The sequence below is a fragment of the Yoonia sp. KMU-150 genome, assembly GCF_056858355.1.
In genome coordinates this window covers 2,145,894-2,200,567 of sequence record NZ_JBXEQF010000001.1, presented here as the reverse complement: position 1 = coordinate 2,200,567, position 54,674 = coordinate 2,145,894, and the positions used below count along the sequence as shown (strand labels likewise).

Genomic DNA, 54,674 nt, shown 5'->3' with positions numbered 1-54,674 from the left:
TTGTTGATCTTGAAGAAATGAAAAAGCGTGAAGCCAGCAAGGCGAAGGTCCAATCAGAACCATCCTGACAGACCTTGCCATGATGCACCCCGCTGACCGGGCGACGTTCTGCGCGCTATCGCAGGAGGCCAAACGCGAAGCGTTCTTGCAGGGTGCGTGGCATATGCTGGTTTGGCTGGTGGCGTTTCAGACAATGAGGGACCGATCATGACTCCGAAAGAAGCTGCAATTGAAGTTGAACGCATCCTGAACGAAGCCGGATACCTGCTTGGTGAGTTGTCCTTCTCCGAAGTGGTTGGTGTTCGCGTTGCGACCTATGACTTTGGCCGGGGCGCGCATGTCGAAACGCGATCGCTTGATACCGGCTTGGAAATTCACAACTTGGAACCGCTGAGCGACGCCTGACATGGCACGCCCCCGCACGATCCTCGACCTGCTGGATACGCTCGCCCCGCAGGTCCAAGCGGCGTTTCTGAAATCCATCCAGAACCTGCAAAGTGATGCGCAGATCGGCATGGTCATTCGCGCAATGGAGCGGCGGGACGTTGATGCAGCTTTGCGGTTGCTCAATATCGAACAAGCATACTTCGCCCCGCTGGACCGCGCATTGACAGACGCATACATCCAAGGCGGCGACTGGACGGTCGAAGGCATCCGCAACATCGCCCGATCGCAGGGTGCAACCATCGTGGCCCGGTTTGACGGGCGCAACCCGCGTGCGGAGCAATATCTGCGCGAGGAATCCAGCCGATTGATTGCCGGGATCGTCGCAGATCAGCGCGAAAGCATCCGGGCCGCACTAACGCAGAACATGGCGGACGGTGTATCGCCCCGCAAAGCCGCGCTGAACGTGGTGGGGCGCATCAACGGAACCACAGGGAGGCGCGAGGGCGGTCTGCTTGGTCTGACACATAATCAAGCGCAATACGCACAGAACGCGCTGTCACAGCTTACCAGCGGCGATCCGGCGCAGATGCGGGAATACCTGACCCGTCAGGCACGGGACCGGCGCTTTGACCGGACGGTGTTGAATGCAATCAGCGAGGGTAGGGCGGTATCCACAGCAGACGCCACGCGGATGACGAGCCGATACCGCGACATTCTGCTGAACAAGCGTGGTGAGGCTATCGCGCGCACGGAATTGCTTTCGTCGCTGCATGCGGCGCAGGCGGAAGGCACGCAGCAACTGATCGAGGCGGGCAAGATCACGGCGGATCAGGTGACCGAAACCTGGGACGCGAGCAACGACAACGACACCCGCGACAGCCATCGCGCCATGGATGATCAGGTAAAGGCCGCCGACGGCACATTCACGACCGGCGATGGATACCGGATGCGCTACCCCGGCGACACGTCACTTGGTGCGCCAGCAAAGGAAGTGGTTCAGTGCAGATGCCGGGTGCGGCAGAGTTTCGATTTCATCAGCGAACTTGAGCGGGTGGCCTAAGGAGCCAATTCATCAATGGTCGTGCCAAGCGCGTCGGCAAGTTTCTTGAGCGTGGCGACGGACCCCGTTTTCCGGCCCGCTTCGATATCCGTGATCTGGATGCGGTTCACGTCAGACCTGCGGGACAACTCGGAGACTGAATAGCCGCGCCAATCCCGAAAGACCGTCACGGGGCTTTCGCCAGACAGAAGGCGCTTCACGAAGGCAATCGGCATACCTTCCTCTGGTGAGGCGAGGTGATCCGCAACAGCCTGGTTGTCGGCGGCATCCTCCTCCAGCTTCAAGAGCCGGTCATATTCGGCCCGTTCAATCGTAATCATATCAGCCATATCGGCCTCCCTTAGTATGCGTTGCCCCTCGGGGCGACTTTCAAAACTTCGATCACTTCACCGTCCACCATGATGACCCGCCAGTCACCGACCCGCATCCGAATTGCATTCTGCCCTTGAAGGGTAATCACGTTGTTGGCCTGTGAGGCGGGGTTTTCGGCGTAGGCTTCGATCTTCGACACGATCCGCTTTGCGGTATTCGCGGGCATTTTGCGGAGCGACTTGCGGGCGGCGGATGTGAAGGTGATCTGTTTCATGGGTTATATGTAGCCCATAGCTACAGTGTAGTCAATAGCTACGTTGGGATTATTATGGTCATCGTCGAAATGGCGAATATGACTGACCTGACCGACCTGATCGGCAGGCGGTTCGATATTCTGGTCAAGCAGTCAACGAACGATGTGATCGAGCAGGCCAGCAGGACGGCCACAGGCGTTACCAGAGGCGGAACCAACCAGCGTGGTTATGTCCCCCGCGACACCGGGGCGCTTGCTGCCTCACTGGTCAGCACACTGGCCGGATCGACGGCGCTGACGCAGGGCGACGGGGCATACAACCTTGTCGTGGGCAGCATGGAAGCTGGCGACGTGGCAACATTTGTGTGGACCGCGCCCTACGCCCGACGGATGCACTACGGCGACGAAACCCGGCAGGGCTGGTTCTGGATCACAGAGGCGGCGAATAGCTGGCAGCGGATCGTGGCAGGAAACGCGGCGCGGATCAGGGCGATATCATGAAGAAGAACGCAATCACGACCGCCTTCAAGGCACGCATCGCCACGCTGTCGATCCCGGCGATCTACCCGAACGTGAAACCGACGGCGCTGCGCCCGTATCTCGACGTGACGTTCGCAGCGTCGGAACGCACCGACGATAGCCTAGCCGGGGGCGAAATGCTCCGCGAAACGGGCCGGGTCAGTGTGACGGTTTCGGTCGATGAACAGACCGGCGCAAAGACGGCAGAGGATTACGCGGACGATGTGGCCGACCTGTTCCCCATGTCGTTACGCATCCCGATCACGGACGGAAATATCACCATCACCGGGCCTGCCGACATAAGGCCCGGTTTCCACGGCGTCGCTGACTGGCGCGTGCCTGTCATCATTCCATACGTCGCGGATCGCTACACAGCCTAACCCCGCCATTTTCGGCACCACAACAGCCCCGCCAGCGGGGTCTCCAGCCATTCATAAGGAGTTTCCAAAATGGCAATTGCAGGACTTGAGAACATCACCGGCACGAAAATCTTTATCGCCGCCGGTGAACCCGCGACATACGACCTCGCGGGCTATGAGGCGCTGACCCCGTGGGAGCAGATCGTCGGTGTCGTCAGTTTTGGCGAGTGGGGTGACGAGGCCAATGACGTGAACGAGCCGCTGCTTGCCGAAGGTCGCGTGATCCATACGACCGGTGTGGTCGATGGCGGCACGGTGGCTATCGAAATCCAGTATCGCACGACCGATGCGGGTGAGGCGCTGCTGGAGACCAACGCGAACACGAACAACCCTGTCAGCTTCAAGAAACTCTACGCATCCGGTGACGCTGAATATGGCACTGGCGTGGTTTCGTCCGGGAAATTTCGGGCAGCGAACAATGACGGCATTCGGGGCAAGAGCGCCTCGGCCATGATCAACACCGCGATCATCGAGGCTACGGCGGCGGAGATCGCTGCTCTGCCATAACCTATCCGCCTCGGCGGACGGGGCTGGCGCGGAGTGGTTCGCCGTGCCGGTCCCACCTTGAACCAATGAACCGCAAGGACACGATCCATGGATTTTACGAGCCTCAACACCAAAGAGCCTGCCGAAAAAGGCGCGTTTCTGCACCTCCGTCACCCCGGCTTGGGCCACTTGCTCTATGACACCGGGGAGCCGACCGGCGCTTGGGATGGCGAAGGTGACGAGCCGGAAAAGTGCGGCGTGATCGTTCGCGGTTTCGAGGCCAAGTCGGTGCGCGCGGTTCACAAGAAGAACGAAAGCGCAGCGATGAAAGAGGCGACGGATCAGGAGAAGGGCGTTGCGCTGTGCGAGGCGCTGCTGATCAGTTTCGTCGGGTTCAAGCGCGACGGCAAACCAATCGAGGCGACGCCCGAGAACAAGGCGCAGTTTTTCGAGCAATCGGGCAGCTTCGTGGATCAGGTGAAGGCGTTCGCACAGAAGCGGAGCAACTACTTGGGAAACGACTCGACCGCCTGACACTGGCAGTCAGGCAGATCGGGTTTCTCCATGCGACGGAGCACGACGATAACGGCAAGCCGATGAACAAGGAGAGCCGGTGGAACCGCTACATCAAGCATGGGAAGGAGCCACCCATGCCCAAGATTGCGGAGGGTCAATACCTGATCGACGCCCTGCATGACCTCGGCTGGATCAAGCCGCAGCCCATGGGTGGGTTTCTCGCGATCTCGGAGGCGGACGTGCACTACTACGCACTGAATACCGGCGTGGAGTGGGAGCCTTGGGAGAAACGGGCTTTGGTCGATATGTCGAAGGCGTATCTCGCGGAACTCGGTCGGGGCAGGGATGCGTTTGCCATGTCACCGATGGAGATTGCCGCTCACTTGGAACATGGCAGCGAAGAAGCCGCGTAGCTTTAGGTGGGGCAGTCGTATGGCCGCCCCGCATTCGCACCATATGATCAGTAGTATCCTGTCCGAATGCAGGCGACTTCTTCTCGAATTCTAAATTCTTCTATCGCCGTGCTGATTTCATCTTCGGTTGTTCGGCGATCTTGGCGGTATGCCTGATCAACAAGCATTCGGGTGGTGATCGGGCTATCCGTCTCAGGCAGGGAATCCAGAACAGTCGTAAGCGGAACTCCATCTTGTCGATTGGTCATGATCATCTCGGCTAGATCACCGCGTATCGCACAGTAAGCCACCAAGTCATCGCTTTGCCCCATCGCGGGCGTCCCCAATAGCCCAATCAGGGCAGCAAATTTCCACATTCCAATACCTCAAACGGTTCAAGCCTCCATGGCTAGAGCCGTTTTTGCCGTTCCACAAGGGAGGCGTCTGCTATGACCGATTTTGCTGACTTAGGGATACGCGTGGATTCCTCTCCGGCTCGCCGTGCTACGGGCGATCTAGACAAGATGGGCAAGACCGGCGAGCGCGCCGGTGGCCAGATCGAAAAATTGGGGGCCGTCAGCAAGAAGGGCCTTGGTGCGCTGGCAGTCGCAGCATCCGCCGCCTTGGGCGCGATGGCTTCAATTGGCGCGACTATCCAAACCATCCGCCAGTTTGACAGCAGCGTTGCCCGATTGGGCGCAATTTCCGGTGCCACTACCGGCGAACTTGCGGACCTGCGGGATATGGCCCGCGATCTGGGCGCGACGACCGAATTCAGCGCCACACAGGCTGCGAACGGGCTGTCCTTCCTTGCGATGGCGGGCTTTGACGCCGTGGAGAGCATGGCGGCGATTCCTGACGTGCTGGACCTTGCCACCGCGTCCGGCATGGGGCTGGCGGAGTCTGCGGATATCGCGTCCAACGTGCTTTCCGGCTTCGGTATGGCCGCTGCGGAAGCAGGTGATGTTGCCGACATTCTCGCCGCAGCATCTTCGCAAGCGAACACGGATGTCAGCCAACTAGGGCAGGCCATGTCTACGGTCGCGCCAATCGCGGCGGCACTTGATATCCACCTGTCGGACACGGCGGCGGCAATCGGCGTTTTGTCCGACGCGGGTATTCAGGGCGCACGTGCGGGCACGGCCATGCGCGGTGTGCTGGCGTCCTTGGCGGGGCCGACCGATCAGGCCGAACAGGTGCTGCGTCGTCTTGGCCTGACCATTCAGGATGTTGATCCGGCGACAAACGATCTTGCCGACGTGATGGGCAAGCTGGACGCCGCAGGGCTATCCACAGCGGATGCAATGGAAATTTTCGGAAGGGAGGCCGCGTCCGGTGCGTTGGTTTTGGTCGAAGGGTCCGACCGGCTGCGTGAGTTTGGCGCGGAACTGAGCAGCGTCGATGGTGCAGCTTCGGATATGGCCGAGACCATGCGGGACAATTTGGGCGGCGATATCGACAGCTTGCAGTCGGCGGTGTCGGGATTGATGATCAGCCTCGGTGACGCGGGACTGACGGCGATCTTGCGCGGTGTCGCGCAGGTCCTGACGGGCGTGACACGGACCGTGACGTTTCTGGTCGATGTATTCGATACGTTCACTGATCTCGTCGGCGACGTATTCACTTTTGCCAGTGCCACGGATGAACTTGCTGGGTCGATCCAATCGGCGGCTGACGCCATGGGGAATGAACTTGAGCAGTCAGACCTACTTTCAGGTCGGCTCGTTGGGGTTCGCGAAATGTCGGTGGATGTGGCCGGTGTGAAGCTGGCGCAGGCGCGCGCGTCATTGGCAGCGGCAGATGCTTCGCGCCAAGAGCGCCTTGCGGCCATACAGTTGTCCGACGCATTTCAGGATCGCGTAGAGGCCCAAGCCTACTTCAATGAACAAATCCAAGAGTATTATCGTCAACGCGACGAGGCCGCAGCGCGCGGGGAGATGGAAGGCCCCGGCGACATCGCAACGTTTCAAGGGTATCTTGATCAGGTCCGACGTGCGGTTAAAGCGCAGAGGGACTTGATCGGTGACGCGGGCGAAATTCCGCAAAGCCTCGTCACCGCAGAAGCCCAGATCGCTGCTCTCGAAACCCTCATCGCTGATGCGGAAAACGGCTTTGTCGATGTATCGGTCGCGGCGGCGGGCGTTACAGGCAATGTTGCTGACACGAGAGAGCAGGTCATTGCTCTCAACTCGGTCCTTGTTTCGCAGTATGAACTCTACGGCAGCACCCGCGCAGAGAGCGACCTCGCGAATTCGTCGGCGCAGGACATGCTGGATACGATGATCCGGCAGAACATCCTGCAAAGCGCCATCAATGAACACGGTCGAGACAGCGCGGAAGCGGTAGCCTTGCGGGCAGCCCACGAGCGCGATGCTTTCGAGGAAATGCTGAGCACGCTGGGCGTATCGCAAAGCCTGCGTGACAGCCTGATGGGCGCGTTTCTGGTTGGTCAGGATTTGGCGAACTTAGATATGGAAGGCGAAATCGGCGCGGCTAATATCAGCGCCGCCGAACTTGGTCGTCAGCTTGGCGTGTCGGTCGAACAGGGCGACAGGATGCGTCAGGTGCTGGACCGGATCGCCGGGTTCAACTCTGGCTCTACCGTCGCACAGATTGCGCAGATCACGCGCGCACTTGGCGTCTCCACACAGCAGGCGATTGCCTTGGCGCGGGCCTTGCCGGGGTATTCCGATGGCGGGGTGTCCGGGCCTGACGGTGCGGTGGTGCAGGCGCGGGCGATAAACCCGGTTATCTCCGCGCCGGACATTTTCGAGCCGGTTGCTCCTCTGGCTGGCGGCGGCGTCGGCGGATCGCGCTCCCGTTCACCCGGCAGCGGCACGTCCGAGGCGCAGCGGGAATACAACGACAACCTGCGCGAGGCGCAGCGCATCATCGAGGGCACCCGCACCGAAGTCGAAAGCCTGCAATTCGAGTTGCAGGAGCTGGCGGAACTCAACGAACTCGGGTTCTTCAAGGACGCGCCGGAGGCATACAGCCGCGCATTGGCCGACTTGAACGAGCAGCTTTCCGATGCGCAGTGGTCTGAAAACCCGTTCGGCGATTTCCTTGACGATTTGGGAGAGGCGGCGGGCGAGGCGGAGTCGCTGAAAGAGGCGTTCGCCAACATGGGTGACGTGGTGGTGAGCCAGTTGCAGCGCATGGCGGCAGAGTGGCTATCGTCGGGGCTGTCGCAGATCGGACGCAGCTTTCTTGGCGGGCTTGGCTTCGGCGGCGGAAAGGCGGCGGCGAAGGGCGGGGGCTTCGATATCTTCGGCGGTTTCCGTGCTGATGGCGGACCGGTCCAGAGCGGCAAGAGCTATATAGTCGGTGAACGCGGGCCGGAGTTGTTCGAGCCAGATTCCAACGGCACGATTTATCCGAACGGCACTGCACCATCGGCAGGCGGTGGGACAATGGACGTTCACGTCTCGGTCTCGGTCGATGACGACGGCAAGGTGCAGGCCTACGTTGCGCGTCAAGGCCAGCAGACGATGCGTCAGACCCTGAACGCCGTTCCAGCCAAGATGCAGGACCACATGATGCGGGTGCAGACATGAGCGAAATTGCGTTCCCGTCGCGTGCAAAGCTGACCAGCGCGGACTTTCAATTCGCCAACCAGATGCGCGGGCGACAAACGTCGCTCAGCGGCGCGGAGACGCTTATCCCCACGTTGTCAGGTCACTGGACCGTTGCCATGACGTTTTTCCTTCACGGGGAGGCTGCGCGGCTTGAATGGCAGGGCTTTCTTGCAGGCATGGCCGGTGGCCTCAACACCACGCTGGTGCCGGTGTTCGTCCCGTATCGTCCGCTGACCGGGGCGGGCCGGCCGGTATCGGGACGGCGCGGAACGCCGTTTTCCACGTTCGAACACTGGTCATTCAAGAGCGCGGATCGCAGGGCGTTGTCGCTGGCGAAAAGCGCACCGGCACGGTCCACGGAACTGACCTTCATTCTGGACGACAGCGAAGGCTTGCGCCCCGGTCATATGTTTTCGATCCGCGACCGCATGTATCGCGTCGTCTCATCGTCGCAGGGCGGCACGAAGATCGGCATCCAGCCACCACTACGTGCGGCGGTTCTGGCGGGTGAGGCCGTCGAAGTGGACAAGCCGCTCTGTCGGATGCGGTTCGCCACGGAGACCGAAGGCGTCGTGATGTTCGCGCCTGACGCCGTCGATCGGGCGTCGGTGATGTTCCGCGAGGCATTCTAATGGGCGCGCGGGACGACCTGCTGGCAATACCGGACGACCTGTTGCGAACGGGCCGGTTCACTGAGGCCACGCTGGTTCACATGGACTTCAAGGACAACCCGATCCGCTGGTGGACGGGCCTTGGTGAACTGGAATTGAACGGGGAAAAGTGGGTCGGCACCAGTGACCTTATCAGCCTATCGGAGATATCCACGGATTACTCTGCGACGGCGCAATCGGTGACGTTCACGCTCTCGGCCAAGGCTGAACACTTGCAGCTGATCCAAGCCGCAGAGGAGCAGATCGAGGGGCGGGCGGTCACGATCTACGGGCAGATATTCCGCACCATCGCGGAGGGCGACGACCCGGCATGGCAGCCTATCGGGGCAATGTTCGCGCACTTCACCGGCACGATGCACCAGCCGTCCTATGAGCAGACGGGGATCGAGGGCGGCACGGTGCAGGTCGTTGGCGAAGGGGTGTTTCATCGCCGGTCAGCACCGCCACGGGGGAAGTTGACGCACATCGACCAGCAGGTTCGCTCACCCGGCGACTTGGGCCTGATCTACGTCTCGAAATACGAGAATTACGACACCAAATGGCCATTCAGGTAGCCACGGCGGCGGACGTTGATCGCATCGCCGATATGACGTTCCAGCTTGTCGAAAGCGTGAATGGCCCGGTCGCACCGGTCAGGGCAAACGTGCGCGAGGAGGCCATGATGCTGATTGCCAGCCCGAACGGCACGGTATTCGTTTCGGATCGTGGCTTCATCGCCGGGTCACTTGCGCCGACGATCATCAGCCCGGAGCGGATTGCGCAAGAATGTGGCTGGTTCGCGACCGACCGGAGCGGCTTGCGGTTGCTGGCGGCTTTCGAGCGATGGGCAGGGGCACACAGCGCCCGCGTGAAGTTGTCAACGGCGTCGTGGGACGCCACACCGACCAGCCTCAAGGCACTTCTTTACCGGCGCGGATACAAGCCGTGCGAAACTGCGTGGGTCCGATAGATGGCAATTTTCACCTATGCAGTGGGCTGGTTGGGATCGGCCCTGACGCCATACTTGGGCGCGGGCCTTGCCGGGGGTGTCGCCAACGTCGCCGGGTCGATCGTGGTCAACAGCATCCTTGCCGCGGCGCAGGGTTCACCGACCATTTCGCAGCAGGAAATTCTTGCGACGATCAATCAGGCAACCGGCCCACGGCGACGGGGATACGGGCTTAATCGTCTCGGCGGCACACGGGCGTTCTGGGAGGCGAAGGACGGCACCCTGCATCAGGTGATCGTTCACTGCGAAGGGGAGATCGAGGGCGTCGTCGATTACGTGATCGACGGCAAGCCGGTGCAATTGGACGCAAACGGCACGACCATCCCGACACCGGACGATGCAGAGTTTTTCGGCTTCGACGGGCTTGTCACGCTTGAGGGGCGCAATGCGAATGGCGCGGATTTCGCAGACCTGCGAACCGCGTTTCCGACGATGTGGACGGACGATCACCTGATTGACGGCTCTGTCCTGACCTACTGCCGGTTCAAGTCGCCACGCCCGGAACGGACAGCGGCCGTATTTCGGAATGGCGCGAACACGTCCGTCCAGATCGACGCCGAACTGGCAAAGGTCTATGACCCGCGCACGGACACGACCGCATACAGTGACAACCCAAGCCTCTGCATCCGCGATTTCCTCGTTCACCCGGACGGGATGCGGATCGACGCGGCGACCATCGACAACGACAGCTTTGCGGCGTTCGCTGACATCTGCGACGAAATCATCGGGGGGATCAAGCGATACCGGTTGGCCGGTGTCTATGCCCTAACGGACAAACCCGCGTCCGTTTTGGAGCAGATGCGCAAGACCTGTGACGCATCTCTTTACCTCACGCCCGAAGGCAAAATCGGGATCATGGGCGGGAAGTATTCCGAGCCTGATGTCACCTTTACGTGGGACGATATCATCGCGATCCGGCACAGGTCTGGCACAAGCCCGCTCACGGCTTTCAACGTCCTGAAAGGTGAATACACCAGCCCCGACCACAACTTCCTGCCGCAGGAAGCGCCGGAGTTGCGCGACGAAGCGCTTCTAGCGAAACAACCCGAGCGCACTGAGATGCTGGAGGTGCCGTGGTGCCCCGATGGCGTTCAGATGCAACGCTTGATGCAGTCCTACCGGGCGCGGGCGCAACCACTGCAAACCGCGACCCTCACGACCAATCTTGTCGGACTGAAAGCACGTTTCCCAAAAGGTGACGGGATCCACACGATCCGGGTCGAGACGGAAACTTTGTCGGGCGTGTTCGAGGTCATCAGCCACAGCTATTCGGCAGCAGACGGCACATGCACCATAGAGGTGCAGTCGATCTATGACGCATGGGGCGAACTGACCGACGAAAGGCCACTAGCCCCTAAACTGGCGGACCTTGTGCAGAACAGGCCTCCACCGCTTGTTCCTGCGGGCTTGGCGCTCTCGCAAGAAGTCATCTCCTTATCTGCTGAAACCAAAGGCGTGCAGATCGTGGCCACGGTCACGGACCCTGCTCGGGCGGATTTGCAGGTCGGGCTTGAATATCAACTGGACGGCCAAGCGACGTGGACGCGCATGACGACGGGTGTTGGATCGTATCGCGGCACCAGCGGCATCATTTCCGAAGGCGAATACACCGTGCGGGCGTTCTGGTTCGGTCAAGGCGTCGATCCCGCAAACTATCCCGAGGAGGATATCGTCGTGGTCAGCAATCCGATGGCACCAGCAGCGCCGACGAATTTCACCGGAACACCGGGGGCGGGTGAGGCAAGCCTTTCGTGGACCAACGCGACCGCGAACTTCCACCGCACACGGATTTTCCGCAACACGTCCGACGACTTTTCGGGTGCCGGCTTCATCAGTGACGTGGCCGGGGTTGCGGGGCAGGGGTCCAGCTACACCGACACGCCACCCACGACTGACCCGTATTTCTATTGGCTGGTGACGCTGAACCCGTCGCTGGTTTCGTCGGCACCTACCGCCTCTGTGAGCGTCACACCGACGCCGTAAGCCACTTTTCCAAATTTCAAGATACTGGAGCCTGCAATGCCTACGCTTGAGGAACAACTCAACGTGACCCTACGGGATCGCGAAGTTTACAACGACGCCTTCCCCGCGCCTGCCGGTGATCCCAATTCGCCGGAACACGATCCCAATAAGGAAGAGCTGCGTGACGGCTTTATCCCGCTGGCGCAGGCTGCTGATGTAGTGCTTGGCGCGGAACTGACGGCGGGCGCGAATGCGGATCGTGCAGAAACGGCGGCGGCGGCATCGGAGAACAACCGTGACACGGCCCTTGCGGCTGCAAATGCTATCGGCCCGGTTGCGTTCTACCTGACCAAGGCGGCGGCTGTCGCGGCTTCTGGCAGCCTCTCCGTGAACGATATTGTCGAGGTCATGGCGGACGAAGGTCGGAGCGGTCGGCGCACGCGCTATCAGTGGGATGGGACTGAATTCGACTTCCTGCTGTATCTCAGCACGGTCGAACTGCCTATTGCTTCCGTCAAAGACACCGACGTGGCAATCGGTGACTATGTGCGCGACGTGGCGACGGGCGCGATCTACCAGCGCGTGGCCAGTGACGGCGATCTGGATTTCACGGGCAGCGGAGGCATCCACGCCAATGTCGTCAGCCCCTGGCGCTCTGCGTCGTTCGGCGGTGATGCGACAGCCTTTGCCAATGCGGTGCGGGCGCGGGCTGCTGATCTGGTGGCGAACCGGTATATCCTCGAGGTGGCGACTGGCGAAGATATCCGCGTTCCTTGCAACCCCAGCGCATCGGCCAACGAATTGCGCGACTACTGGCGCTACATGACGCTTGGCCATGTGGTGCAGGCGGATGGTCACCTGTGTCTCGAAATTGCCGATGGTATGCACGACGTCACCACGGTGATCGACCAGCAGAACGGCTCCACTGTTCATGTCGAAGGTTCCGGCGATGCTGTCGAACTGGATATTGCGTCCATGGCCTTCACCGACATGGGCAGCAACGTTTGGCGCGTGCAGATCAACGTCACGGGCGGCACGATCCCGGTCTATGTCACCAGCAACGCCGGTGCCGTGGTCGGGGTGCAGAACCCCGTTGGCAACGGAACGCCACACGCAGCGGCGGGCGCATTGCGTGTCGTCACGCGGCACAGCAGCACCTCGATCACCTGCGAGTTTCAGAACCATGGCGATCAGGCTCTGGTCGATATGACCACGCCAACCGCAGGCACCTCTCTTGGCATACCCCAAAACAAGTTGGTCGTGCCGCTGGCCTGTGTCCGTGCGAACTCGGCTGGCTGGACTCCGGGCGGAGTGGGGCTGGAGGAAGGCTTCGTAAATGCGCGTGAAGGATCGTCCGCTATTTTCGGTCACGTTGGCCTTTCCTACAACGGCACCGCGGACGGCCATGAAATGCTGTTTTCGAAAGACCCCAACTCCTACATCAAGTTGACGAGTGGTGCGGTGGTCGCTGGCGACACAAGCAAGCTAATGCGGTCCTCTTACGCCGGGAAAATTCTGCTCGAAGCCGGTTCTTTCGTTGGCCTTGGCATAGGCGGTCAGACCCTCTGGCAGGGTGTATCGGACGGTTGTAGCCTTTCTGCCGTGCGCGCAAACATCGCATGTGGGGTGTTGGAAACAGTGTCTGTGACCGCCGATTGCAGCGCCTTCCTTTCGCAGTGCGTCGCCTCCGGCTCAAAGCGAATTGCACAAACAAGTTGGGACTCCGGCTCGATCGACATCACGACCTGTCGTTTGAATTTCTGCGAGAACGTCGCGCAACCCAACGACGGCACCATTTCGATTTCAACAGATACGATTATAGATCACTGCACAGGTGTCGGTTTCGTGGTTACGGGCAGTGTGAGGGGCGCGGTCAAGGGTAACCCGACTTTCACAAATCACACCGGCACGCTCCCGACGCCAAATGCCCGCCAGCCGAAGAACGGTATTTGGCTGGACGGCGAGGGTAAGGAATACGACCCGGACGACTACCAGCTTGGTAAGTTTTCCTTCACGGTCGATTTCCCGGCAATCTTGCCTCGCGATCAGGATACCGTCGTGATCACGGCAGCAGATTTTCCGGGAAGCACGCCAAACGAACTTGCCGCGAAGGCCACGCTTGCCCTCGTCAAGACAAGCGATCCGATCACAGTCACACCCAACGGGGGGCCAATTCCCGGCCCGTATATCCCTATCCCCGGATACGCCACGGCTGATGGTGAAATCACGCTGCAAATCGGCAGCTATTCGTCAGGCACGACGAACCCGGCAGCAGAGACATTTTTCATCCGGGCGCGGAGGTAATCTGATGCCGTATAGCGCCCTGACCATTCACACCATGGCGGGGGTGTCTCTGGCGATGGCCTCCACCACCCTGTTCGGTGACGTGTTTCCTCCAAACGTCCTGCAATCTGCGGTCTATGGCGGGCTTGGTGGCATGGCCCGATGGGCCGGTGTCAGCCGGGTCCGGTGGCACGAAAATCTGTCTTGGGTACCGCTTGGCGTTCTGCTGGCGGTTGGTCTGGATACCGTTGCCGCCCCCATTCTCGCCACATACCTGAGCGGCGATGCACCGGGCAGTTTCATTCGGGAGGTTTTCGAAAACGACCAGTCGTCACGAGGGATCGCGTTTTTGGTGGGCCTGTTCGGCACAGCCGTCCTCGCCCGGTTCATCGACAAAAGGAAAGACGACGATGGTTGAGGTCCTGAAATTGCGAAAGGACGTGACAGGGCATCGTGAGCGGTTCTGGCAGACCATCAAGACAGGATGCGCGATGGGTCTTGTCATTTTCGTGGTCATGCCGTGGGTGCAGCGGTCATACGAGTCCGTGACCGACCAGTCACATATCATGCAACCAGAATTCAGCATGGTCCGGTCATATGAGCATGGATGGGTGGTGAACTACACCGCGGGCGCACAAAAAGCCGTTCGCGCGCACTTCACGATCCAGACGCGGGATAAAAGCGGTTCTGCGATCTGCACCTACCGGTCGGACAACGCTTATCCCTACAGCCCGAACTCGAACGGCAGGCGTCCTTGGCCGTGGGCTGCATGGGCAGAGGAAAGTAGGGCAACGTCCTGCGACGTGCCGGAGCCGCCGTTTCAGGTGTGCCTCCGGTATGACGGCGTGACCCGATTGGGAACCCCATTCGACACCGCATACACCTGTGTGCGCTTCCCCGAAACTGACGAGGTGATCCGATGAATTTCACAGGCAAAGCAAAGCGGTTGGACGATATCGACCTTCCACGCATCGGCGCGGAAATCGGTGTTGGTGAGGATGAAATCCACGCCGTGCTGGACGTAGAAACGCGGGGCAGTGGCTTTGACGATCAAGGCCGTCCTGCCATGCTTTTTGAGCCGCACGTGTTCTGGCGCGAACTTGAGCCAGGTCCGAAGCGTGACCGAGCGGTGGCACAGGGTCTTGCCTATCGCAAGTGGGGTGAGCGTCGGTATCCCCGTGATAGCTACCCTCGCTTGAAAGCGGCAATGGTAATCGACCGGGAAGCGGCGCTGCGCAGCGCGTCATGGGGCTTGGGGCAGATCATGGGCTTCAATGCGCAAATGGCGGGATACGATACCGCAGAGGCCATGGTTGCGGACTTTCTGGACGACGAAGAACGGCACCTGTCTGCAATGGTCGCGTTTATCAAAGGCGCGGGACTGGACGACGAGTTGCGGCGGCACGATTGGCGGGGCTTTGCGCGCGGCTACAACGGGAAGGGCTATGCCAAGCATGGTTACCATACCCGCCTGGCTCAGCGTTTCGCGTGGTGGCAGGGCAAGCCTGACACGCCGTGGTCACCGATGCTGTATGAATGTCATCCCGTCGATCCTATGGTAGCCGCATGAACTGGCTTTCCCTCGTCACCGCTGCCGCCGTGGGTGGCTCCGCAGTGGGCGGGCTGGCCGTCTGGTGGGTCATGGACCTGCAAGCGGACAGGGCGGACCTCACGCGGGCGCTGGCAGCGTCTGAGCGTGAGCGGGCCTTTCTGGTGGTCGAAATCGAACAGGCCGAAACATCCCGCGCTGTCGCCAAGGCTCACGCGGCCCGGATGCAGGCCCGGAACGCGGAACTATCCGACATTGAGGAGTGGATACATGCAAACGACGACGATGCGCCTATGCCTGACCTGCTGCGCCGCGCTTTTGACCGCGTGCTCGGGCCCGCCAGTGGTGGAGACACGCCTGATTGTGCCGGTGGTGGATGCTGACCTGCGGACGCCCTGCCTGTCGCCTGAGCGGCCCCGTGTGAGCGTGGCTGACGCGGCCCTGATCGTCACTGATCTGGTGCGCGACCGGGACTGTGCGAACGGCAAGATCGAGGCGATTGACACGATCCTGACGGATGCAGAGGCGCGGGCGGGCAATCTGCAAGAGTGATGGTGCGGCCCCTCGGATTCGAACCGAGACTGTGACAGGCTTTAAGGCTGTTGGCTCTGCCGGTTGGCCTAGAGCCGCATCGTGGTAGGGGCGGGCGGACTCGAACCGCCAAACTCCCGGGCCTAAACCGGGCGACTTTACCAATTTGCCCACGCCCCCGTGGTGCGCATAGCAGGACTCGAACCTGCAAAACTTCTAGGTTTGAACCAGACGACTTTACCAATTTGCCCATATGCGCGGATTTGGTGGGGAGGGTCAGATTCGAACTGACACAGCTTTTACACGAGAGATTTACAGTCTCCGACCTTCACCAATAGGAGAGCCGCCCCGAAATTTAGGAGCGACGATAGAGGTGTAAGAGGTCAGTGAGTTTCTGCATGGCTATCCATTAGACTAGATGCCACATAGCGTCAACGACAGAACCTAGCCCGCCCCGTTCATTCGGTGGCGGGCTTTTTCGTTTCAGGGTATGGGATACCGCCATGGATCGGAATGATCCGTATGTCATACTGCCCCTTGCGCCCGCACTGCGTGCACTTCACCCGGTCGAGAAGGTCGATCAGCCAGGTATCCGCGCCGTAGTTGTCGATCAGGCTTTGCCCCCGGCGATCAAGGAACCTGCCGCACGGACATTGGATGCTGATCGTATAGTCGCGAAGTTCGCGTAGCTGCAACGGGACGAGGCGGTCGCGGGTCGTTGTAGAGGGTTCATGTTGGGAGTTTAGGTGTTGGTGCCGACACCAAGTGCTGCCATGATCTCGGCGCGATGGTGTGCGTTGGCTGGTTTTACCGATTGCTTTTTATCCAGCGCAGAAGCCGTGACGGCAGATCAAACACGTCCTGCACTGCGATCCATATAGGGGCCAGCCCGCTATCCAGCGCCCACATCGGGACGCTGTTGTGGACTTCCAGAACCTCAATTCCATCGGCCTTCATCGCCTCTGCTTGTCTTTCGCTGGGAATGATGCATGACCATCGCCCTGACTTGCCGCGAATTTCGGCTTCGTATCGCATCGTGGTCTCTCCTATATTGCGTTGGTAAACGGGGCGGGATTCGAACCCACGATCACGGCGTTATGAGCGCCTTGCTTTGACCTGGCTAAGCTACCCGTTCAGTCTTTTGCCGAAGTTAATCGGCGGCCGGGGCGTTCGAACCTTGCCACTTATGTCCCGCTGCCAGTCGCGATCAATCCACTATCCTTGGCTGCGTTCAGTTCGACCGTTGCTCCGCCCGCTTCGCGACACCGGGCTTTGTATGCTGCGCGAATGTCCTTTTCATTTGCGGCAGAATCTACCCCCAAGACGACCCACCACACCCGCTGGCTGGGGTTTTCGGTTTGCCCCGGCGCAGGCAGCGCGGTAAAGCCCTGAAAGGCTTGATCCAGCAACTGATGCGCTCCGCGTCGCTCTATGTCGCGGAACGCCTTGACTGCAAGACCAATGGCACGGCAGTTTTCCCATGGCCTCTGGTAGGTGTCGCAAGGCAGGCAGATCGGACGTTTGCCCTTTGTGAAATAGACTGCGACGCCGGGGTCAGCCATTTTTTCGCTTAGCCCGTCGCGGTATGGGGTGCCATCAAGGCGGGTCGGGATGTTTGATGATACGACCACGCCCTTTGCGCCGAAGCGTGAAAGTTCGAGCATCATTTCCTCGAACGCCTTTGATGGCGTGACCTTGAACGCGCTCTGCTTCCGATTCTTAGTGCGGGACGGGCCTTTTGGCCATTGCAGCGGGTGTGCCTGTGTCATCCATACGTCTCCTTCTGTCGCGCCTCTGTCAGCGCTGTTATCCATGTGTCCCGCAGGTGTCCGTAATCGCGGGGCTGTGTGACCGCGACGGCGGATGTCAGGCATACGTCGCACGTGCCATAATGATACGTCGCTTCATTTGGTGGCCGTCGTCCGTGCTGTTCGCCACAGGGGGCGCATACCCATGCCGGGTAGTCTTTTTGGAGGTGAACAGTCATTCCATGAATCCTTCACTGCAAGAACGACAGCGCCCATGAACGTGACCGTTGTAACCCACTGCGCAGGTCAGCCGGAAAGTGTCTTTCTCGCCGCACCACGGGCAAGTCGCCTTAGCTGACGACAGATTGTTCGCAAGCATCTTCCGCTTCATTGCTGCGACTTTCGGAAGCCGTTCAACAAAGCGATCCATTGCGGCGTCCATACACGCCCGATCAGCCTCTCGCTCTGCGTCAGTTTTGGGATCATAAGACGGGCAGTCTGCCTTGCGCTCCGGGCCGGGGTGGCACGGAAGCATGAAGGCCAGTCCGGTTGCGTCACCGCCATTCGCCGCCGTCACGATCTTGCGGATGGGGTGGCCAATATTGCAGTCTTTGCCGTCTCGAATGCCGTTCACCGCATCGTAGTGGCGACAACGGCGGCCAAGAGCCGCCATGCGGTCGGACAGTGTTTCAGCCATCTATCCGCCCCCTTTTGGGCGAACAGGCATCGCGCACCATTCCATAACGCAAAACGGGTAGTAGTCGTCAGTCGCATCGGTCCCGATGCGGAGCCAAGTGTGTCCCGTTTCTATGTCAATAAGTTCCAGAATATCACTACTTGTGCCCAAAGACATTCTTGCGACAACCTCCCTGCCGATGGGTGTCGCACAGTCGATTTCAGGTGCCCTTCCTTCAATCATGTCCAAGTTATGAAGGTATGACCTATAGCCGTCGCTCGGGTCCTCTATTGCGATGAATGTATTACCGTCCATCCCCCATGCGGAAACATCGCGCGAGAAACCGTCAACGACGGTTTGAGATTTGATTGCGGCAAAATCCAGAATGTGTTGGCCGACAAGATCGCTAAGTTCGACCTGTGTTACTTTTCGCGGCAGAATCTGTCCGCATTTTTCGCAAGTTCTATTCATTTATCGGCCCTCCTGTGTGGTGGTTGCCCCATTGCGTCGCCATGGCAGCGGCGATGCCAGGGAAGAACATGCTGCGCTGTCTGGCCCGATTTTGGCCGGGGCTTGCCTTGTGCACGCTGTCACGGGCCGTGGTTCCGTCGAGTGTTCCGGTCTGCTCCAGCTTGGGTAGGCCGCGCAACCAGAGACAGGTGCGCTTGCGTTCGTTATCCGGGCCGTGTTCATCGTAGCCAAAGTGCCATGGCTGCACCGATTGCGCGTGCGGCTCGAAGTTAACGATCCGCTCTTTCGCGTGGCTGTGCATAACCGGATTCTCCACAGCGACACGCGGGATATGAGGCACATTCCAGACGGCGGAGAAGAGCGCCGCACCCTGATCCAGATGCCGCCAGATCGTCGCCAGTTTTTCATCGCGACTCATGGCCGGCCAAGCGCGTCGTTCGTCGTCGGTGCAGTCGGCAGGCGGATTGCAAGGCGGGTCGGTCAGCCAGCGTACACCACTGTTGCAAAGCCGGGTGCAGGGCGGGTGAAATACCGCCAGCAAGTCCCAATCGTCCTGCATCACGTCACGCACGTCACCGATGATGTGTCGGTTGGAAGGGGTGTCGCTCTGCTCAAGGTCGCAGGACCACGCATCATGACCCGCCGCAAGAAAGGCGTCACGGACGATCCCGGACCGTTCGCATCCGATCAGGACCTTCATGGCTGTATCCCCACCGTCAGCACCGCCCAAACCAGCTTGCATCCGATATGAATGCACTGGTCAGTGTGGTAACTGATGCGGCCCGCACATTTGTTGTGATCGGTCAGGCCATGAATGACAGCCTCGGCAACGCCCATCCAAAGCGATCCGGTGATGATACCGACAAAGCCGCCGTGGATGATGCTGTGTGCCGCCAGCGGGTGCCCCCATGGGATGCCCGGTATCGGATCGGTGTGGTTCTTGCCCCGCGCGAGGAAGTCACCTTGCAGCGGATAGTCGGCAAGCATGTGAGCGAAGATGAGGAGGGCGAGGATGGTCACGCGGCACCGCCGTTTCGGACAGCCTGAAAATTCAGCCTTGCTCGTTTACGAAGTGCTTTGCGGTTCAGTGAACCAGCGTGAACCAGAACAAAACGTGCAAGTTGCGAAAACGATGATTTACAAAGCGTCCTGTTTTCTGAAAAACAACAGGTTGTGAGGGGAGCGCAATGTTCACATCGAAGATGTCAGGAGTTCAAATCTCTTATCGCCCACCAGAATTTTTCAAAGGCGTGCCGCAGGGCACGCCTTTTTCGTGTCGGTGGCGGTGATGGACCGGGCGGCGATGGAACAGGACTGGCTGGCACTGACCCGCGACGCCCTGCCACGGCAGGCACGCGGGCAGGACTGGCCGGTGCAGCGCGACCACTGTTTTCAGCGGATCTGCCTCGATCAGGCCTGCGGCGGGTGCTGGTATGACAGCATCGCCGGGCGACCGGCCTATCGTGCGGCACCCGATGCCGTGTTGGCCCGCGCGGTGGCCTGCGCACGCGCCATTGCCGCCGGACGCGCCGATCTGCATGCGCTGAACCGGCAATCACTGATCTGGCGGGGCAAACGGCGATGAGCTACCCCGCGCTTTATATCCTGCGCCACGGCGAGACCGTCTGGAATGCCGAGAACCGGATGCAGGGGGAGTTGAATTCGCCGCTGACGCCAAGGGGCGAGGTGCAGGCGGCCCGTCAGTACGAAATCCTGCGCGGGCGCGATCTGGCCGGGTTCGCGTTTCTGTGCAGCCCGCAGGGCCGCGCGATCCAGACGGCGGGGATCGCCTGTGCGCCGCTGGCCACCACGATCCGCACCGACGACCGGCTGCGCGAGATCGGGGTGGGGGAGTGGTCCGGGCGTCTTCGGTCCGAACTTCCGATGCCGGAAGGCCGCGATCCCTTCATGGCACAATACGAGATCGCCCCGGGCGGCGAGGGGTTCGCCGCGCTGGAGGTGCGATGCCGCGCGCTGCTGGACGATCTGACAGGCCCGAGTGTCCTCATCACCCACGGCATCACCAGCCGCATGATCCGGTCCATCGCGGGCGCGTCGGAGGCTGTCAGCGTGGCCACGGTGCACGGCGGTCAGGGCTGTGTCTATCACCTGAAGGACGGCGTACAGACCCTGCTGACCTGACCCTTGCACCCGCCCGCGCAATCGCCTAAACGCACGCCAGCGGGTTGTTAGCTCAGTTGGTAGAGCGCTTCCTTTACACGGAAGATGTCGGGAGTTCGAGCCTCTCACAACCCACCATCACCGCCAGAGATATGCGCCCAGGGGTCGTGCCGGTTTCGCGCGGCGGGCCGGGTCATGCGCCCGACCTTGCATCGGAATGCGCCGGGCGGGTAGGGTCACCGCATCGCGTGGAGACCCCCATGGCAAAACATGCAATCTTCGACATGGCCTTTTCCAAAGTCTATCCCATGTATGTCGCGAAAACGGAACGCAAGGGCCGGAGCGGTGCGGAGGTCGACACGATCATCCGCTGTCTGACCGGCTACGATCAGGCGGGGCTGGACCGGCAGGTCGCAGAGGGTGTGGATTTCACCACGTTTTTTGCCGACGCGCCAGCGATGAACGCGCATTGCGACCGGATCACCGGCGTCGTCTGCGGCGTGCGCGTGGAGGACATCGACGACCCGCTGATGCAGAAAATCCGCTGGCTGGACAAGCTGGTCGACGAACTGGCGCGCGGCAAGAAACTCGACACCATTCTGCGCAGTTGAGCGGGGGACGTCTCCGGCCCCGGCCCGGGAACGTGCGATTGTGTGCATTTTCCCGCATCGACCGCTTGACGCAGGTTATGGTGCCGCATAGAAGCCGATCACGTTCCGCCGAATGGCTGGAAACTGGTAGATGCGCGGTTGTAGCTCAGTTGGTTAGAGTACCGGCCTGTCACGCCGGGGGTCGCGGGTTCGAGCCCCGTCAACCGCGCCACACCAGTCTTTCCGATCCGGCGGCATGTCAGAGTGCGCGGTTGTAGCTCAGTTGGTTAGAGTACCGGCCTGTCACGCCGGGGGTCGCGGGTTCGAGCCCCGTCAACCGCGCCACTTTCCCTTTTTATTCCAAACGGTTTCGCGGTCTTGCGGTCCCTTGGACGCCGCGATTGCGTATCCCGCCGTGTCGGTCAGGGGCCGCAGGCGGATCGCCCAAGTCTCTTGCGTCGGCGAGAGCTTTCGTGGAAAGACCGTCCGACCAGATATGAGAGCCGCCATGACCCGTGCCGAGACTATTGTTTTGCGCCCGCCAGCGATGCCATCGCGGTCACGACGATGAACGGTGCGCAGGAATTACGCCTTGCGGCCTTCGCCGAAGCGGTCACGCTGGCGACACTGGTTTGCGTCGCGGTGCCGCTCAAACACCTTGCGGACATGCCCGCCGCGGTGTCCGTTCTTGGCCCGATCCACGGCATCGTCTTTCTGTTCTTCATCTGGATCGTGATCCGGTCGTGGGCCGAAGGTCTGGTCGGTTGGCGGGGCGCTGCCCGGCTGACCTTGGGCGCTTTCATCCCGTTCGCGGGTTTCGTCAACGAACGGTGGCTTGCGCGCCATCTGAAAACAGGGAGTCTCTGATGCTCTACGATATCGCCAAGGCGATCCATATCGTGTCGGTGATCGTGTGGATCGCTGGTATGACGGTCGCCGCCGTGAGCCTGCGCCATCCGCGGCCCGAAACGCTGCCCGCGATCCACAGATTCGACCGGGCGGTGACGACGCCCGCGATGCTGCTGGTCTGGGTCTTCGGCATCCTTATCGCGGTTCAGGGCGGCTGGTTCGTGCAGGGCTGGCTTGCGGCCAAGATCGGCCTTGTCCTTGTCCTGTCGGGACTACACGGCATGATCACCGGGCGTTTGCGCCGGATGACACAGGACGGCGGCGCGACCCCCGATCCGGCGATGCGGATGGTCATGCCGATCGGTCTGGGTCTGGTGGTGTGCATCGTCCTGCTGGTCACGACAAAGCTGTTCTGACCGATCGGGCGCGGTCACGGGACACATCGACGGTCCGCCCGCACCCCGCGACCGTGCCTGGCAGAATTCCTAGCCCTGCGACAGCGCGTGCAAGATCCGTGCCCAGGACCGGATGCCCTTGTGGAAACTGTCGAGGTCGTATTTCTCGTTCGGGCTGTGGATCGCGTCGTCGTCCTTGCCGAAACCGATCAGCAGCGCGTCCATGCCGAGCACGGTCTTGAAATGCCCCGCGATCGGGATCGAGCCGCCGCAGCCCACGTAGGCCGCCGCATTCGGCCATTCGTCCGAAAGCGCGTCGGCGGCCTTGGCGAAGGCGGGGTTGTCGGTCGACATCTGGCTGGCCGGGCCTGCGCCGTGGCCGTGAAATTCCACCTTGCAGTCGTCCGGCACCATCGCCCGCACAATGGCGCGGAAACTCTCGCGGATCGCCAGCGGGTCCTGCGTGCCGACGAGGCGAAAGCTGATCTTGGCGCTGGCCTTGGATGGCAGCACGGTCTTGAAACCCGCACCGGTATAACCCGAAATCATGCCGTTCACCTCGCATGTCGGGCGCGACCAGATCATCTCAAGCGGGCGGCGGCCTGCCTCACCTGCGGGGATTTTCAAGCCGACCTCGCCAAGGAAGGCTTCATGGTCGAATTTCAGGTCGTCCCAGCTGGCAGCCAACTCGTTCGACAGCTCCGGCACGCCATCATAGAAATCGGGGATCGTGATGCGCCCGTCTTCGTCGTGCAACGACGCGATAATCTTCGCCAGCACCCGCGCGGGGTTCATCGCCAGCCCGCCATACATACCCGAATGCAGGTCCAGATCGGGACCGGTGATGGTGATTTCCTCGCCCAGCAACCCGCGTAACTGCGTGATGATCGCCGGTGTGCTGTCGCCGTAAAGGCCGGTGTCGCAGATCAGGGCGATGTCGGCGCGCAATTCCTCCGCGTTATCTTCCATGAACGGGACGAGCGACGGTGAACCTGATTCCTCTTCCCCCTCGAAGAAAATCGAAATCCGGCCGGGCAGAGTGCCATGCACCGCTTTCCACGCGCGGCAGGCCTCCACGAAGGTCATCAGCTGGCCCTTGTCGTCGGATGTGCCGCGGCCCCGGATCACGCGGCCTTTCGGTGTCTCCTCGACCTGCGGGTCGAACGGGTCGTTGTCCCAGAGGTCCAGCGGGTCGACCGGCTGCACATCGTAGTGGCCGTAGAACAGCACATGCGGGCCGTCGCCGCCCGTGTGACCCACCACCATCGGGTGGCCGGGGGTCGTGCGTTTGCTGGCGTCGAACCCGATATCGGCCAGGTCCTGCACCAGCCAGTCGGCGGCGGCGTCGCAATCGGCCTTGTAGGCCGGATCGGTAGAGATCGACGGAATGCGGAGCAGTTCCTTGAGCCGCGCGGTCGCGTCGTCGAGGGTGTCGTCGATATGCTGCAGGACGGGATCGAGTGTCATGGACAGGCCTTTCACGGTTGTGGGCCGCTTGCGCGGCACTGTTGCCGGCATATTGGGCGGCTGCGCGGGCAGACGCAATCAGTTGGCTGCGGCGCGGGTCCGCTCGCAGGTTTGTGAGCGGCGGTGTGTATCTTTGACAGATTGTCGCAGCTAGGGTCACGGCAAGCGATAAATATCCGGGGAAGGAGACCACACATGAAACTGAAATTGATCGTCGCGGCCGGGGCCGCAGCCGCGCTGATGGCCGGCGCGCAATCCGCACAGGCGCAGGCCGACTGCACCTTCGACAAGGACCCCTATGATTTCGAACAGGCAGAGGTCGACCGCCTCTATGAATGCGTGGCCGACGATCTGGCGGAACGCTATGGTCGCGAGGGCCACGAGATCGGCAGCGTCTATCGTGACTGGAACGCCGCGGCGACCGGCCCCTATCTGCCCGGGCCGCACGGTGACCGGTTCCTCAACACCTTCGCCAACGACATCGCCTATGACACCTATGTCACCTACGGCTACGGCGAGGATTTCGTGATGCCCGTGGGGTCGATCCTGGCCAAGGAAAGCTACAAGCTGCGCGGTGACGGCACGCCGCGCCCCGGTCCGCTGTTCATCATGACCAAGGTGGCCGAGGGCGAGGCCGACGAGTATGGCAACTGGGTCTATTCCGGGGTGCAGCCCAACGGTAAAGTGATGGGCGTCAATCAGGGTTTCTGCCACGATTGCCATCAGGCGTTCGCCGATCAGGATTCGCTGGGGTATCCGGCCCCCGAGGTGCGTCTGAACCAGTAACCACCTCCCGCGCGGCCCGTCCCGTTCGGGGATGCGGCCGCCGGCCCACCGGTTTCGTGAAGGATTTGACCCCGGGCGGGGTCATCCGGCATGGTGAGGCATATTGTCCATTCCGGCCGCAAGGGGAGTTGCCCGGACCGGTCGCGGACGATATGACCGGTTGAAACCTGAAGATGCGGCTGCGGGCAAAGGCGGTGGCGTGACCTTGAAGACGAAGGGACAGTCTGTGAACTACGACACACAGCTCGATCACGCGATTGCGCGTTTGCACGACGAGGGCCGCTATCGCACCTTCATCAATATCGAGCGCGCGCGCGGGCAGTATCCCCATGCGGTCTGGAACAAGGAAGACGGCAGCACCGCCCCCGTGACCGTGTGGTGCGGCAACGATTATCTGGGCATGGGTCAGCACCCCGTCGTGACCGGCGCCATGCACGAGGCGATCGAGGCGACAGGGGCGGGGTCGGGCGGTACACGCAACATTTCCGGCACGACCGTCTATCACAAGCGGCTGGAGGCGGAACTTGCCGACCTGCACCGCAAGGACGCAGCGCTGCTTTTCACTTCTGCCTACATCGCCAACGATGCGACGCTGTCGACACTGCCCAAATTGTTCCCCGGCCTCATCATCTATTCCGACGCGCTCAACCACGCCTCGATGATCGAAGGGGTACGCCGCAACGGCGGGGCGAAGCGGATTTTCCGCCACAACGACGTGGCGCACCTGCGTGAACTCATGGCCGCCGACGATCCGGCGGCACCCAAGCTGATCGCCTTCGAATCGGTCTATTCGATGGACGGCGATTTCGGCCCACTGGCAGAGATATGCGATCTGGCGCAGGAATTCGGCGCGCTGACTTATCTGGACGAGGTGCACGCGGTCGGCATGTACGGGCCGCGCGGCGGCGGTATTGCCGAACGCGAGGGCCTGATGGGCCGCATCGACATCATCAACGGCACGCTGGCCAAGGCTTACGGCGTAATGGGTGGCTATATCGCGGCATCGGCCAAGATGTGCGACGCGATCCGGTCTTACGCGCCGGGCTTCATCTTCACGACCTCGCTGCCGCCAGCGGTGGCCGCCGGTGCCGCGGCCTCTGTCGCGCATCTGAAAACCGACCAGGAACTGCGCGAGGCGCATCAGACGCAGGCGAAAATCCTGAAACTGCGGCTCAAGGGCATGGGCCTGCCGATCATCGACCACGGCAGCCATATCGTGCCGCTGATCGTGGGCGACCCGGTGCACACCAAGAAACTCTCCGACATGCTGCTGGCCGATTTCGGCATCTACGTGCAGCCGATCAACTTCCCCACCGTGCCGCGCGGGACCGAGCGTTTGCGCTTTACCCCGTCGCCCGTGCACGGCCCGCGCGAAATGGACGCGCTTGTTTCCGCATTGGACACGCTCTGGTCTCATTGTGCGCTGAATCGTGCCGAACTGGCGGGCTAGTATCATTTCTGCGGGTGCAAACGCATTTGTGATATGTTAGCGGTAGAAAAGAAGATTTAGCGCGTTCGAATCAAAAGACGCTAGATTTTGGGGCACTAGGCAACGGGACGGCCAATGATCGTAAAAGGCTTCAGACGTGCAAAAGCACCTGAGGAGGCGGAAACTGCTGGTTTCGACGCCTTCGAACTGCGTTTGGGCGATCTGATGCGCGGTGAGCGTGCGACCATGGGCAAAAGCCTGCTGGACGTGCAGCGCGAGCTGAAGATCAAGGCGGCCTATATCGCGGCCATCGAAAACTCCGACCCCACCGCCTTCGACACTCCCGGTTTCATCGCGGGCTACGTGCGCTCCTACGCCCGCTACCTGAACATGGACCCGGACTGGGCGTTCGACACATTCTGCCGTGAAAGCGGTTTCGCCACCGCGCATGGCATGTCCGCCGCCGCCTCTGCGGCGAAACCCGCCCGGGTGGATACCAGCCCGATCGGCGGCAAGGACATCTTTGCAGGCTCCGCCACACCTTTCATCCCCGCAGGCGACAGCATGTTCGGGCGCGTCGAACCCGGCGCGGTCGGCTCTCTTCTGGTGCTGGTCGCGTTGATCGGCGGGTTGGGATACGGCGGCTGGTCGGTGCTGCAGGAAGTGCAGCGCGTGCAGTTCGCGCCGGTGGAACAGACCCCCACGGTCGTCTCCGACATCGACCCGCTGGCCGGTGCCAGTGCGGTGCAGACCGAGGAAAGCGATCTGGCCAGCTTTACCGCACCTTCGGCAGAGGCGCTGGACCGGCTTTACCGTCCGCAGGCGCTCGACGTGCCGGTGCTGGTATCGCGCGACGGCCCCATCGCCAGCCTGAACCCCGGCACCTTCGGCGCGGTCGTGCCAGAAACGACGTTGACAGAGGCGCTGGCCGCCGTCGATCCGGCGATTGCCGTCGATCCGAACGCCCCCGCCATTCAGGTTCTCGAAGGCCCGGTGCCAGAGGTGCAGCTTGTCGCCGCCAGTGCGGCCTGGGTGCGCGTGCGCGCCGCCGACGGAACGGTGATCTACGAAGGTATCATGGACGAGGGCGACACATTCGCACTGCCCGCGACCGAGGAACCGCCGACCCTGCGCGTGGGCGAAAGCGGCGGCATCTTCTTTTCGGTGAACGGCCAGATGCACGGGCCCGCCGGACCACGCGGATCCGTCACGTCGAACCTGGAACTCTCCGCCGCGAACCTGAGCACGAATTTCCCCGCCGCCAACCCGTTCGGCGATGCGGAACCTGCCGTGCCGACCAACGTCGCGGAAATCACCGCCAACCCCTGATTCTGCAGCGCTTGCGGCAATACCGCCCGTTGCCCCCGCCCGCGCGGGTGCATAGGTAGGGTGCGAGACAGCGATAGGTGAACTCCATGTCCCTCAATCACATCCGTCCGTGGCGCAATATCTACCGCCGCGAAAGCCGCAAGATCATGGTCGGCAACGTGCCGGTCGGTGGAGACGCGCCGATTTCCGTGCAGACGATGACCAACACGCTGACCACGGACGTGGCGGCCACCATCGCGCAGATCAACGCGGCGGCGGAGGCGGGGGCCGACATCGTACGCGTCTCCGTGCCGGACGAGGCATCGTCAAAGGCGCTCAAGCAGATCGTGCCGGAAGTCGCCGTGCCTTTGGTCGCCGACATTCACTTCCACTACAAACGCGGGATCGAGGCGGCAGAGGCGGGGGCGGCTTGCCTGCGCATCAACCCAGGCAACATCGGTGACGAAAAGCGCGTGCGCGAAGTCATCAAGGCCGCGCGCGACAACAATTGCTCGATCCGTATCGGCGTGAATGCCGGCTCGCTCGAACGGCACCTGCTGGAAAAATACGGCGAGCCCACGCCCGACGCGATGGTCGAAAGCGGGCTGGACCACATCAAGATTCTGCAGGACAACGATTTCCACGAATTCAAGATTTCCTGCAAGGCGTCCGACGTCTTCATGGCCGCCGCCGCCTATCAGAAACTGGCAGAGGCGATGGATGCGCCGATCCACCTTGGCATCACCGAAGCCGGGGGCCTGATCTCCGGCACCGTGAAATCGGCCATCGGCATGGGCAACCTGTTGTGGATGGGCATCGGCGACACGATCCGCGTGTCGCTCTCCGCCGATCCGGTGGAAGAGGTGAAGATGGGCTTCGAGATACTCAAATCCCTCGGCCTGCGCCACCGGGGCGTCAACATCATCTCCTGCCCCTCCTGCGCGCGGCAGGGCTTTGACGTGATCAAGACGGTGGAAATCCTCGAAAAACGGCTGGAGCACATCAAGACGCCGATGTCGCTCTCGATCATCGGCTGCGTCGTCAACGGCCCCGGCGAGGCGTTGATGACCGACGTGGGCTTCACCGGCGGCGGTGCCGGGTCCGGCATGGTCTATCTGGCCGGCAAGCAAAGCCACAAGCTCGGCAACGACGCGATGGTGGAGCATATCGTGGAACAGGTCGAGAAGCGCGCCGCAGAGATCGAGGCGGGGGCCGTAAAGGCGGCGGAGCAGGGGTGAATGACCGCTGTGCGGACTTTGCTGCCATACGCTCAACGGCGGCTTTCAATCTCGGCAGGTTGACATGCAACAATAATGTTGCATATTGGTTCTCATGGAGAAGGTGTTCAAAGCGCTTGCCGACTTGAACCGACGCGATCTTCTGGACCGGCTATACCGAGAGGATGGTCAAACGCTCGGCCAACTCTGCGCGCAACAGGGTATGTCCCGCCAAGCAGTCAGTCGGCATCTGGCTCTGCTGGAGGAAGCCGGTCTGGTCGTCGCGCAATGGAGAGGTCGCGAGAAGCTGCATTTCCTGAACACCATTCCACTTGGAGAAATCAGCGAACGCTGGATCGAGAAGTTCGAGCGGCCGCGCATCGACGCCCTCAGGGCGCTGAAGAGAGGATTGGAAGACCCCATGACTGACAAGACGTTCATCTACTCGCTGTTTATCGAATCCTCGCCAGAAAAGGTCTTTGAGGCGCTGACCTCGCCCAAATTCTCGGAGAGTTATTGGGCCGGGCGGCGCATCACTAGCGACTGGAGGGTCGGCAGCGAGCTAAAGGTTTTGGTCGGCGAGGGCGACGAGTTCGAGTTGAGCGGTGAAGTTCTCCGCCACGACCCGCCTGAGGCGTTGTCCTACACTTGGAAACACGCGGCAGACCCGACCGGATCGGTTTCGACCGTGACATTCGAGCTTTCGGAAATGGGCGGCTCAACAAAACTGACCGTAACCCACGAGCCGCTTCCCGAAGAGGATATGGCACGTCAGGGCTGGGTCGCGATCCTTTCGAGTCTCAAGAGCTATCTTGAAACTGGCGAGCCTGCCAAGGTCACGAACCTCTGGCGGCGCTGACTTAGGGAAACCGGACCTTCGCTGCGCGCCGACCAATGAGCACGTTGGGCTCAGACCAGACAGTCACTGCAAGGCAGCATCTGGCAACAGAATAAAGCCGGGCAGCTTTGCCCGGCTTTTGCATGTTTGCATGCGGTATGCGGCTAGCCATACCACCCGCCCATCTTCACCGCGATGCCGTCCGCCAGCAACTCGGCAAACTCCTCTGGGTCCTGCGTGCCGTTGTCGCGGCCGCGGTAGTGGTAGGGATAGACCGCCTTGGGCGCGAATGCGTTGACCGCATCGGCGGCAGCACTTGCATCCATCGTGAACGGCAGGTTCATGCAGACGAACGCCAGATCAATGTCCTCCAGCGCGCGCATTTCCGGCACGTCCTCAGTATCGCCCGAGATGTAGATGCGCATCCCGTCGACCGTCACGACATAGCCGTTGTCGCGGCCCACGGGGTGGAAATTCATCCGACCCTCGGTCAGGTTATGTGCCGGGATCGCGCGGATTTCGGCGTTGTTGTAAAGCGCGGATTCGCCGTTGGCGAGTTGCGAGGCATTGGCCTGCATCGCCTCTGGCAGCATCCCGAAAACGGCGGGGTTGGTGATCAGCTGCGTGTCTTCCGCGACGATCGCATCGAGCAGCGCCTGATCGTAATGGTCGCCGTGCTCATGCGTGATCAGCACCAGATCGGGGGCGGGCAGATCAGCGTAATCAGACTGCGCGCCCACCGGATCGACCCAGACCGTGCCTTCCGGCGTGGTCATCACGAACGAGGCATGGCTGACGGGATAGATCGCCACCTCGCCGCTGGCTGTCTGAAAGGTGTCGGCGGCGTGCCCATCGGCGCGCGCGGCGAAAGGCAGGACGGTCATGGCACCCGCCATGGCGGATGTCCGGACGATGAATTGACGACGGTTGTGCATGGAAAAAGCCTCCGGCTGAAAAAATGTCTTCAGTCAGAAGTTAGCCCGCGGCGGCGGTTTGTCGACCTATCCGGCCTCGGCGCGCAGTTGTGCGACGATGGCTTCCATCTGCGGCAGCGGCACGTAACCGCGCACCATCTGGTCCTCGAACACGAAGGACGGCGTGCCGGAAATCTGCAACTGCTGCCCCAGCGCGCGGTTTTCCGCGATCACGGCGCTGACCTCCGGCCCTGCCATCATGTCAGTGAGGGCGGCGTGGTCGAGGCCGAAAGCCTCCGACATCCGCGCCAGCGCAACCTCTGAAATATCGCCCTGAAACTCGATCAGCGTATCATGCACGGTCTTGTAGGTCTCGTCGCCTGCCATCTGCTGCACCGCGATGGCGTAGCGCGACGCAAGGTCGGACTGCGCGCCAAGGATCGGGAATTCCTTGATGATATAGCGGATGTTAGGGTCGGCGGCGATCAGCGCGGTCACTTCGGGATGCGCGCGTTTGCAATAGCCGCAGCGGTAATCCATGAACTCGACGATCGTGATATCGCCGTCCGGGTTGCCGCCGACGAAGGAATGATCGTCGTTGAACAAGGCGTCGGCATTGTTCGACACCATGGCGATATCGGCCTGTGCGGCCTCTGTCGCCTGGCGCTGTTCCAGCACGCCGATGGCCTCCATCAGCACCTCGGGGTTTTCCAGCAGGTAGGCGCGGACCTCGGCCCGGAACGCGGCACGCTCGGCGTCGGTCATTTCCTGTGCTGCGGCAGGGGCAGCCAGTGCGGCGCAAAGGGCGAGGGACAGGCGGAATGTCATGGGCATGGCTTCTTTTGCTTGGGCGTCGGGCGGGGGCCGCCGACCGGGGCTATCGTGGATTGCACCCCGCGCCGGGGCAGGGCAAAACGTTGCCGACTGTATAGGGGAGACGGGATGCAAAGCTCAACCCGTGGGGATGTCGATCCCTTCATCGTGATGGACGTGATGGAGGCCGCCCGCAAGGCAGAGGCCGCGGGACGCCACGTGATCCATATGGAGGTCGGCCAGCCCGGCACCGGCGCGCCGCGCGCCGCCGTGGCCCGGTTGCAGGACGATCTGGCGATGCCGCTCGGCTACACCGTGGGACTGGGCCTGCCGGAGCTGCGCGCGCGGATCGCACAGCACTATGCCGACTGGTATGGCGTGACGCTGGACCCTTCGCGCGTCGTGATCACCTCGGGCGCGTCGGGCGCGTTCCTGCTGGCGTTCAGCGCGCTGTTCGACAACGGCCAGCGCGTCGGGCTGGGCACGCCCTGCTACCCGTCCTACCGGCAAATCCTCAAGGCGGTGGGGCTGACGCCGGTGGATATGCCCACGACCCTCGCCGCCCGCTTCCAGCTGGTGCCGGACGACGTGGCGGCACACGATCTCGACGGCCTGATCGTCGCATCACCGGCCAACCCGACCGGCACGATGCTGACCCAGCACGAGATCGCCGCATTGGCACAGGCCTGTGCGGCGCGAGGCACGGCGCTGATCTCGGACGAAATCTACCACGGCATCGGCTATGACAGGCGGGCGGTGTCGGCGCTGGAAGTGACCGACGACGTCTATGTCGTGAACAGTTTCTCCAAGTATTTCTCCATGACCGGCTGGCGTGTCGGCTGGATGGTGGTGCCACAAGACCACGTCCGCCGGGTGGAGCGGTTGGCGCAAAATATGTTCATCTGCCCGCCGCACGCCTCGCAACGGCTGGCGCTCTACGCGATGGACGCAGGCTCGGAGCTTGACGACAACCTCGCCATTTATACTGCCAACCGCGATATGATGACGGCGGGGCTGCAGGCTGCGGGCTTCACCCGCTTCGCGCCGCCGGATGGCGCGTTTTATGTCTATGTCGACGTGTCCGAATACACCGACGACAGCCTGAGCTTTGCCACGGAACTGCTTGATAACGCTGATATCGCCGTGACCCCCGGGCTGGACTTCGACCCAGTGCAGGGCCACCGCTGGCTGCGTTTCTCCTATGCGCGCGGCACCGCCGACATTGCCGAAGGAATGCGCCGCCTGCGGGCCTACATGGCGGGGCGCGGGGCGTGATGCGCTGGCTGGCGCTCTGGCTCTGCCTGCTGGCCCCGGCGGCATGGGCGCAGGATTTCAGCGGGCTGGCGCGGGTCGATATGGCGCAAAGCCAGATCCGCGATGCAGGCGGTGGGCTGGCGATTGACCTGCATCTATCGCAGACGATCCCCTACCGCGTCTTCACGCTGGACGAACCGCGCCGTCTGGTCGTCGATTTCCGTGAGGTGGACTGGACCGGCGTGGACCGCGCGGCGCTCGATAATGCCGATGCCGCGACGGAGGTGCGATTTGGCACGCTCCGCCCCGGCTGGTCGCGGCTGGTGGTCGCGCTCGCCGATCCGCTGGCGCTGGACACGGCGGGCATGACGGTAGATGCACAGTCCGGGCAGGCGCATCTGGCGATCATGATGATACCGGCCGACGCCGAAAGTTTCGCCGCCCGTGCGGGTGCACCCGACGACGCGGGCTGGGGCAGGCTCACCGACGCGCGTCCGGACTTACCCGCCCCGGCGGACGACGACGGACCGTTGACCGTGGTGATCGACCCCGGCCATGGTGGCATCGACCCCGGTGCCACCCGCGGCGACGTGCTGGAGGCGGACCTGATGCTGGCCCTGGCGCGCGAAGTGGCAGAGGCCCTGACCCGCGCGGGATACCGCACCGTGCTGACCCGTGAGCAGGATATCTTCGTCCCGCTGGAAGCACGCATGACGCTGGCCCGCAGCGTGGGTGCCGACCTGCTGATCTCGCTCCATGCCGACGCGTTGGAGGAGGACGCGGCGCGCGGTGCGTCGGTCTATACGCTCAGCGACGATGCCAGCGACCGCGCGTCGCAGCGTATGGCCGAAAGGCACGAACGCGGCGACCTGCTCGCCGGGCTGGACTTGACCGGGCAGGACGACAGGATCGCGACCGTGCTGATGGACCTCGCCCGGACGGAAACCGGCCCCCGCGGGTTGCGGTTCGCCGATGCGCTGGTGCGCGGGCTGGACGAGGCGGGCGTGCCGCTCAACTCCCGCCCCCGGCGCGAGGCCCCGCTGGCGGTGCTGAACGCCGCCGATTTCCCGTCGGTGCTGGTCGAGGTCGGATTTCTGTCGGACGCCGGTGACCGCGCCCGCCTGCAGACGGCGGATGGTCGCCGCCGCATCGCACAGGGCATCGTGGCAGCCGTCGGTCGCTGGGCCGTGGACGAGGCCGCGCGCGCGCCGCTGATCCGGCAGTGAAACGCGTGATGTCCTTCACCATTCCGTGACGATTTTATTGGCATTTTCCGGCTGACGCGGCGCTTTGCGCTTTTGACCATTCGGGCGGGTGGGCGTATAAGCCCCCCAATCCGTGAAAAAGGAATATCAGGCCCGTGCTGCGTTTCATCATGTCTTTCTTCGGCGGCATCTTTTCGATGCTGACGCTAGGCGTCGCCATGGGCGCGCTGGCGCTGGGTGCGGTGTTCTATATGTATGGCCGTGACTTGCCGTCCTACGAGGTGCTGTCGCAATACACCCCCAAGACGATCAGCCGGATCTACTCCGGCGAAGGGCAGATCATCGACGAATTCGCCACCGAACGCCGCCTGTTCACACCGGCCGAGGAAATTCCCGATCTGGTGAAACACGCCTTCATCTCTGCCGAAGACAAGAATTTCTATACCCACAACGGGTTCGATGCGCGCGGTATGGCGGCGGCCTTCATCGACGCCGTGCAGTCGCGCGGCGAGGATATTCGCGGTGCCTCCACCATCACCCAGCAGGTGATGAAGAACTTCCTGCTCGACGGGTCACGCTCTGCCGAACGCAAGATCAAGGAGATCATCCTGGCCGTGCGCATCGAGGGGTCTATGCCGAAGGAGCGTATCCTCGAACTTTACCTGAACGAGATTTTTCTGGGTCAGAACAGTTTCGGCGTCACCGCCGCCGCACTGACCTATTTCAACAAGCCGCTGTCGGAACTGACAGCGGGAGAGGCGGCCTATCTCGCCTCGCTGCCCAAGTCGCCGTCGAACCGCCACCCGGTCCGCAACCGCGACACCGCGATCTTCTGGCGCAACAACACCCTGCGCGAGATGTTCGAGAACGGATATATCGACCAGGCCACCTATGACGCCGAACGCGAAGCGCCGCTGTTGTCGGTGCAGGGCGGCGACTACGACAGCTTCCGCTCCGAATTGCCGCCGCGCGATTACTTCACCGATGAAATCCGCCGCCAGCTGAGCCAGAACTTCGGCGAGGAGGAATTCTTTTCCGGTGGTCTGGCGATCCGCGCCACGGTGGACGAGGACCTGCAGGTCACCGCCGCCCATGCGCTGCAACGCGCGTTGGAAAACTTCGATCGCGGGCAGGGGCGCTGGCGCGGCACCGGCAATGCGATCCCGGTCGAGGAACTGGCGAGCGAAGAACAGTGGCGCGCCGCGTTGCGGTCGGTCGACGTGCCGCGCGACATCACGTTGGAAAACCCGTGGTTCCCTGCGGTCGTGCTGTCGGTGGGCGAGAACGAGATGGACGTCGGCATCGAGGGCGTGGCCGAAACCGACGCCGAACCCACGATCATCCCGCGCCGCGACATCGAATGGATGCGCGGCAACTTCGCCGATAATTTCGCCGCCGGCGATGTGGTCCTCGTGCGTCGCATGACGCAGGACAGCGACGGGGCTTTCATCCGCTGGACTCTGCGGCAGGTGCCGGAAGTGCAGGGTGCCTTCATGGCGATGGACGTGAACACCGGCCGCGTGCTGGCGATGCAGGGCGGTTTTTCCTATCAACATTCGGTCTTCAACCGCGCCACCCAGGCGCAACGGCAGCCCGGTTCGGCCTTCAAGCCTTTCGTCTATGCGGCCGCATTGGATTCAGGCTATTCGCCCGCCACCATCGTCGTCGACGCCCCGATCGAGATCAACACGCCGCAGGGCGTCTGGCGGCCCGAGAACGCCTCGCGCCAGTTCTATGGCCCCACGCCGCTGCGCACCGGTATCGAACAGTCGCGGAACCTGATGACCATTCGCCTGGCGCAGGAAATCGGCATCGACACCGTGGCCCGCTATGCCGAACGCTTCGGCGTGTACGAGAACATGAACCGGGTGCTTGCCGCCTCGCTCGGGTCGGACGAGACCACGCTGTTCAAGATCGTCGCCGCCTACGCGATGTTCGCCAACGGGGGCGAGCGGGTGGAGCCTACGCTGGTCGACCGGGTGCAGGACCGCTATGGCGCGACCGTTTATCGCCATGACCAGCGCAACTGCGTAAATTGCGAGGATATGACGCTGGCGTCGGGCGAGGCCCCGCGCATCGTCACCAACCGCGAACGAGTGATGAACGAGATCACCGCCTACCAGCTGACCTCGATGATGCAGGGGGTCGTACAACGCGGCACCGCGCGCCGTGCGGTCAACCAGTCTGTGCCCATCGCGGGCAAGACCGGCACCACCAACGACAGCAAGGACGTGTGGTTCGTGGGCTTTTCCAGCAATATCGTTGCAGGCTGCTACATCGGCTATGATACGCCGCGCACCATGGCGGGCGCCTCCGGCGGCGGCACCTGCGCGCCCGTGTTCGATACCTTCATGTCGGAGGCCGTGCGCCGGTTCGGCGGCGGGGCCTTCAACACCCCCGAAGACTGCCAGTTCATCAAGATCGACCGGTTCAGCGGTGCGCGTCTGCCTGACGGGGCCAGCGGCGACAACGTGATCGCGGAATGCTTCCGCCCCGGAGAGGAGCCCGTGTTCGGCATCACCTTCGACGGCGGTTTTGCGATGGCGGGCGATCTGCCGCTGTTCGAAGAGGTCGCGCGCCAGACCCGGCAGGTCCAGACCTCGACCGGCGGCACGGCCACCGTCGGGCCAAACGCGTCCTTCGGGTCGCTGTCGTCCGGCGGGCTTTACTGACCTCTGCCTTGCCCGCGCCGGGTGCGCGGGCTACACCACCCCAAAACCAAGCCAAGAGCCGTCAGAGGGCCAATCGCCATGCGCGCAGAAACACAGAACGACGTCGATGCGATCCGCAAATCGCTGACCCTGCTGGCGCAGCGGATGGACTATGACACCGCGGCGCACCGGTTGGAGGAATTCAACGCCCGGGTGGAGGACCCGACGCTGTGGGACGATCCCGCAAATGCCCAGAAACTGATGCGCGAGCGGCAGATGCTGGTCGACGCGATGGCCAGCTACGAGACGATCAAACAGGACCTGCAGGACAACATCGACCTGATCGAACTGGGCGAGATGGAGGACGACGCAGAGGTCGTGGCCGAGGCGGAGGCGGCGCTCAAAAAGCTGGAGGACCTCGCCGCCAAGAAGGAGCTTGAGGCGCTGCTGAACGGAGAGGCCGACGGCAACGACACCTTCCTGGAAATCAACGCGGGCGCCGGCGGCACCGAAAGCTGCGACTGGGCCAACATGCTGGCGCGGATGTATGTCCGCTGGGCGGAAAAGAAGGGCTACAAGGTCGAACTGCAGGCCGAACAGCCGGGCGACGAGGCCGGCATCAAATCCGCGACCTACAAGATCATGGGGCAGAACGCCTATGGCTGGCTGAAATCGGAAAGCGGCGTGCACCGGCTGGTACGTATCTCGCCATTCGACAGCGCCGCGAAACGGCACACGTCCTTCACCTCGGTCAAAGTCTATCCCGTCGTCGACGACAATATCGAGATCGAGGTGAACCCTTCCGACATCCGCATCGACACCTACCGGTCGTCAGGGGCGGGCGGGCAGCACGTGAACACCACGGACTCCGCGGTGCGGATCACCCACCACCCCACTGGCATCGTGGTGACAAGCTCTGAAAAATCACAGCACCAGAATCGCGACATAGCCATGAAGGCGCTGAAATCGCGGCTCTACCAGATCGAGCTCGATAAGCGGTCGGCGCTAGTGAACGAGGCGCACGAGAACGCGGGCGATGCAGGCTGGGGCAACCAGATACGGTCCTACGTGCTGCAACCCTACCAGATGGTGAAGGACCTGCGCACGCGCTACGAGACCTCCGACACGCAGGGCGTGCTGGACGGTGACCTCGACGGGCTGATGGCTGCGACGCTTGCGATGGACGTGTCGGGCATGAGCCGCGCCGACGCCACGGCAGAGGACTAGCCGCGATGCGGTGGGCGTTGATCGCCGCGGCCGCGTTGTTGCCACAAGCGTCGCTGGCCGACGATGCCGATCTGCTGGATTTCTTCGGCGGCCACGGCTGCGCCATCGGTCCGGACAGCATCGCTGCGGCTCAGGAGGCGGGGTTCGAGTCCGACCGACTGACCGCTTTTGCCACCACGATGCGTGCGGCACCCGACGCCGATGTGCAGCGCGACTGGATCGTCATCGGCGCTGACCTCTGCACGATCCGTCTGCCTGATCTGTCATCCCGTCTGGCGCCGGACGATCCGCTTGTCGACGCGGCGATCCTGCCGCCGTTTGAAGATGTCGACGGCATCATCCCCGGCTGTTTTCTGGATCGTCACCGGCTTCAGTCTGACCTGATGCTGGCCCGCGGCTGGTCCATGGACGACGCCTATGACGAGATCAACGCCATGCTGGCGATCGGGCTGATCGACGGCACGGTCACCTTCTACAGTGACGACCCGCTGATGACGCCACCCGGATATCAATTGATGACCGGTGACTGTGGCAAGCTGGACGATTTCGACGCGATCCGCCGTAGCAATCAGCTCCTGCAAGACACATTCGGTGATTTCATCCGTGCGACGACCCCTGCCGTGCCCTGTGCGGAGGGAGAGACCAGTTTCGTATTCGACTGGCGTGACCGACTGGAAGCCATCGCGCCGGGACGCAACACGAACGCGTGGTATCCCGTCGAGGTGCTGACGATCACGCTGGCGGCGGGGTGGTATGACGGGGCAAGTGCGACAGAGCGCGGCACGCCGCGCCCGCCACTGTGTCGCTACGACTGACCGATTTCCGCCCCAAAAGACCGGCCAAAGAAAAAGGGGTGCCGCGATCATGATCGCGGCACCCCTCGTCGTTCAGTCTGTCGACCGTCCTAGCCCTGCTTGGGCGCGGTCTCAGGCATCTTCTTGGGGGCGGCACCGCTCGACAGCGGATCGTCCTGCCGCTGCACGGAGCCTTCGAAATGCGCGCCGCTCTCGATGGCGATGGTCTTGTGGATGATGTCACCCTCGACACGCGCGGTCGACGTCAGGCGCACCTTGAGGCCGCGCACGCGGCCCACGACACGGCCGTTCACGACCACATCGTCGGCCATGACTTCGCCTTTGACGGTGGCGCCTTCGCCGACGGTCAGCAGGTGGGCGCGGATGTCGCCGTCGACCTGACCCTCGATCTGGATGTCGCCGGTGGTCTTGAGGTTGCCGGTGATATGCAGGTCAGCCGACAGCGCCGATGCGGGCGGTTTCGCCTTGGGCGGTGCCGCTTTGTAGTCGGCCGATGCGGGCGCAGGTGACGGCTTGGCCGCAGCATTCGCGTCGGGTTTCGCCGCAGTATCGCCGGGCTTCTGGCCAGGCTCGTTGATTTTGCTCTTAGAAAACATCTTGTCCAGCTCTTATATAGATCATGGGATTGACAGGGGTGCCACCGACACGGACTTCATAGTGAAGATGCGACCCGGTCGACCGTCCGGAATTCCCCATATCACCGATCCGCTCTCCGCGCGAGACCCTTTGTCCCACGGAAACGCGCATCGCGGAAAGGTGCGCATAGCGTGTCTCGATTCCGAACTCGTGCTGGATCTTGATCAGACGGCCATAGCCCGAAGACCAGCCGGCGTGGGTGACGACCCCGTCGGCGGTGGAATAGATCGGTGTGCCGATGGGGGCCGCGAAATCGGTGCCCGCATGCAGGCGGCCCCAGCGCTGGCCAAACCCGGAGGTAAAGCGGAACGCAGCCTTCACGGGTGTGTCGAAGGGCGCGCGTTCGGCAGCGATGCGATAGAGGTTGATCCGGTCCATCGCGGACAGGATGTTGTTGGCGCGGGCGGCGTCCGGGTCCGGCGCGCCGCCACGGGTAGAGAACTGCAGCGGCGTCAGCGGGCCGCCCTGGCCGGAATAGCCGCGGCGCACCTGTGCCAGCAGGTTGTCGGGGTTCATGCCGGCGGCGCGGAACATATCGTCCAGCGGCTCGACCGACACCAGCATCGCCTCTTCCAGCTGGCGGAAAATCTCGTCGTTCTTTTCCTGCAACAGGCGCAGTTCCAGCTCGGTTTCGGCGGCATGGTCGAGTGCAAAGCGCGCGTCGGAGGCGATGGAATCGCGCTCGGCCGCGGTTTCGGCCAGTGCTGTCGCCAGCAGGTCGACCGTGCTTTCGGCATCGGCGGACAGGCTCGATGCGGCGGTGCCGTTGGGGTCCTCGGCGAGCGCTGCCAGTTCCCCGCGCGCGGTTTCGCGCTCTTTCATCGTGTTGCGCAGGGTGGCCTGCACGACTTCCAGACCGGTCTCAAGCTCGCGGCGCTGGTCTTCGGACCGCAGCAGTTCGGACTGCATGATCGAAATCTGTTGAAGCGCGGACGAAAACCGCTCCTGCGCGGCCATCGCCTCGTCGGCGCGGGCGTCGCGCTCCTCGGACAGGGCGTTCAGCCGTGTTTCATAAACCTGCTGGTCACGCTCGGCCTGGGCGCGAAAATTGCCCGACCCGATGCTGTCCATCAGCAGAACCGCCGTCGCGATGATCGTCCAGGCGACGACAGCCGTGGCCCCGGCCCAAGCGACCAGTTGCGTTTCGGATTTCAGACGGATGAAACGGGTTTCCGTATCGGAGCGGAGAAACAAACGTTTCTCGGGGAAAAACCGTTCCAGAAATGCATGAAGCCGCGTGATGAGTGGTGAGCGCACGTGTTGTCCCCTGTCCCGTTTCCCTGCGGCAGGTTCCCACACCTTTTCGATGCCGCTGGCGGTGGTGTTAGAGGACGTGCGGCATTGCGGCAACAACTTTGATGAATTTTTCTTGGACCGTGGCGGGTTAACGCAATTTTGGGCGGGATTCTGCCGACCGATTCCCTTGCGATGGTGGCGCTAACGGTTCTGCGCGGCCAGCGGCCAGTAGAAATCGGGTGGAATACCTGCTTCGGCGCGTTTTTCCTCGTTGAAGGGCGGACGCAGCTGGCTGTGGAAATAGCGCCGGACGAGGGCGTGGAACGTCGGTGTCGGGTCCAGCCCGTCGCGTCCGCACAGCCAGTGAAACCACTTCGATCCATAGGCCACGTGATGCACTTCGTCGGCATAGATCACGTCGAGCGCTGCCACCGCGTCATGCGCCTTGGCCTGTTTGAACAGCTTGATCATGCCCGGCGTCACGTCCAGCCCGCGCGCCTCCAGCACCATCGGCACCACGGCCAGCCGCCCCATCAGATCGCCGGTGGTGTCGGAGGCCGCGCGCCACATCCCGGCATGCGCGGGCAGCGCGCCGTAATGGCTGCCCGCCGCTTCAAGACAGTCGCACATCAGGTTGAAATGCTTGGATTCCTCATCCGCGGCCTTCACCCAGTCATCGTAGAATCCGATGGGAAAAACCGTATCCGTAAAGCGCGCGATCAGGTCCCAGTGCAGATCGACGGCGTTGAGTTCGATATGCGCGACGGCGTGCAGCATCGCGATGCGCCCCTCCGGCGTGCCGGGCTTGCGCAGGGGCACGTCACGCGGCTCCAGCAGGGCAGGCTTTTCGGGGCGCGCTGGCATGTCCGGCGGCGCGGCCGTGCCAATCTCCGGCACTTCGCCTGCCGCGCGCGCGGCCTGCCAGGCGGCGGCATGGCTGCGCGACAGGCGCGTCTTTTCCTGCCCGTCCGCCGTGCGCAGCACCTCGCAGGCCATCTCGGCCAGCGGTTTCAGCGCCGCATCGCTCACAGCGCGCGCGCCGCCTCCAGCACCTCCTCCACATGGCCCGGCACCTTCACCTTGCGCCAGACCTGCGCGATGGTGCCCGCCGCGTCGATCAGAAAGGTCGCCCGCTCGATTCCCATCGACTTTTTGCCATACATATTCTTCTCGACCCAAGTGCCGTAGCGTTCGCAGACGTCGCCATCGGCGTCCGACAGCAGCGGAATGCCCAGCTCGTATTTCGCGCGGAACTTGCCGTGCTTGGCCACGGTATCCTTGGAAATCCCCCAGACGACCGTATCGGCAGCGGCGAAATCATCCGCCGCCTCGGTAAAGCCGATCGCCTCCTTGGTGCAGCCTGGGGTGTCGTCGCGCGGGTAGAAATAGATCACGACCTTCTTGCCGCGCATCGTGGCCAGATCGGCAATATCCCCGGTATCGGTCGGCAGGGCGATGGCGGGGGCGGTCTCTCCGGCAACAGGTGCGGTCATTCGGGTGTCCTTTCGCGGCAGAATGGGCTTTCTCGGTTTTGTTTTAGTCCCCGACGCGCAAAGATAAAGCCCAGCCTGCCGCAAAGACACCCCCGATGGACGCCACCCCGACCGACAGCGACACCAGCCCTGCGTCCGCGCCGGACGCGCCACCGGCGCGCCGCCGGATACCCAAGGCCCGTGTCGCCTGGCACGGGCTGCGGGTGACGGTGCTGTTGCTGGGCTTGCCGCTGCTGTTTGCGGCTGTCGGTGCCGTGATGCTGATCGACCGCGATATCGCGGCCCCCAGCTGGATCAAGTCCCGGGTGGCCGCACAGGCCACCGACGCGCTGGGGGGCGGTGCGGTCGATTTCGGTGCGATCTACATCAATGTCGGGCGTGACCTGCATCCCCGCGTGCGGCTGGTCGACACGAAAATTACCGATGCCGCGGGCGCGCAGGTCGCCCGCATCGCCCGGATCGACGCGCTGATGTCGCCGCGCGGTTTGATCTTTCAGCAAGAGGTGCTGCTGCAGGATATCGCCCTGTCCGGCGCGCGCATCGACCTGCGCCGTAACGGCGACGGAACCGTGGCGCTGTCCTTCGACGCTGGCCCCGCGGCAGAGTCGCAGCAGGCCGGGCGGCTGACCGAGCTGCTGGATCAGGCCGATCAGATGTTCGAACAGCCGGGGTTCGCGGCACTGGAGACCGTGCGCGCCGACAGTTTGATCGTGAACTTCGTCGACGCGCGCGCCGGGCGGGTCTGGACGGTCGATGGTGGACGGATCACGCTGGACCTGCGCGACGATCAGACCGCGCTGCGCGCCGATATGGCGCTGCTCGCGGGGCGGGCGGGTGTGACCACGCTGGCCTTCGACTACACCAGCCCGCGCGGCAGCCGGGCCGCGCGTCTTGGCCTAGCGATCACCGATGCAGAGGCCGCGGATATCGCCACGCAATCGCCCGCGCTCAGCTGGCTGGCGGATGTGGATGCGCCGATCTCGGCTACCCTGCGCACGACGCTGGATGCTGAGGGTGCGCTGGGTCAGTTGAGCGCGGCGCTCGATCTCGGCGCGGGCGCGCTGCAGCCCAATGCCGCGACCGCGCCCATCGGCTTCGACAGCGCCAAGATGTATCTGGTCTACGATCCCGACCGGGGGCGCCTGCGCTTTGACCAGATCGCGGTGCAGGGCGGGCAGGGGGCCTTTACCGCAACCGGTCAGGCCCTGCTGGGGGAAGAGCGTGACGGGCTGCCGCAATCGCTGGTCGGGCAGTTGCAGTTCCGCGATCTCAGCCTTGCCGCCGGTGGCGATCTGCCGGTGCTTCCCGATGACCTGACCGCGCAGATCGACCTGCGCCTGCGGCTCGATCCGTTCAGCGTGGAGGTCGGCCAGTTCCATCTGGCGGGCGACGGCCTGTCGGTGCTGGCCGACGGCGAGGCGCGGGCCGAGGAGGCAGGCTGGGCGGTTGCTGTCGACCTGCACAGCGATACGCTCGATCAGGCCGCGCTGATGCGGCTTTGGCCCGGGGGGCGCGGCGACTGGTTCCGCGCCTGGGTGGCGGACAATCTGGCCTTTGGCAGCCTGCACGACCTGCAACTGGCCTTTCGCCAGCGGCCCGGGACCGACCGGCAGATCGCGGGCCGGGTCGCCTTTGCCGACAGCCGGATCCGCTACATGCCCGACATGCCCCCGATCACCGGGGCGGAGGGTATCGCCAATTTCGAGGGCAGCCGTTTCAGCGTCATGTTCGAGACCGGGCGCGTGACCCCGCCCGATGGTGGATCGCTGGCCGTGGCGGGATCGACGATGGTGATCGCGGACACGGGCGTGCCGCGTCCGCCGGTCACGCTCGATCTGCGATTCGACGGCGGACTCACCGCCGCCATGTCGCTGATCGACCAGCCGCCGTTTCTCTATGCGGGCTGGCTGAACATCCCTGTCGATTTCGCCGCCGGGCGCGGGCGCAGCCGGGTGCGGGTCGAGATGCCGCTGGCCGGCGACGTGACGCCGGAGGAGATCACCTATGCGATCACCTCCGACATCCGCGGCTTCCGCTCCGACTGGGTGGTGACCGACCGGGTGCTGGCCGCGCCGCGCGTGACGCTGGAGATGGACAACGCTGGCATGACCGTCAGCGGGGCGGCGACATTGGACGGCGTGCCGATGGACGTGACATGGACGCAGCCCTTCGCACCCGGGTCCGCCAGCACGCTCGCAGCGGATGTGACGCTCTCGCAAACCGCCCTCGATGCCTTCGACATCGCCTTGCCGCCCGGCACCCTGCGTGGCAGCGGGCCGGGCCAGTTGAACATGACGATCAACCCATCGGGGTCGATCAGCTATCGCCTGACCTCGGCGCTGCGCGGCCTGCGCGTGGCGGTGCCCGCGCTCAGCTGGTCGAAACCGGCCGGCACACCCGGCACCCTGCGCGTGGTCGGCACGCTGGGCGACCGGATGACCGTGGACCGGCTGGTGCTGGAGGGGCTGGGGCTGGAGGCGGAGGGGCGCATCCTGCTCAACGCCGACGGCAGTCTTGACCGCGCGATCTTCGACAGGCTGCGCGTCGGCGGCTGGCTCGACGCGCCCGTCACCCTGCGCGGACGCGGCGGCGACCGGCCCTTCGGCGTCACGCTGCGCGGCGGCACGCTCGATCTGCGGCGTGCGCGTCTTGGCCCCGACGGCGGCGAAAGCGGCCCGCTTGCGGTGACGCTCGACCGGTTGCAGATTACCGAAGGCATCGCACTCACGCGCTTTGCGGGCGAATTCACCGGGGCAGGTGGGCTGGCGGGCACCTTCACGGCGCGGCTGAACGGTGACGCGCCGGTGCAGGGCACCATCGCGCCGGTCAGCGGGCGCACGGCGGTGCGGCTGCGTTCGGGCGATGGCGGCGCGGTGCTGCGCGCGGCAGGGCTGATGGACAACGGCATCGGGGGTAGCTTCGACCTTACCCTGATCCCCGCCGGCACCGACGGCGATTTCGACGGCACGCTGGCGATGCGCGGCCTGCGGGTCCGTGACGTGCCCGCGATGGCGGCCCTGCTCGACGCGATCAGCGTCGTGGGTGCGCTGCAACAGCTCGACGGGCAGGGGCTGGCGTTTGACGCGGTCGACGCGCGGTTCCGGCTGACGCCAACCCAAGTGATCCTGACGCAATCCAGCGCCGTCGGCCCGGGGCTTGGCATTTCGCTGGACGGCATCTACACGCTCGCCACCGAACAGATGGATTTTCAGGGCGTGATTTCACCGTTTTATCTGATCAACAGCATCGGCTCTGTCCTGACCCGTCAGGGCGAAGGGCTCATCGGGTTCAACTTCACGCTGACCGGCAATGCCGCGGTCCCCGCGATTTCGGTCAATCCGCTGTCGGCGCTGACGCCCGGTATGTTCCGCGAGATTTTCCGCCGCCCGGCGCCGCAGGTTTCACAATGAAGCTGTCGGACTTCGATTTCGACCTGCCCGAGGATCTGATCGCGGTGCGCCCGGCGCGGCCACGGTCCTCGGCGCGGCTGCTGCTGGCGCAGGGCGACGCGATCGCCGACAAGCATGTGTTCGATCTGCCCGACATCCTGCGCCCCGGCGACCGGCTGGTGCTGAACGACACCAAGGTGATTCCCGCCCGCCTGTCCGGCCTGCGCCACCGGACCGGTGAAGCGGGCGAGACCGCCGCGCGGATCGAGGTCACGCTCTTGGCGCCGCGCGCGGACGGCGACTGGACCGCACTGGTCAAGCCGCTGAAAAAGGTCCGCGACGGCGAGGTGATCGTGTTCTCCGACAAGCTCAGCGCCACCGTCACCGGCCGTGCGGACGGGCAGGCGGCGCTGATGTTCGACCTCTCCGGCGACGATTTCGATGCCGCTTTGGCCGAGGTCGGTGCCATGCCCCTGCCGCCTTATATCGCCGCCAAGCGCCCGGCGGACGAGGCCGACAAGGACGACTATCAAACCTATTGGGCCGCGCGCCGGGGGGCCGTCGCCGCCCCCACCGCATCGCTGCATTTCGACGGCCCGCTGCTCGACGCGCTCGCCGCGCGCGGCGTGGATTTCACCCATGTCACCCTGCACGTGGGTGCCGGCACCTTTCTTCCGGTCAAGGTCGATGACATCGCAGACCACAAGATGCACGCCGAATGGGGCGAGGTGAGCGCGCAGGCGGCCGCAGAGGTCAACGCCACGCGCGCGGCGGGCGGGCGCATCATCCCCGTGGGCACGACTGCGCTGCGTCTCATTGAAAGCGCCGCCACGGATGCGGGTCTCGCCCCCTGGACCGGCGAGACGGATATCTTCATCACCCCCGGCTTCCGGTTCCGCGTCGCCGACGGGCTGATGACCAATTTCCACCTGCCGAAATCCACGCTGATGATGCTGGTGTCGGCGCTGATGGGCACCGACCGGATCAGGGCGATCTATGCCCATGCCATCGCCGAACGTTACCGCTTCTTCTCCTACGGGGATTCGTCGCTCTTGCTGCCCTAGGGTCGGGCGGCGCGACGGCTTGCGACAAACACTGTCGTTTGTGCTCTAGACCTTGACGATCAACGGGCGTAGGAGCGCGCCAAATCAGTCGCGAAGGGCATCGCCATGATCAAGGTTTTCTCGGGCTCCTGGCCACTCTTTCTTGGCATGTTCATGCTGATGATCGGCAACGGCCTGCAAGGCACGGTGCTGGGCCTGCGCGGCGATGTCGAGGGCTTCACCACCTTCGAGATTTCGGTCGTCATGTCGGCCTATTTCGTGGGCTTTCTGGGCGGATCGCGCCTGACGCCGCATATGATCAAGGCGGTCGGCCACGTCCGCGTCTTCGCCGCACTCGGCTCCACGATTTCGGCGGTGCTGATCCTTTATCCGCTGCTCGCCGAACCCTGGGCCTGGACGCTGGGCCGGATCATCATCGGGTTCTGTTTCTGCGGCGTCTACATCACCGCCGAAAGCTGGCTGAACGACGCAGCCACAAACGAAACCCGGGGCAAGTCGTTGTCGCTCTACATGATCGTGCAGATGGCGGGCATCGTCTTTGCGCAATACATCGTCAGCCGCGGCGACGTGTCGGGCTTTGCGCTTTTCATCATCCCCTCGGTGCTGGTGTCGCTGGCCTTTGCGCCGATCCTGCTGGCGAAACGTCCGCAGCCCGAGTTCGGCACGACCAAGCCGATGTCGATTCCCGATCTGGTGCGCGCCTCGCCGCTGGCGAGTGTGGGCATGTTCCTGCTGGGCGGCGTCTTCGCCGCGCAGTTCGGGATGTCGGCGGTCTACGGCGCGCGCGTGGGCCTGACGGTGGGGCAGATTTCGCTCTTCGTCTCGGCGATCTACGTGGCTGCACTGGTGCTCCAGTATCCTATCGGCTGGCTGTCGGACCGGATCGACCGGCGTTTGCTGATCATCGGGGTGTCGATCGTGGGTGCGGTGGGCTGTCTCCTGCCCGCCCTGTTCGGCACATACACGACGATCCTGATCGGCGGTGCTTTGGTCGGCGGGACGTCGAACCCGCTCTATGCCCTGCTGATCGCCTATGCCAACGACTACCTTGAAAAGGACGATATGGCCGCCGCCTCTGGCGGGCTGTTGTTCGTCAACGGTGTCGGGGCCATCGCGGGGCCGATCTTTCTGGGCTGGGTGATGGATACCGTGGGCAGCTGGGGCTACTGGGTGTTCCTGGCGATGCTGATGCTGCTGATCGCGGCCTACGCGCTCTACCGGATGACGCAGCGGTCGCGCGCGGATGTCGAGATCGAGAACGCGCCCTATGTGCCGCTGTCGGCGGCAGGGTCGGTCTATGCGGCCGAGGTCGCGCAGGAGGTCTATCGCGATACCGAGGATTACGAACACCGCACCTACGACGCCGTGATGGAAGAGGCGCAGTCGCAGCAGGATGCAAAGGACGGGAACGATGCAGAAAACAGATGAAATCCTGACCTTCTGGCTGGAGGAGACCGGGCCTGACGGCTGGTACGCGGTCGACCCGAAACTGGATGCCGCGATCACCGACAGGTTTCACGACACCTGGGTCGAGGCGCGAGAGGGTGCCTGCGGCCTCTGGCTGACCGATGCGCGCGGCGCGCTGGCCTATATCATCCTGACCGACCAGTTCTCGCGCAATATGTTCCGGGGGCAGGGCAAGGCGTTCGCCACCGACGGCAATGCCCGTGCCGCCGCCAAGATGGCGGTGGACCGGGGCTGGGACACCAGGATCGCGGAACCCGCGCGGCAGTTCTTCTACATGCCGATGATGCACTCCGAAAACCTTGTCGATCAGGACCGCTGCGTGCGTCTGATCTGCGACCGGATGCCCGAAACCGGCGACAGCACCCTGCTGCACGCCCGCGCGCACCGGCGGGTGATCCGGCAGTTCGGGCGGTTTCCGTTCCGCAACGACGCGCTGGGTCGCAAGACCACGGCGGCGGAACAGGCGTTCATGGATGACGGGGCTTACGGCGCGGTCGTGCGTGCCCTGCAGGCAGAGGCCGGCTGACGCCAGCCTTGCGCCCCGTGCGATGCCGCTATGAGCCGAGGTCACTAGAGGTCTGCCGGAATTTGGTTTAACGTCAAACTAAATCTGAGACCGCAAGGAGACCGGCATGGCCGCGAAGAGTTTTGACCTGATCGTAATCGGTGCCGGACCGGGCGGCTATGTCGCCGCTATCCGTGGCGCGCAACTGGGCATGAAGGTCGCCATCGTCGAACGCGAACACATGGGCGGCATCTGCCTGAACTGGGGCTGCATCCCGACCAAGGCGATGCTGCGGACTTCCGAAGTGTTCCACCTGATGCACCGCGCCAAGGAATTCGGGCTGAAGGCCGACAACGTGGGCTATGACCTCGACGCCGTGGTCAAACGCTCGCGCAACGTGGCGGGGCAGTTGTCAGGCGGCATCGGCCACCTGATGAAAAAGAACAAGGTGACGGTGTTCATGGGCGAGGCAACGATCCCGGCCAAGGGCAAGGTCTCCGTCAAGACCGACAAGGGCAGCGAGGATCTTGAGGCCAAGAATATCGTGCTGGCCACCGGTGCCCGCGCGCGCGAATTGCCGGGGCTGGAGGCCGACGGCGATCTGGTCTGGACCTACAAGCACGCGCTGACACCGAAACGCATGCCCAAGAAACTGCTGGTCATCGGCTCCGGCGCCATCGGCATCGAATTCGCCAGCTTCTACAATACGCTGGGCGCCGACACGACCGTGGTGGAGGTCATGGACCGCGTGCTGCCGGTGGAGGACGAGGAGATTTCCAAGTTCGCGAAAAAGCAGTTCGAAAAGCAGGGCATGACCATCATGCAAAAGGCCATGGTCAAGCAGCTTGAGCGCGGCAAGGGCAAGGTTACGGCCCATATCGAAACAGGCGGCAAGGTCGAAAAGCACGAGTTTGACACCGTGATTTCCGCCGTGGGCATCGTCGGCAACGTCGAAAACCTCGGGCTGGAGGAACTGGGCGTGAAGATCGACCGCACCCATGTCGTCACCGACGAATACTGCCGCACCGGCGTCGACGGTCTCTATGCCATCGGCGACATCGCAGGCGCACCGTGGCTGGCGCACAAGGCGTCGCACGAGGGCGTGATGGTTGCCGAACTGATCAACGGCGGCCACCCGCACCCGGTGAAGCCCGAGAGCATCGCTGGCTGCACCTACTGCCACCCGCAGGTCGCCTCCGTCGGCTATACCGAGGCGAAGGCCAAGGAATTGGGCTATGACGTCAAGGTCGGCCGCTTCCCCTTCATCGGCAACGGCAAGGCCATCGCCTTGGGCGAACCCGAGGGTATGATCAAGACGGTCTTCGATGCCAAGACGGGCGAGCTTCTGGGCGCGCATATGGTCGGCGCGGAAGTCACCGAACTGATCCAGGGCTATGTCGTGGGTCGTCAGTTGGAAACGACGGAGGAAGACCTGATGAACACCGTCTTCCCGCATCCGACCCTTTCGGAAATGATGCACGAAAGCGTGTTGGACGCCTACGGCCGCGTCATCCATATGTAGGGTCTGGTCCCAGCATCTATGGTTAAGATACTGTTAAACAAAACATAATCCGTTTCGCCTGCGAAACATGCGACATGGAAAAAGGGCGGCCCGGTCGGGGCCGCCCTTTTGCATCTCAGGAGGTCATTCGCCGGTGATCGTGATCGGCAGTCGCCCGACGATCTTGCGGTCCTGCGCGATGACATACTGCAATTCATAGTCACCCGCCGCACGGGGCATCAGGCTCACCGGATTGCCGCTGCTGACCTGCGCGTTGTGCACGGCCCGTCCGGTCGAAAGATCGACCAGATGAATCCGGTCGCCCGTGAAATTCGGCCCGTCCCAGCCCACCGGAAGGGGTTGGCCTGCCGGTGCGGTGGCGGGGGCCACCATCTGCGCCTTGACCAGTTCCACAGTGACAGGTTGCTGGAACAGCACCCGGTCGCCCTGACCGGTGCGGTAATAGACGACATACTCGCCCGGATCGCCCGGCATGGTCAGCGTGACAGGGTTACCGTCGCGCACACGCACGTAATTGATCGACCGCGCATCGGCGGCGGTCGACACCCCGATATAGTCGTTGGGGTAATTCGGCCCGTCCCAGGCGATGCTGACCGGTTCGCCCATGCCAGCCGACTGCGGCACCGTGGCGGTGGCTGTCGCGGCGGCCAGGCTGATCGGTTGCTGGAACAACACCCGGTCGCCCTGGCCGGTGCGGTAGTAGATGAAGTAATCGCCTGCGTCCGGCGGCATCGGCAGGTTCACCGGGTTGCCGTCGCGCACGCGGACATAATTGATCGACCGCGCGTCGGGTGCGGTTGAGACGCCGATGTAATCGTTGGGATAGTTCGGCCCGTCCCATGGAATCGTCAGCGTTTCGCCAGCGGTCGCCTGCGCGGGGGCGGTCAGTTCCGCCTTGACGATAGACAGGCTGATCGGCTGGCTCGCCAGTATCCGGTCGCCTTGGCCTGTGCGGTAATAGATGAAGTAGTCGCCTGCGTCCGGTGGCATCGGTAGGTTCACCGGGTTGCCGTCACGGACACGGACATAGTTGATCGACCGGGCGTCAGGTGCTGTGCTGACCCCGATGTAGTCGTTGGGGTAGTTCGGCCCGTCCCAGGCGATCGTCAGGGTCTCGCCCGCCGCCGCCTCAGCCGGGGCCTCCAAGGTCGCGCTGACGTCTTCCAGTGTGATCGGCTGGCTCGCCAGTACCCGGTCGCCCTGGCCTGTGCGGTAATAGATGAAGTAATCACCCGCATCGGGTGGCATCGGCAGGTTGACGGGATTGCCGTCACGCACGCGGACATAGTTGATCGAGCGCGCGTCCGCGGCGGTCGAGATGCCGATGTAGTCATTTGCATAGGCCGGACCGTCCCAGCCGATGGACAGTGTTTCGCCTGCCACGGCACTATCAGGCGCGGTCAGTTGCGCGGTGATGTCGGTCACCGTGATCGGCTGCGAGGCGACGACGCTGTCGTCCTGAGCCAGCTTGTAATAGACCACATATTCACCTGCCTCGATCGGCATCGCCAGATCCAGCGGATTGCCGTCGCGGGTGCGGGTGTAGTGGATCGAGCGGCTTTGCAGGTCGGTCGACACCCCGATGTAGTCGTTGGCGTAATCCGGCCCGTCCCATCCGACCGTCACCGTCGATCCGGCGGGGGCCGTCGTTGGCAGGTCGAGCGCGCCCTGCGTTTCCGTCAGCGTGATGTCGTGGGTCGCGATGATCTTGCCGTCCTGGTTCAGCTGATAGCGGATCTGATAATCGCCCGGTTCCGTCGGCATCCGCAGTTGCAGCGGATTGCCGTCGCGCGTGCGGGTGTAGTTGATATACCGCTCGCCGGGCAGCGCGACCGAAATATAGTCGTTCTGGTAGTCGGGGCCGTCCCAGCCGACCGTCACGCTTTCCCCGACGGTCGCGGTGTCGGGTGCCGTAATGCTGCCCTTCAGATCGGTGACGGTGATCGGTTCCGACACGATGACCGTATTGCCCGCGCCCAGATAATACCGGATTTCATAGCTACCCGGTTCCGTGGGCATCAGCAGTTCCGCCGGGTTGCCCCGTTCGGTCAGGACATAGCGGCCATAGCGTTCCCCCGGTGTGCCGATGGCGATGAAATCGCGGGGGTTATCCGGCCCGTCCCACGCGACGGTGATCGTGCTGCCGATCGGCGTTTCCGGCGGGAATTGCAGACTGCCCTGCGCCTCCGTCACCTCGATGGGCTGGGTGTAGATCGTCTCGTTGTCGCGGAAGCGGTAGCGCAACTCGTATGTGCCCGGCTCGCCCGGTGCGGTGAGCGTGACGGGGTTGCCGCGCGTGGTGTAGCTGTAGCTGCTGTAGCCGCCCTCGACCGGGCCAATCTGGATATTGTCGCCCGGCGCGTCGGGGCCGGTCCAGGTCACGTCGAAATTGCTGCCGGTCTCAACGCTGGCAGGCGCGTCGAGCGTGATCTCGAAGGGCGTAACTTCGATCGGCTGGGTATAGATCGTTTCGCTGTCGCGGAACACATAGCGCAGCTCGTAGGTGCCGGGCGTGCCGGGGGCGACGAGTTCGATCGGGTTGCCGCGCTCGGTATAGGTGTAATCCGTGTAGCGCCCGCCAACGGCGGCGATCTGGATGTTGTCGAGCGGTGCATCGGGCCCCTGCCATGTGACCGCAAAGACTTCGCCGATGTGCACCGATGCGGGCGCGTCGAGCGTCACAGGCTGTTCGACGACCGTGATCGGCTGGCTGTGGATCGTCTGGCTGTCTTTCCAGACGTAGCGCAATTCGTAGTCACCGGGTGTGCCAGGGGCGACGAGCGTGACGGGGTTGCCGCGCTCGGTGTAGGTATAATCGGTATAGCGACCGTCGATTTCCGCGATCTGGATATTGTCCAGCCCGTCATCGGGGCCGGTCCAGCCGACGCTGAATGTGGAACCGATGGCGACCTCGGCGGGCGCGTCGAGCGAGGCGGTCGGCACGGGTTCAGGAAACACGAAGGTGACGGTCTGTTCGGTGGCGTCGAGCGTCACTTCCTGTGACATCTCCATCTCGTCCACCAGCCGGTAGGCATAGACCACATAGGTGTCAGCGACGATATCCGTGACGAAGGGATTGCCGGTCTCGCTTTCGAAGACCGCGTCGATGGACCAGTTCATCGGGTCCGCGACCAGCGGGCCGTTCGCGTCGCCGATCCGCGCCTCCAATGTCAGCAGGGTGATGGCGGGTTCCGGCTCCTCGACCACGGCGGTCAATGCGTCGGTCAGTTCGGCGGCGTTGTCGGCGGTCAGGAAATCGCCGCCGGTTTCAGCCGCGATACATTGCATCTGCGCCAGTGCTTCCGGGTCGGAGCCGACATCGAAGCCGATCACATGGGCGGTGAAGTCGATCCCCGCTTCCTCCAGCAGGCGCGCGGCGGCGCAGGGATCGGGGTTGCAGGTTTCGACACCGTCACTGACGAGGATCACGGTCGCGCTGTCCTCGGTATAGCGCAGCGCCTCTGCCGCGGCGATGATCGCGTCGGTCATCGGTGTCTTGCCCAGCGGCTTGATCCCGTTCACCGCATCCATGATCGCGCCGGCGGTGCCGGGGGCCGGGGCCACGACGGTTTCGATATCGGTGCAGTCGCCGCGCTGCCGGTGGCCATAGACCGTGAGGCCCAGCCCCTGATCGGCGGGGAAGGTCTGCAGCAGGTCGCCCACGACATCCTGCGCGATGGTGATTTTCGCCGTCCCGTCGATCTGCCCCCACATGGAGCCGGAACCGTCCATCACGAGGATCGTGTTGGGCCGGTCCTGTGCCACGGCAGCGGTGGCGAGGCCAAGGGTCATGCAAAGGGCAGCGAGCAGACGCATCTGGAAATCTCCGTATTTGAATGTCGCAAAGTAAACACAAGTCGGCACCGCCTGCCTAGCCCCCCAACCGCAGGGGTCAGGAAACCCTGACCTGATTGGCGACGCGACCTGATCCCGTGAAAAAAGACGTGCGGCTACTCTGTCATCACGAAGATACCGCCGATCCCGCCGCCCGCAGAGTCAGGGTCGGTAATCCCTGTGAATGTGCCGATGGCGGATTGCGTCGGTGCCTCGACGAACTCTCCAAACCCCGTCAGCAGGTAGGTCTCTCCCTGTCCGTCGAAGTCATAGATTTGCGCCCCGCTCAGCGTCAGGCTGCCGGGACCATCGCGCCCGAGATCGATGCTGAGCGGGGAATTCAGCGCGACGACCAAGGGCACTGCGTTGCCGCTGCCATCGGTAGCCACATGATTGGACAGCACCGCGTCGGGCTGGCCCGAATGGGTACCGACCGCGATTTCCAGGTCTGCAGTGACGATCTGGACAATCCCGTTGCCGTCGCTGTTGGTCAGAACAGCTTGGCCCGTCATCGCCGACAGGCTGCCCGGTGTCACCATCGTGGGGGTCGCGCCGATATTGAGTGCATTGAAATTGCGCAATGCGGTCTGTGTCTGGGCCGACCCCTGCATGAGGCCCGCGTCATTGACCTCTGCGGCGCTGAAAAGGCGGGGGCCTGTGGGCGTCATGTCCGTCCCGTCGGTGCTGCCGCCACAGGCCGCCGTGACCAGAGCCGCAGCAAGGGCGATCATCGTCTTTGAATTTATCACTTTCAGTCCTCCCAATAGGTTGGCGACGAGACAAGCAGCTTTCATTGCTTTCGGTCCATCCCCCCAAACCAGTGGGGGCGCCCGAAAAATCTTCCTTGT

58 protein-coding genes and 8 tRNA genes (1 of these 66 only partly in view) are annotated in these 54,674 nt (G+C 63.1%); 42 read left to right on the top strand and 24 right to left on the bottom strand.

Going from position 1 to position 54,674, the window contains the following annotated elements; genetic code table 11:
* The 3 genes from AC04PH_RS10925 to AC04PH_RS10915 form a co-directional block, all read left to right on the top strand.
* Positions 1-68: the 3' end of a hypothetical protein gene (locus AC04PH_RS10925; RefSeq protein ID WP_483065765.1), read on the top strand. It extends 91 nt beyond the left edge of the window; only the last 68 of its 159 coding nucleotides appear in the window; its start codon lies off the left edge, out of view; it ends in the stop codon at positions 66-68.
* Positions 69-207: 139 nt separating this feature from the next.
* Entirely contained in the window at positions 208-405 is a 198-nt protein-coding gene (locus tag AC04PH_RS10920; RefSeq protein ID WP_483065764.1) for a hypothetical protein, read from the top strand.
* 1 nt (position 406) lies between these two features.
* Positions 407-1,447, top strand: coding sequence for a phage minor head protein (locus AC04PH_RS10915; protein WP_483065763.1), 1,041 nt, complete (start codon positions 407-409; stop codon positions 1,445-1,447).
* On the opposite strand, the gene AC04PH_RS10910 is transcribed toward AC04PH_RS10915, so the two are convergent.
* Both AC04PH_RS10910 and AC04PH_RS10905 read right to left on the bottom strand, forming a co-directional pair.
* On the bottom strand, positions 1,444-1,776 hold the full coding sequence (locus AC04PH_RS10910; RefSeq protein WP_483065762.1) for a helix-turn-helix domain-containing protein: 333 nt from the start codon (positions 1,774-1,776) through the stop codon (positions 1,444-1,446). The two genes, AC04PH_RS10915 and AC04PH_RS10910, sit on opposite strands and share 4 nt — an antisense overlap.
* An 11-nt stretch (positions 1,777-1,787) precedes the next feature.
* Positions 1,788-2,033: a type II toxin-antitoxin system RelE family toxin gene (locus AC04PH_RS10905; protein ID WP_483065761.1), complete on the bottom strand. Its 246-nt coding sequence runs from the start codon at positions 2,031-2,033 to the stop codon at positions 1,788-1,790.
* Between the two features lie 78 nt (positions 2,034-2,111).
* Between AC04PH_RS10905 and AC04PH_RS10900 the strand changes: the two genes are divergently transcribed.
* From AC04PH_RS10900 to AC04PH_RS10880, 5 genes are all read left to right on the top strand, one after another.
* Positions 2,112-2,513: a hypothetical protein gene (locus tag AC04PH_RS10900; protein WP_483065760.1), complete on the top strand. Its 402-nt coding sequence runs from the start codon at positions 2,112-2,114 to the stop codon at positions 2,511-2,513.
* The gene (locus tag AC04PH_RS10895; RefSeq protein WP_483065759.1) at positions 2,510-2,911 is read left to right on the top strand and encodes a phage tail terminator-like protein; all 402 of its coding nucleotides are present in this window, start codon (positions 2,510-2,512) and stop codon (positions 2,909-2,911) included. Before AC04PH_RS10900 ends, AC04PH_RS10895 begins: the two co-directional genes overlap by 4 nt.
* Before the next feature lie 69 nt (positions 2,912-2,980).
* On the top strand, positions 2,981-3,457 hold the full coding sequence (locus AC04PH_RS10890) for a hypothetical protein (protein ID WP_483065758.1): 477 nt from the start codon (positions 2,981-2,983) through the stop codon (positions 3,455-3,457).
* 87 nt (positions 3,458-3,544) lie between these two features.
* Positions 3,545-3,970 (top strand): hypothetical protein, encoded by a 426-nt coding sequence (locus AC04PH_RS10885; protein ID WP_483065757.1) that lies wholly within the window; start codon positions 3,545-3,547, stop codon positions 3,968-3,970.
* A gap of 116 nt (positions 3,971-4,086) precedes the next feature.
* Positions 4,087-4,365 (top strand): hypothetical protein, encoded by a 279-nt coding sequence (locus AC04PH_RS10880; protein WP_483065756.1) that lies wholly within the window; start codon positions 4,087-4,089, stop codon positions 4,363-4,365.
* A 47-nt stretch (positions 4,366-4,412) separates the two neighbouring features.
* On the opposite strand, the gene AC04PH_RS10875 is transcribed toward AC04PH_RS10880, so the two are convergent.
* Positions 4,413-4,721 (bottom strand): hypothetical protein, encoded by a 309-nt coding sequence (locus AC04PH_RS10875; RefSeq protein WP_483065755.1) that lies wholly within the window; start codon positions 4,719-4,721, stop codon positions 4,413-4,415.
* Between the two features lie 72 nt (positions 4,722-4,793).
* On the opposite strand from AC04PH_RS10875, the gene AC04PH_RS10870 reads away from it, so the two are divergent.
* From AC04PH_RS10870 to lysC, 11 genes are all read left to right on the top strand, one after another.
* On the top strand, positions 4,794-7,901 hold the full coding sequence (locus AC04PH_RS10870) for a phage tail tape measure protein (protein ID WP_483065754.1): 3,108 nt from the start codon (positions 4,794-4,796) through the stop codon (positions 7,899-7,901).
* Positions 7,898-8,554 (top strand): hypothetical protein, encoded by a 657-nt coding sequence (locus AC04PH_RS10865; RefSeq protein ID WP_483065753.1) that lies wholly within the window; start codon positions 7,898-7,900, stop codon positions 8,552-8,554. The genes AC04PH_RS10870 and AC04PH_RS10865 overlap by 4 nt, the downstream gene beginning before the upstream one ends.
* Entirely contained in the window at positions 8,554-9,147 is a 594-nt protein-coding gene (locus tag AC04PH_RS10860) for a hypothetical protein (RefSeq protein WP_483065752.1), read from the top strand. Before AC04PH_RS10865 ends, AC04PH_RS10860 begins: the two co-directional genes overlap by 1 nt.
* On the top strand, positions 9,132-9,542 hold the full coding sequence (locus AC04PH_RS10855) for a hypothetical protein (protein ID WP_483065751.1): 411 nt from the start codon (positions 9,132-9,134) through the stop codon (positions 9,540-9,542). Before AC04PH_RS10860 ends, AC04PH_RS10855 begins: the two co-directional genes overlap by 16 nt.
* Positions 9,543-11,564, top strand: a complete 2,022-nt coding sequence (locus AC04PH_RS10850) for a phage tail protein (RefSeq protein WP_483065750.1) — start codon at positions 9,543-9,545, stop codon at positions 11,562-11,564.
* A gap of 366 nt (positions 11,565-11,930) precedes the next feature.
* Positions 11,931-13,847 (top strand): hypothetical protein, encoded by a 1,917-nt coding sequence (locus AC04PH_RS10845; protein WP_483065749.1) that lies wholly within the window; start codon positions 11,931-11,933, stop codon positions 13,845-13,847.
* Between the two features lie 4 nt (positions 13,848-13,851).
* Positions 13,852-14,244, top strand: a complete 393-nt coding sequence (locus AC04PH_RS10840; RefSeq protein ID WP_483065748.1) for a hypothetical protein — start codon at positions 13,852-13,854, stop codon at positions 14,242-14,244.
* Positions 14,237-14,749, top strand: coding sequence for a hypothetical protein (locus tag AC04PH_RS10835; protein ID WP_483065747.1), 513 nt, complete (start codon positions 14,237-14,239; stop codon positions 14,747-14,749). Before AC04PH_RS10840 ends, AC04PH_RS10835 begins: the two co-directional genes overlap by 8 nt.
* Before the next feature lie 23 nt (positions 14,750-14,772).
* Positions 14,773-15,396: an N-acetylmuramidase family protein gene (locus tag AC04PH_RS10830; protein WP_483065746.1), complete on the top strand. Its 624-nt coding sequence runs from the start codon at positions 14,773-14,775 to the stop codon at positions 15,394-15,396.
* Positions 15,393-15,758, top strand: a complete 366-nt coding sequence (locus tag AC04PH_RS10825) for a hypothetical protein (RefSeq protein WP_483066194.1) — start codon at positions 15,393-15,395, stop codon at positions 15,756-15,758. Before AC04PH_RS10830 ends, AC04PH_RS10825 begins: the two co-directional genes overlap by 4 nt.
* A complete protein-coding gene (lysC, locus tag AC04PH_RS10820; protein WP_483065745.1) occupies positions 15,646-15,927 on the top strand; it encodes an Rz1-like lysis system protein LysC in 282 nt (93 codons plus the stop codon). The genes AC04PH_RS10825 and lysC overlap by 113 nt, the downstream gene beginning before the upstream one ends.
* Here the strand turns inward: lysC and AC04PH_RS10815 are convergent.
* The 12 genes from AC04PH_RS10815 to AC04PH_RS10760 form a co-directional block, all read right to left on the bottom strand.
* Positions 15,928-16,005: transfer RNA gene (locus AC04PH_RS10815), tRNA-Leu, on the bottom strand.
* Between the two features lie 4 nt (positions 16,006-16,009).
* Positions 16,010-16,086 (bottom strand) — tRNA-Leu (locus AC04PH_RS10810).
* A gap of 1 nt (position 16,087) precedes the next feature.
* Positions 16,088-16,165, bottom strand: a tRNA-Leu gene (locus AC04PH_RS10805).
* A gap of 5 nt (positions 16,166-16,170) precedes the next feature.
* Positions 16,171-16,256 (bottom strand) — tRNA-Tyr (locus tag AC04PH_RS10800).
* Between the two features lie 108 nt (positions 16,257-16,364).
* Complete coding sequence (locus AC04PH_RS10795; protein WP_483065744.1) at positions 16,365-16,601, bottom strand: hypothetical protein; 237 nt, start codon at positions 16,599-16,601, stop codon at positions 16,365-16,367.
* A gap of 112 nt (positions 16,602-16,713) precedes the next feature.
* Positions 16,714-16,941 (bottom strand): hypothetical protein, encoded by a 228-nt coding sequence (locus AC04PH_RS10790; RefSeq protein ID WP_483065743.1) that lies wholly within the window; start codon positions 16,939-16,941, stop codon positions 16,714-16,716.
* A 22-nt stretch (positions 16,942-16,963) separates the two neighbouring features.
* A tRNA-Ile gene (locus AC04PH_RS10785) sits at positions 16,964-17,041 on the bottom strand.
* A 49-nt stretch (positions 17,042-17,090) separates the two neighbouring features.
* Positions 17,091-17,675: a hypothetical protein gene (locus AC04PH_RS10780; RefSeq protein WP_483065742.1), complete on the bottom strand. Its 585-nt coding sequence runs from the start codon at positions 17,673-17,675 to the stop codon at positions 17,091-17,093.
* Between the two features lie 214 nt (positions 17,676-17,889).
* On the bottom strand, positions 17,890-18,351 hold the full coding sequence (locus tag AC04PH_RS10775; RefSeq protein WP_483065741.1) for a hypothetical protein: 462 nt from the start codon (positions 18,349-18,351) through the stop codon (positions 17,890-17,892).
* On the bottom strand, positions 18,352-18,801 hold the full coding sequence (locus tag AC04PH_RS10770; protein ID WP_483065740.1) for a hypothetical protein: 450 nt from the start codon (positions 18,799-18,801) through the stop codon (positions 18,352-18,354).
* Positions 18,794-19,501, bottom strand: coding sequence for a hypothetical protein (locus AC04PH_RS10765; RefSeq protein WP_483065739.1), 708 nt, complete (start codon positions 19,499-19,501; stop codon positions 18,794-18,796). Before AC04PH_RS10765 ends, AC04PH_RS10770 begins: the two co-directional genes overlap by 8 nt.
* Entirely contained in the window at positions 19,498-19,821 is a 324-nt protein-coding gene (locus AC04PH_RS10760) for a DUF3307 domain-containing protein (RefSeq protein ID WP_483065738.1), read from the bottom strand. The genes AC04PH_RS10765 and AC04PH_RS10760 overlap by 4 nt, the downstream gene beginning before the upstream one ends.
* Positions 19,822-20,074: 253 nt before the next feature.
* Here AC04PH_RS10760 and AC04PH_RS10755 point away from each other — a divergent pair, with 253 nt between their 5' ends.
* The 8 genes from AC04PH_RS10755 to AC04PH_RS10720 all read left to right on the top strand — a co-directional run bounded on the left by AC04PH_RS10755 (position 20,075) and on the right by AC04PH_RS10720 (position 22,777).
* Positions 20,075-20,386 (top strand): hypothetical protein, encoded by a 312-nt coding sequence (locus AC04PH_RS10755; RefSeq protein WP_483065737.1) that lies wholly within the window; start codon positions 20,075-20,077, stop codon positions 20,384-20,386.
* The gene (locus tag AC04PH_RS10750) at positions 20,383-20,943 is read left to right on the top strand and encodes a histidine phosphatase family protein (RefSeq protein WP_483065736.1); all 561 of its coding nucleotides are present in this window, start codon (positions 20,383-20,385) and stop codon (positions 20,941-20,943) included. Before AC04PH_RS10755 ends, AC04PH_RS10750 begins: the two co-directional genes overlap by 4 nt.
* 41 nt (positions 20,944-20,984) lie before the next feature.
* Positions 20,985-21,060: transfer RNA gene (locus AC04PH_RS10745), tRNA-Val, on the top strand.
* A gap of 122 nt (positions 21,061-21,182) precedes the next feature.
* Entirely contained in the window at positions 21,183-21,533 is a 351-nt protein-coding gene (locus tag AC04PH_RS10740) for a DUF2200 domain-containing protein (protein WP_483065735.1), read from the top strand.
* A gap of 134 nt (positions 21,534-21,667) precedes the next feature.
* Positions 21,668-21,744: transfer RNA gene (locus tag AC04PH_RS10735), tRNA-Asp, on the top strand.
* 36 nt (positions 21,745-21,780) lie between these two features.
* Positions 21,781-21,857: transfer RNA gene (locus AC04PH_RS10730), tRNA-Asp, on the top strand.
* Positions 21,858-22,079: 222 nt separating this feature from the next.
* Positions 22,080-22,379 (top strand): DUF3817 domain-containing protein, encoded by a 300-nt coding sequence (locus AC04PH_RS10725; RefSeq protein WP_483065734.1) that lies wholly within the window; start codon positions 22,080-22,082, stop codon positions 22,377-22,379.
* A complete protein-coding gene (locus tag AC04PH_RS10720; RefSeq protein WP_483065733.1) occupies positions 22,379-22,777 on the top strand; it encodes a CopD family protein in 399 nt (132 codons plus the stop codon). The genes AC04PH_RS10725 and AC04PH_RS10720 overlap by 1 nt, the downstream gene beginning before the upstream one ends.
* Before the next feature lie 69 nt (positions 22,778-22,846).
* Here the strand turns inward: AC04PH_RS10720 and AC04PH_RS10715 are convergent, their stop codons facing one another.
* Positions 22,847-24,223, bottom strand: coding sequence for a M20/M25/M40 family metallo-hydrolase (locus AC04PH_RS10715; protein WP_483065732.1), 1,377 nt, complete (start codon positions 24,221-24,223; stop codon positions 22,847-22,849).
* Between the two features lie 195 nt (positions 24,224-24,418).
* Between AC04PH_RS10715 and AC04PH_RS10710 the strand changes: the two genes are divergently transcribed.
* The 5 genes from AC04PH_RS10710 to AC04PH_RS10690 all read left to right on the top strand — a co-directional run bounded on the left by AC04PH_RS10710 (position 24,419) and on the right by AC04PH_RS10690 (position 29,822).
* Positions 24,419-25,009: a cytochrome P460 family protein gene (locus AC04PH_RS10710; protein WP_483065731.1), complete on the top strand. Its 591-nt coding sequence runs from the start codon at positions 24,419-24,421 to the stop codon at positions 25,007-25,009.
* Between the two features lie 226 nt (positions 25,010-25,235).
* Positions 25,236-26,459, top strand: a complete 1,224-nt coding sequence (hemA, locus tag AC04PH_RS10705) for a 5-aminolevulinate synthase (RefSeq protein ID WP_483065730.1) — start codon at positions 25,236-25,238, stop codon at positions 26,457-26,459.
* Positions 26,460-26,573: 114 nt separating this feature from the next.
* The gene (locus tag AC04PH_RS10700; RefSeq protein WP_483065729.1) at positions 26,574-27,767 is read left to right on the top strand and encodes a helix-turn-helix domain-containing protein; all 1,194 of its coding nucleotides are present in this window, start codon (positions 26,574-26,576) and stop codon (positions 27,765-27,767) included.
* A gap of 86 nt (positions 27,768-27,853) precedes the next feature.
* Positions 27,854-28,984, top strand: coding sequence for a flavodoxin-dependent (E)-4-hydroxy-3-methylbut-2-enyl-diphosphate synthase (ispG, locus tag AC04PH_RS10695; protein WP_483065728.1), 1,131 nt, complete (start codon positions 27,854-27,856; stop codon positions 28,982-28,984).
* Between the two features lie 94 nt (positions 28,985-29,078).
* A complete protein-coding gene (locus AC04PH_RS10690; protein WP_483065727.1) occupies positions 29,079-29,822 on the top strand; it encodes an ArsR/SmtB family transcription factor in 744 nt (247 codons plus the stop codon).
* A 143-nt stretch (positions 29,823-29,965) separates the two neighbouring features.
* Here the strand turns inward: AC04PH_RS10690 and AC04PH_RS10685 are convergent, their stop codons facing one another.
* The gene (locus tag AC04PH_RS10685; protein ID WP_483065726.1) at positions 29,966-30,736 is read right to left on the bottom strand and encodes an MBL fold metallo-hydrolase; all 771 of its coding nucleotides are present in this window, start codon (positions 30,734-30,736) and stop codon (positions 29,966-29,968) included.
* A 66-nt stretch (positions 30,737-30,802) separates the two neighbouring features.
* On the bottom strand, positions 30,803-31,543 hold the full coding sequence (locus tag AC04PH_RS10680; protein ID WP_483065725.1) for a DsbA family protein: 741 nt from the start codon (positions 31,541-31,543) through the stop codon (positions 30,803-30,805).
* A 114-nt stretch (positions 31,544-31,657) separates the two neighbouring features.
* Between AC04PH_RS10680 and AC04PH_RS10675 the strand changes: the two genes are divergently transcribed.
* From AC04PH_RS10675 to AC04PH_RS10655, 5 genes are all read left to right on the top strand, one after another.
* On the top strand, positions 31,658-32,803 hold the full coding sequence (locus tag AC04PH_RS10675) for a pyridoxal phosphate-dependent aminotransferase (RefSeq protein WP_483065724.1): 1,146 nt from the start codon (positions 31,658-31,660) through the stop codon (positions 32,801-32,803).
* Positions 32,803-34,008: an N-acetylmuramoyl-L-alanine amidase gene (locus AC04PH_RS10670; RefSeq protein ID WP_483066186.1), complete on the top strand. Its 1,206-nt coding sequence runs from the start codon at positions 32,803-32,805 to the stop codon at positions 34,006-34,008. The genes AC04PH_RS10675 and AC04PH_RS10670 overlap by 1 nt, the downstream gene beginning before the upstream one ends.
* A gap of 134 nt (positions 34,009-34,142) precedes the next feature.
* Positions 34,143-36,659: a penicillin-binding protein 1A gene (locus AC04PH_RS10665; RefSeq protein ID WP_483065723.1), complete on the top strand. Its 2,517-nt coding sequence runs from the start codon at positions 34,143-34,145 to the stop codon at positions 36,657-36,659.
* Between the two features lie 78 nt (positions 36,660-36,737).
* On the top strand, positions 36,738-37,865 hold the full coding sequence (gene prfB / locus AC04PH_RS10660; protein ID WP_483065722.1) for a peptide chain release factor 2: 1,128 nt from the start codon (positions 36,738-36,740) through the stop codon (positions 37,863-37,865).
* Positions 37,866-37,870: 5 nt separating this feature from the next.
* A complete protein-coding gene (locus tag AC04PH_RS10655; protein ID WP_483065721.1) occupies positions 37,871-38,680 on the top strand; it encodes a hypothetical protein in 810 nt (269 codons plus the stop codon).
* A gap of 89 nt (positions 38,681-38,769) precedes the next feature.
* Here the strand turns inward: AC04PH_RS10655 and AC04PH_RS10650 are convergent, their stop codons facing one another.
* From AC04PH_RS10650 to AC04PH_RS10635, 4 genes are all read right to left on the bottom strand, one after another.
* Positions 38,770-39,276 (bottom strand): bactofilin family protein, encoded by a 507-nt coding sequence (locus AC04PH_RS10650; RefSeq protein WP_483065720.1) that lies wholly within the window; start codon positions 39,274-39,276, stop codon positions 38,770-38,772.
* The gene (locus tag AC04PH_RS10645) at positions 39,266-40,573 is read right to left on the bottom strand and encodes a DUF5930 domain-containing protein (protein ID WP_483065719.1); all 1,308 of its coding nucleotides are present in this window, start codon (positions 40,571-40,573) and stop codon (positions 39,266-39,268) included. The genes AC04PH_RS10650 and AC04PH_RS10645 overlap by 11 nt, the downstream gene beginning before the upstream one ends.
* A 180-nt stretch (positions 40,574-40,753) precedes the next feature.
* Positions 40,754-41,548 carry a ferritin-like domain-containing protein gene (locus AC04PH_RS10640; protein ID WP_483066185.1) on the bottom strand — a complete coding sequence of 265 codons (795 nt, stop codon included), beginning with the start codon at positions 41,546-41,548 and terminating at the stop codon, positions 40,754-40,756.
* A gap of 29 nt (positions 41,549-41,577) precedes the next feature.
* Positions 41,578-42,045: a peroxiredoxin gene (locus tag AC04PH_RS10635; RefSeq protein ID WP_483065718.1), complete on the bottom strand. Its 468-nt coding sequence runs from the start codon at positions 42,043-42,045 to the stop codon at positions 41,578-41,580.
* A 95-nt stretch (positions 42,046-42,140) separates the two neighbouring features.
* On the opposite strand from AC04PH_RS10635, the gene AC04PH_RS10630 reads away from it, so the two are divergent.
* From AC04PH_RS10630 to lpdA, 5 genes are all read left to right on the top strand, one after another.
* The gene (locus AC04PH_RS10630; protein ID WP_483065717.1) at positions 42,141-45,455 is read left to right on the top strand and encodes a DUF3971 domain-containing protein; all 3,315 of its coding nucleotides are present in this window, start codon (positions 42,141-42,143) and stop codon (positions 45,453-45,455) included.
* Complete coding sequence (gene queA, locus AC04PH_RS10625; protein ID WP_483065716.1) at positions 45,452-46,498, top strand: tRNA preQ1(34) S-adenosylmethionine ribosyltransferase-isomerase QueA; 1,047 nt, start codon at positions 45,452-45,454, stop codon at positions 46,496-46,498. The genes AC04PH_RS10630 and queA overlap by 4 nt, the downstream gene beginning before the upstream one ends.
* 105 nt (positions 46,499-46,603) lie before the next feature.
* On the top strand, positions 46,604-47,926 hold the full coding sequence (locus tag AC04PH_RS10620; protein ID WP_483065715.1) for an MFS transporter: 1,323 nt from the start codon (positions 46,604-46,606) through the stop codon (positions 47,924-47,926).
* Positions 47,910-48,491: a DUF924 family protein gene (locus AC04PH_RS10615; RefSeq protein WP_483065714.1), complete on the top strand. Its 582-nt coding sequence runs from the start codon at positions 47,910-47,912 to the stop codon at positions 48,489-48,491. The genes AC04PH_RS10620 and AC04PH_RS10615 overlap by 17 nt, the downstream gene beginning before the upstream one ends.
* A gap of 106 nt (positions 48,492-48,597) precedes the next feature.
* Positions 48,598-49,992, top strand: a complete 1,395-nt coding sequence (lpdA, locus tag AC04PH_RS10610) for a dihydrolipoyl dehydrogenase (protein WP_483065713.1) — start codon at positions 48,598-48,600, stop codon at positions 49,990-49,992.
* Between the two features lie 123 nt (positions 49,993-50,115).
* Here the strand turns inward: lpdA and AC04PH_RS10605 are convergent, their stop codons facing one another.
* Together AC04PH_RS10605 and AC04PH_RS10600 are read right to left on the bottom strand one after the other, a co-directional pair.
* Entirely contained in the window at positions 50,116-53,808 is a 3,693-nt protein-coding gene (locus AC04PH_RS10605) for a VWA domain-containing protein (protein ID WP_483065712.1), read from the bottom strand.
* A gap of 134 nt (positions 53,809-53,942) precedes the next feature.
* The gene (locus tag AC04PH_RS10600) at positions 53,943-54,575 is read right to left on the bottom strand and encodes a hypothetical protein (protein ID WP_483065711.1); all 633 of its coding nucleotides are present in this window, start codon (positions 54,573-54,575) and stop codon (positions 53,943-53,945) included.
* Positions 54,576-54,674: the final 99 nt, after the last annotated feature.

Excerpts from the sequence above, each read along its gene's own strand:
- AC04PH_RS10920 (WP_483065764.1), top strand. The coding sequence starts at position 208 with ATGACTCCGAAAGAAGCTGCAATTGAAGTTGAACGCATCCTGAACGAA.
- AC04PH_RS10915 (WP_483065763.1), top strand. The coding sequence starts at position 407 with ATGGCACGCCCCCGCACGATCCTCGACCTGCTGGATACGCTCGCCCCG.
- AC04PH_RS10910 (WP_483065762.1), bottom strand. The coding sequence starts at position 1,776 with ATGGCTGATATGATTACGATTGAACGGGCCGAATATGACCGGCTCTTG.
- AC04PH_RS10905 (WP_483065761.1), bottom strand. The coding sequence starts at position 2,033 with ATGAAACAGATCACCTTCACATCCGCCGCCCGCAAGTCGCTCCGCAAA.
- AC04PH_RS10900 (WP_483065760.1), top strand. The coding sequence starts at position 2,112 with ATGACTGACCTGACCGACCTGATCGGCAGGCGGTTCGATATTCTGGTC.
- AC04PH_RS10895 (WP_483065759.1), top strand. The coding sequence starts at position 2,510 with ATGAAGAAGAACGCAATCACGACCGCCTTCAAGGCACGCATCGCCACG.
- AC04PH_RS10890 (WP_483065758.1), top strand. The coding sequence starts at position 2,981 with ATGGCAATTGCAGGACTTGAGAACATCACCGGCACGAAAATCTTTATC.
- AC04PH_RS10885 (WP_483065757.1), top strand. The coding sequence starts at position 3,545 with ATGGATTTTACGAGCCTCAACACCAAAGAGCCTGCCGAAAAAGGCGCG.
- AC04PH_RS10880 (WP_483065756.1), top strand. The coding sequence starts at position 4,087 with ATGCCCAAGATTGCGGAGGGTCAATACCTGATCGACGCCCTGCATGAC.
- AC04PH_RS10875 (WP_483065755.1), bottom strand. The coding sequence starts at position 4,721 with ATGTGGAAATTTGCTGCCCTGATTGGGCTATTGGGGACGCCCGCGATG.
- AC04PH_RS10870 (WP_483065754.1), top strand. The coding sequence starts at position 4,794 with ATGACCGATTTTGCTGACTTAGGGATACGCGTGGATTCCTCTCCGGCT.
- AC04PH_RS10865 (WP_483065753.1), top strand. The coding sequence starts at position 7,898 with ATGAGCGAAATTGCGTTCCCGTCGCGTGCAAAGCTGACCAGCGCGGAC.
- AC04PH_RS10860 (WP_483065752.1), top strand. The coding sequence starts at position 8,554 with ATGGGCGCGCGGGACGACCTGCTGGCAATACCGGACGACCTGTTGCGA.
- AC04PH_RS10855 (WP_483065751.1), top strand. The coding sequence starts at position 9,132 with ATGGCCATTCAGGTAGCCACGGCGGCGGACGTTGATCGCATCGCCGAT.
- AC04PH_RS10850 (WP_483065750.1), top strand. The coding sequence starts at position 9,543 with ATGGCAATTTTCACCTATGCAGTGGGCTGGTTGGGATCGGCCCTGACG.
- AC04PH_RS10840 (WP_483065748.1), top strand. The coding sequence starts at position 13,852 with ATGCCGTATAGCGCCCTGACCATTCACACCATGGCGGGGGTGTCTCTG.
- AC04PH_RS10835 (WP_483065747.1), top strand. The coding sequence starts at position 14,237 with ATGGTTGAGGTCCTGAAATTGCGAAAGGACGTGACAGGGCATCGTGAG.
- AC04PH_RS10825 (WP_483066194.1), top strand. The coding sequence starts at position 15,393 with ATGAACTGGCTTTCCCTCGTCACCGCTGCCGCCGTGGGTGGCTCCGCA.
- lysC (WP_483065745.1), top strand. The coding sequence starts at position 15,646 with ATGCAAACGACGACGATGCGCCTATGCCTGACCTGCTGCGCCGCGCTT.
- AC04PH_RS10790 (WP_483065743.1), bottom strand. The coding sequence starts at position 16,941 with ATGCGATACGAAGCCGAAATTCGCGGCAAGTCAGGGCGATGGTCATGC.
- AC04PH_RS10780 (WP_483065742.1), bottom strand. The coding sequence starts at position 17,675 with ATGACACAGGCACACCCGCTGCAATGGCCAAAAGGCCCGTCCCGCACT.
- AC04PH_RS10775 (WP_483065741.1), bottom strand. The coding sequence starts at position 18,351 with ATGGCTGAAACACTGTCCGACCGCATGGCGGCTCTTGGCCGCCGTTGT.
- AC04PH_RS10770 (WP_483065740.1), bottom strand. The coding sequence starts at position 18,801 with ATGAATAGAACTTGCGAAAAATGCGGACAGATTCTGCCGCGAAAAGTA.
- AC04PH_RS10765 (WP_483065739.1), bottom strand. The coding sequence starts at position 19,501 with ATGAAGGTCCTGATCGGATGCGAACGGTCCGGGATCGTCCGTGACGCC.
- AC04PH_RS10750 (WP_483065736.1), top strand. The coding sequence starts at position 20,383 with ATGAGCTACCCCGCGCTTTATATCCTGCGCCACGGCGAGACCGTCTGG.
- AC04PH_RS10740 (WP_483065735.1), top strand. The coding sequence starts at position 21,183 with ATGGCAAAACATGCAATCTTCGACATGGCCTTTTCCAAAGTCTATCCC.
- AC04PH_RS10725 (WP_483065734.1), top strand. The coding sequence starts at position 22,080 with ATGAACGGTGCGCAGGAATTACGCCTTGCGGCCTTCGCCGAAGCGGTC.
- AC04PH_RS10720 (WP_483065733.1), top strand. The coding sequence starts at position 22,379 with ATGCTCTACGATATCGCCAAGGCGATCCATATCGTGTCGGTGATCGTG.
- AC04PH_RS10715 (WP_483065732.1), bottom strand. The coding sequence starts at position 24,223 with ATGACACTCGATCCCGTCCTGCAGCATATCGACGACACCCTCGACGAC.
- AC04PH_RS10710 (WP_483065731.1), top strand. The coding sequence starts at position 24,419 with ATGAAACTGAAATTGATCGTCGCGGCCGGGGCCGCAGCCGCGCTGATG.
- AC04PH_RS10700 (WP_483065729.1), top strand. The coding sequence starts at position 26,574 with ATGATCGTAAAAGGCTTCAGACGTGCAAAAGCACCTGAGGAGGCGGAA.
- ispG (WP_483065728.1), top strand. The coding sequence starts at position 27,854 with ATGTCCCTCAATCACATCCGTCCGTGGCGCAATATCTACCGCCGCGAA.
- AC04PH_RS10690 (WP_483065727.1), top strand. The coding sequence starts at position 29,079 with ATGGAGAAGGTGTTCAAAGCGCTTGCCGACTTGAACCGACGCGATCTT.
- AC04PH_RS10685 (WP_483065726.1), bottom strand. The coding sequence starts at position 30,736 with ATGCACAACCGTCGTCAATTCATCGTCCGGACATCCGCCATGGCGGGT.
- AC04PH_RS10680 (WP_483065725.1), bottom strand. The coding sequence starts at position 31,543 with ATGACATTCCGCCTGTCCCTCGCCCTTTGCGCCGCACTGGCTGCCCCT.
- AC04PH_RS10675 (WP_483065724.1), top strand. The coding sequence starts at position 31,658 with ATGCAAAGCTCAACCCGTGGGGATGTCGATCCCTTCATCGTGATGGAC.
- AC04PH_RS10670 (WP_483066186.1), top strand. The coding sequence starts at position 32,803 with ATGCGCTGGCTGGCGCTCTGGCTCTGCCTGCTGGCCCCGGCGGCATGG.
- prfB (WP_483065722.1), top strand. The coding sequence starts at position 36,738 with ATGCGCGCAGAAACACAGAACGACGTCGATGCGATCCGCAAATCGCTG.
- AC04PH_RS10655 (WP_483065721.1), top strand. The coding sequence starts at position 37,871 with ATGCGGTGGGCGTTGATCGCCGCGGCCGCGTTGTTGCCACAAGCGTCG.
- AC04PH_RS10650 (WP_483065720.1), bottom strand. The coding sequence starts at position 39,276 with ATGTTTTCTAAGAGCAAAATCAACGAGCCTGGCCAGAAGCCCGGCGAT.
- AC04PH_RS10640 (WP_483066185.1), bottom strand. The coding sequence starts at position 41,548 with ATGGCCTGCGAGGTGCTGCGCACGGCGGACGGGCAGGAAAAGACGCGC.
- AC04PH_RS10635 (WP_483065718.1), bottom strand. The coding sequence starts at position 42,045 with ATGACCGCACCTGTTGCCGGAGAGACCGCCCCCGCCATCGCCCTGCCG.
- AC04PH_RS10630 (WP_483065717.1), top strand. The coding sequence starts at position 42,141 with ATGGACGCCACCCCGACCGACAGCGACACCAGCCCTGCGTCCGCGCCG.
- queA (WP_483065716.1), top strand. The coding sequence starts at position 45,452 with ATGAAGCTGTCGGACTTCGATTTCGACCTGCCCGAGGATCTGATCGCG.
- AC04PH_RS10620 (WP_483065715.1), top strand. The coding sequence starts at position 46,604 with ATGATCAAGGTTTTCTCGGGCTCCTGGCCACTCTTTCTTGGCATGTTC.
- AC04PH_RS10615 (WP_483065714.1), top strand. The coding sequence starts at position 47,910 with ATGCAGAAAACAGATGAAATCCTGACCTTCTGGCTGGAGGAGACCGGG.
- lpdA (WP_483065713.1), top strand. The coding sequence starts at position 48,598 with ATGGCCGCGAAGAGTTTTGACCTGATCGTAATCGGTGCCGGACCGGGC.
- AC04PH_RS10605 (WP_483065712.1), bottom strand. The coding sequence starts at position 53,808 with ATGCGTCTGCTCGCTGCCCTTTGCATGACCCTTGGCCTCGCCACCGCT.